The following is a 56,810-nucleotide window of genomic DNA, read 5'->3' on the forward strand; positions in this document are numbered from 1 at the left end:
GAGGAGTACGCCAAGTCCAAGGCGACGGTCGGCGCGGTGGTCGGCGGCGGCCTGCTCGGACTGGAAGCGGCCGGCGCGCTGAAGGGCCTCGGACTCACCTCCCACATCGTGGAGTTCGCTCCCCGGCTGATGCCCGTCCAGGTGGACGACGGCGGCGGCGCCGCGCTGCTGCGCACCATCGAGGAGATGGGCCTGACCGTCCACACGGGCGTGGGCACGCAGGAGATCCTGGTCGACGCCGAGGGCGCCGTCACCGGCATGAAGCTCTCCGACGGCTCCGAACTGGCCACCGACATGGTGGTGTTCTCCGCCGGTGTGCGCCCCCGCGACCAGCTGGCCCGCGACTGCGGACTGACGGTCGGCGAGCGCGGCGGCATCACGGTCGACGAGCAGTGCCGCACGGTCGCCGACCCGCACGTCTTCGCGATCGGCGAGTGCGCGCTGGCCTCCGACGGCCGGGTGTACGGCCTGGTGGCCCCGGGCTACGAGCAGGCCGAGACGGCGGCGGCCACGATCGCCTCGGACGAGGCGTCCTTCACCGGCGCCGACCTCTCCACCAAGCTGAAGCTGCTCGGCGTGGACGTGGCGTCCTTCGGCGACGCGCACGGCACCGCCGAGGACTGCCTGGACGTCGTCTACTCCGACTCCCGCGCGGGCCTGTACAAGAAGCTGGTCATCGGCCGCGACGGCACGCTCCTCGGCGGCATCCTGGTCGGCGACGCGGACGCCTACGGCACGCTGAAGGCCTTCACCGGTTCGGTCCCGCCGGTCTCGCCCGAGTCGCTGGTGCTGCCCGCCGGTGCCGGGGAGTCCGTCCAGCTCGGCCCGTCGGCGCTGCCGGACGACGCGATCGTCTGCTCCTGCCACAACGTCTCCAAGGGCACGATCCGCGGCGCGGTCACCGACCACCAGTGCACGACCGTGCCCGAGGTGAAGAAGTGCACCAAGGCCGGCACCGGCTGCGGCTCCTGCGTGAAGGTCCTCGGCCAGCTCGTCAACGCCGAGCTGGAGGCGAGCGGTGTCGAGGTCGACAAGGGCCTGTGCGGCTGCTTCGGCCAGACCCGCGAGGAGCTCTACGAGATCGTCCTCGCGCTGCGCATCACCACCTACCAGGACCTGCTGGACCGCCACGGCCGCGAGGAGGCCCGGGGCGGTGACGGCTGCGAGGTCTGCAAGCCGACCGTCGGCTCGATCATCGCCTCGCTCGCCCCGACGATCGGCGCGAGCGGCTACGTCCTGGACGGCGAGCAGGCGGCCCTGCAGGACACCAACGACCACTTCCTGGCCAACCTGCAGAAGAACGGCTCGTACTCGGTCGTGCCGCGGATCCCCGGCGGCGAGATCGCCCCGGAGAAGCTGATCGTGATCGGCGAGATCGCCCGCGACTTCGGCCTCTACACGAAGATCACCGGCGGTCAGCGGATCGACATGTTCGGCGCCCGCGTCGAGCAGCTGCCGCTGATCTGGGCCCGCTTGGTCGACGCCGGCTTCGAGTCCGGCCACGCCTACGGCAAGTCGCTGCGCACGGTGAAGTCCTGCGTCGGCCAGACCTGGTGCCGCTACGGCGTCCAGGACTCCGTGAAGATGGCGATCGACCTGGAGCTGCGCTACCGGGGGCTCCGGTCGCCCCACAAGCTCAAGTCGGCGGTATCGGGCTGCCAGCGCGAGTGCGCGGAGGCCCAGTCGAAGGACTTCGGCGTGATCGCCACCGCCAACGGCTGGAACCTGTACGTCGGCGGTAACGGCGGCGCGACCCCGCGTCACGCGGACCTGCTCGCGCAGGACCTGTCGGACGCCGAACTGGTCCGGCTGATCGACCGGTTCCTGATGTTCTACATCCGTACGGCCGACCGCCTGGAGCGCACGTCGACCTGGCTGGAGCGGATCCCCGGCGGCCTGGACCACGTGCGGGACGTCGTCGTCCACGACTCGCTCGGCATCTGCGACGAGCTGGAGCAGCTGATGCGGGCGCATGTCGCGCACTACCGCGACGAGTGGGCCGAGACCATCAACGACCCCGAGAAGCTCGCCCGGTTCGTGTCCTTCGTGAACGCGCCGGACACCCCGGACCCCGTCGTCGCCTTCGTGCCCGAGCGCGACCAGATGAAGCCCGACCTGCCGCTGCTGTCCATCGGCATGCGACCCGCCGCTGACGTACTGGAAGGAAGCGCCCAGCGATGACCCTGGCACCCGAGACCACCGACCTCACGATCGAGATCGCCCTGGACGACGACTGGTTCGCGGTCTGCGACCTGCGCGCGCTGCTTCCGGGCCGCGGGGTGGCCGCACTGCTGCCGGACGGCCGGCAGGCCGCGGTCTTCCGCGACCGCTCCGGTGACCTGTTCGCCATCGACAACCGCGACCCCTTCACCGGCGCGGCCGTCCTCTCCCGGGGCCTCACCGGCACCCACCAGGGCCGCCCCTTCGTCGCCTCGCCCCTGCTGAAGCAGCGCTTCGACCTGGCGTCCGGCCAGTGCCTGGACGACGAGACGGTCCGGGTGACGGCGTACAAGGTCCGGACCTCGTAGAACCTCTCCGCCCGCGTCGGCCGCACCCGCCGGCAGCACGGAGGCAACCTGGCCGGTACGTACGGTCCGCTCCCACCGGTGGATCTCCGGCGGCTGCGGCTGAACCGGCCCCCCGCACGAACGCGGTGGCGTGCACGCCCACTCGGGTGTGCACGCCACCGCGGCATGTCCGGCAGCGGGTGGGTCAGCCCACGAGGGGCGAGCGCGCCTGCTCCTCCGGCAGGGGCCGGGTGTCGAGGTAGAACCACTCGGCGTCGGCGGTGGGCCAGGGAGACGGCCCGGCCGCCTCCTCCTGCGCCGTGGGCCAGGGCGACGGCCCGGCCGCCTCCTCCTGCGCGGTGGGCCAGGGCGACGGCCCGGCCGCCTCCTCCTGCGCGGTGGGCCAGGGAGACGGCCCGGCCGCCTCTTTGTGCGCCGTGGGAACCGAACGCCTGGGCAGCGGCGCCGTGGCCGGAGGCTCGAAGACGGGCGTCCCGGAACCGGCCTGCTTCGCCTCCCCCGGCATCAGCAGCTCCACCCGCAGCCCCAGTCCCCGCTGCTGGGCGGTGAACTCCTCGACCTGGTTGCGGCAGGCGTGGTCCAAGTGGGTCACGCCGGTCAGGTCGAGACGGATCCGCGGCTTGCCGGACGCGGCGGCCGCCTCCAGCGCGTCGATCACCTTCGGCAGCCGCAGGAACGTGGCGTTACCCGCCATGACGACCTTCGCCGTGTCCTGCTCGACGTGCTGGCGGATCACGGTCTGCGACATGCGCAGCGCGGCCAGCACGATCCCCGCGGCGAGACCGAACAGCACACCCTCCAGCAGCGCCGTCGCCACGATGACCAGCATGGTCATCGTCATCACCGCGAACTCGCCCCGGTCCTGCCGCCACATCTTCGGAAACTCCGCGGGCCCGAACAGCTTCCAGCCGCTGTGCACGAGGACGCCGGCCAGCACGGAGATCGGGATCAGGGCGAGCACCTGCGGCAGCAGCAGCGCGAACGCGAGCAGCCACAGGCCGTGCAGGGTACGGGAGAGCCGGGTCTTGGCCCCGGCCTGGACGTTGGCCGAACTGCGCGCCACCACCGCGGTGACGGGGAGCGCGCCGAGGAGTCCCGCGACGGTGTTGCCGGCGCCCTGCGCGATCAGCTCGGTGTTGTAACGGGTGCGCGGACCGCTGTGCATCCGGTCCACGGCGGCGGCCGTGAACAGGCTCTCCGCGGACGCGATGACGGTGAAGGTGAGGACGGCGGTGATGATCGTCCCGTCGGCCAGTCCCGCGAACTGCTCGGCCCCCGGCACCGCCACCGAGTTGAGCAGGTTGCCCACCTGGAGCGTCTTCACGTCCACGCCGGGCAGCGCGGCCACGAGCATGCCGATGCCCACGGCGACCAGGGCGGCGGGGATCTTCCCGGCCGGTCCGGGCACCTTCTTCCAGACGAAGCTGAGCACGATCGTGACGACGCCGAGCAGGGTGGCGATCATCGCCTGCGGGTTCGTCAGGACGCCGGCCAGCAGGCCGGGGATGCCGGCCATGTTCTCGAGCGCGGTGCCGGGGGCCTTGGCATCGGCCATCGGGTAGGCCTGGCTGAACATCAGCGGTACGCCGATGCCGGCGAGCATGCCCTGGACGACGGCGACGGAGATGGCCTGGAACATGCGGCCGAGACGCACCAGTCCCAGGACGATCTGGAGGATGCCGGCGAACAGCACGATCACGCCGAGCATGGCCACGCCGACCTCGGCGACGGTCTCCGCGACCAGCGCGGCGAGCCCCGCGGCCGGGCCGCTGACCTGGAGCGTGCTGCCCCGGACCGCGCCGACGACCAGGCCGCCGATCACCCCGGAGATGATCCCGAGTTCGGCGGGAACGCCGGAGGCGACGGCGACACCGATGCACAGCGGCAGGGCGACGAGGAAGACGACGAGCGAGGCGGTGATGTCGGTGACGAGGTCACCCCTCGCCCCCTTGCCGCCACCGCCCTTGGCACCACTCACCAGACCCCGGATCAGCCCACCGAGCGCACCGGCGCCCGAGCTGCCCGGGTCGCCGGGGGTGTTCGAGCGCCCCAGGACGTCCGGACGGCCCGGCAGGCCTCCGCCCGGCCCGCGATCCGAGTGCCCCCCTGCCCCGCTCCCGGACCATCCGCCCGTCCAGGCCCCCGCATCCCCCGGCCGGCCTCCCGCGTCCCCGGGCCAAGCCCCCGGGTCCCCCACGGAACCGGCCCCCCACTCGGCGTCGCCCCCCGGCGGCGGCCCGCCCCCCTGTCGGCCGCCGTCGCCGCCCGGCGACCCCCCGTACCGCCCGCCGCCCGGGCCTCCCCATGTCCGCCCCCGTGCGTGCGCCCCGCTCACGCGGCGTGCACCCGGAAGTCGCCGTCGTCGCCGAGTTCGTACACGAAGCCGGTGTCGACCTCGTAGTACCAGCCGTGCAGCCGGAGCCGGCCCGAGTCGAGGCGTTGTCGTACCACGGGGTAACTGCGCAATGCCGCCAGCTGGTTGACGACGTTGCCCTGGGAGACCTCCGGCAGCGACGGGTCGTCCGGCGCGGTCTGGAGTACGGAGGTCAGCTCGGGGCGGGCGATGCGCAGCCAGGCGTCCACGCCTGGCAGTGCCGACAGGTCGTCGCCGGACTTCAGCGCACCCATCGCACCGCAGTGTGAGTGACCGCACACCACGATGTCCTGAACCCCGAGCACCTCCAGTGCGTACTCGATGGTGGCCGCCTCTCCACAGGCCCCGGGCCGTCCGTAGGGCGGCACGATATTTCCCGCGTTCCGGAGCTCGAATATCTCCCCGGGTCGCGCACCCGTGATCATCGCGGGTATGACCCGCGAGTCCGAGCAGGTAATGAACAACGCCTCCGGATATTGCCCTTCAGCCAGTTTCCGGAATTCGCCGCTGTCGAAATCGGCACGCGTCCTGAACGCACGGGCACGGTCCAGCAAAGCCTTCAACGCACTCTCCTGAGCTGGGGGTTCATCCGATGCACCCCACCGTAGACCGCCTACCTACAGAGGAAGGTTAAGCAAAGCACAGGGCCCGGCCAGCAATTGAACATTTTCTGCCCTCATTCCCAGATGCGGCGTCTTCTTGTAGCGTGTGAACCCCGCGGCAGGTAATGCGAATTGACGCTGCCCGGATTCATGCCGGTTTCACGGAGAGACAGGACGTATGGGCCTACGAGTGCTGCTCATCGAAGACGACGAGACGATCGCCGAGCCGCTCACCGAAGGGCTCGGCCACTTCGGACTGACGGTCGACCACGTCGCCACCGGGACGGACGGGCTGAGAGGCCCGTACAACGACGTCGTCCTGCTCGACCTGGGGCTGCCGGACATGGACGGCATCGACGTCTGCCGCGGCATCCGGCAGGTCTCGGACGTACCCATCGTCATCCTCAGCGCGCGCGGCGAGGAGGCCGACCGCGTGCTGGGTCTGGAGCTGGGCGCCGACGACTACCTGGCGAAACCTTTCAGCGTGCGCGAACTGGTCGCCCGGGTCCGTGCCGTGACCCGCCGCACGCACCGCACCCACCAGGCGTTCCCCGAGGCTCCGGGCACGCGGGGCACCCCCGAGCCGCCGCCGTACGAGCCGGCCGCGGCGCCCGCCCACGAACCGGCCCCGGCGCTGTCCTACGAACCGCCCGCGACGACCTCGTACCACCCCGCCCCCGACCCGCCGCACGACCCCGGCCCGCTGGTCGTGGACCGCCGCACCCGCCAGGTCTGGGTGGGTGACGCCCCCGTCCCGCTCACGCCCAAGGAGTTCGACCTGCTGGCGCTGCTCAGCGAGGACCCGGGCGCGGTCTACTCGCGGCAGCAGATCCTCGACCGCGTCTGGGACCCGCACTACGACGGCCCGACCAAGACCCTGGACGTCCATGTGGCCGCGCTGCGTCGCAAGTTGGGGCACCCGGCGTGGATCAGGACGCTGCGGGGCGTCGGCTTCCGGCTGTCGGTGCACACGGGGCCGACCGCGCAGGTGGCCTCTCCGTGACCCGCCGGCTGCTGCTCAGCTATCTCAGCCTCGCGGCGCTGGTCCTGCTCTGCCTGGAGATCCCGCTGGGCTTCGTCTACTCGCGCGGTGAGCGGGAGCGGGTCGTCAACGCGGCGAAGGACGAGGCCGAGTCGGTGTCCGCGTACGCCGCGCTGTCCCTCGCGGCGGGGCGGGCCGAGCAGGACCTGCCCACACGGGTCGCGCACTGCGCGGAGCGCATCGGCGGGAAAGTGGTGATCGTCGACGCCTCGGGCGCCCCGCTCGCCACCTCGCACCCGGTCGACGCCGGGGTTTCCGGCGACCTGGCCGCGCGGCCGGGCATCGCGGCCGCCCTGCGGGGCACGTCGACGGTGGATGTCCGTACCTCCACGATCGGCGGGGTGGAGTATCTGTCCGTGGCCGCGCCGGTCGGCCAGGAGGCACGGCCGGTGGGTGCGGTGTGGCTGACGGTGCCCACCCGGACGGTGCACGAACGGGTCCACCATGTGTGGCTGCTGCTGGCGCTGGGCGGAGGGGCCGTGCTGACGTCGGTCGCCGTGGTCGGCTTCGCCTTCGCCCGCTGGGCGGGCCGCCCCATCCGCGAACTGGAGCAGGCCACGCACGACTTGGCCGAGGGCGGCCGGTTCGCCCCGGTGACGATCACGAAGGGGCCGCCGGAAGTCCGCTCGCTGGCCGCCGCGTTCAACCACACCGCCGCCCGGCTCGCCCATCTGCTGGCGTCCCAGCGGGCGTTCGCCGGTGAGGCCTCGCACCAGCTGAAGACGCCCCTGGCGGCGTTGCGGCTGCGCCTGGAGAACCTGGAGCCGGACATCGCCGCCCGGGGCCGGGGCAGCCTCACCGCCGCCGTCACGGAGACGGACCGGCTGGCCCGGATGGTCGAGCACCTGCTGGCCATGGCCCGGCTGGAGGAGCACGCCGCCATTCCCGCCACCGTCGACCTGGGCACGGTCTGCGTGGAGCGGCACCGGACGTGGCAACCCCTGTTCGCACGGGAGGGCGTTTCCCTCGTGCTGTTCGCGGGGAGCGTGGGCCCGGTGCTCGCCGTGCCGGGGGCCGTCGAGCAGATCATGGACAACCTGCTGTCCAACGCCCTGCGGGCGTCCCCGGCGGGCAGCACCGTCACGATCGAGCTGCGGCTGCAGGCCCCGCCGCGGCGGGCGTTGCGCGACGGCAGGCCCCGCTGGGTCGACCTGCACGTGACCGACGAGGGCCCGGGCATGACGGAGGAGCAGCGAACTCGCGCCTTCGACCGTTTCTGGCGCGCCCCGGGCGCCCCCAAGGGCGGTACGGGACTGGGTCTCGCCCTGGTGCAGCGCCTGGCCCATGCCAGCGGCGGCGAGGCGGCCCTGCACGCGGCGGCGACCGGCGGCCTGGACGTGGTGATCCGGCTGCCCTCCGCACGGCCGTCGGGCGAGGCCGGTCCAGGACCGGGCGGCGACCGCCCGAGGAGGCCGAGACGAGAGGCACCGGCGCTGCCGGCGTAGGCAGAATCAGAAACAGAAGCAGAAGCAGCGAGCAGCACAAGCGGCCCGTGCAGCACGCAGCACAAGCGGCCCGTGCAGCACGCAGCACGCAGCACAAGCGGCCCGTGCAGCACGCAGCACGCAGCACAAGCGGCCCGTGCAGCACGCAGCGCAGGCGCCATGAAGAGCACGCAGCACAGACGCCACGAACAGCGCGCAGCACAGGCGGCGCCGGTGGCGCCCGCATGCCGCCCCACGGCCACGAGTTGTCCATGCCCCGTCAATCCGGCTCCCTTAGCGTCCTTCCCGCCTCCCCCCACGCACGACCCTGCCGTCGACCGGCGGCAGGGCGGTACGGCACCTCTGGAGTGAGAGTGGAACGTCGTAACCTCCTGCGTGCGGCCGTCCTCGGCGGCACATCGGCCGCTCTGGGCGGAACCCTGTGGCGCGGTGCCGCGTACGCGGCACCGGCCCAGCCCGGCACCGGCCCCTACGGGCCGCTGGGCTCCCCCGACGCCAACGGCGTCAGGCTCCCCGCCGGCTTCACGAGCCGGATCATCGCCCGGTCGGGCCAGCGGGTCGGGACCACGTCGTACACCTGGCACAACGCCCCGGACGGCGGCGCCTGTTACGCCGACGGCACGGGCTGGATCTACGTCTCCAACTCCGAGATCAATCCCTCGGGCGGCGCGAGCGCGGTGAGGTTCTCGTCGACGGGCGCGATCACCGGTGCGTACCGCATCCTCTCCGGCACCCGGCAGAACTGCGCGGGCGGCAAGACGCCGTGGAACACGTGGCTGTCCTGCGAGGAGGTGTCCCTCGGCTACGTCTACGAGACCGACCCGTGGGGCACGAACGCGGCGGTGCAGCGCGCGGCGATGGGCCGTTTCAAGCACGAGGCGGCGGCCGCCGACCCGGTGCGCAGGGCGATCTACCTGACCGAGGACGAGACGAACGGCCGCTTCTACCGCTTCGTGCCGACGACCTGGGGCAACCTGTCCTCCGGCACGCTCCAGGTGATGGTCGCGGGCAGCGCCACCAGCGGCTCCTTCACCTGGGCCGATGTCCCCGACCCGGACGGCTCCCCCACCGCCACCCGCTCCCAGGTCTCCGGTTCCAAGTCCTTCAACGGCGGCGAGGGCTGTCACTACGCGAACGACACCGTCTGGTTCACCACCAAGGGCGACAACCGCGTCTGGCAGCTCAACCTCCTCGACAACACCTACGAGCTGGCCTACGACGACTCCCTCGTCAACGGCACGGCCCCGCTCACCGGCGTCGACAACATCACCGGCACCTCCTCCGGCGACCTGTTCGTCGCCGAGGACGGAGGCAACATGGAGATCTGCGTGATCACCCCGGACGACGTCGTCGCCTCGTTCCTGCGCGTCGACGGCCAGTCCGCCTCGGAGATCACCGGCCCGGCCTTCTCCCCGGACGGCACCCGCCTCTACTTCTCCAGCCAGCGCGGCACCAGCGGCAGCTCCTCGGGCGGCATCACCTACGAGGTGACGGGCCCGTTCCGCTCCTGACGGGGGGCGCGTGCGGCACCTGAGCCGGTCCCGTCGGTGACCATCGGCGGGCCCGGCCGTTCCACCGGTTGGGCAGTTCGCAGCGGGCTGTCCAGCCGACGGAAGGAACACCACCGTGGACACGACCGTGCCCGTCCCGAACGCGCCGGGTGTGCTGCCCCGCGCCGAGTGGGTCAAGACCCTGCCGCAGACCATCGTCGCGTCCTGCGTCCTGCTGCTCGACGCCGAGGACCGGATCCTGCTGCTGCGCTACGCCGCGGGGCTGCCCGCCGCGGGGCTCTGGGGGCTGCCGGGCGGCATGCTCGACCACGGAGAGGACCCCGTCGGGGCCGCGCGCCGGGAGCTGCACGAGGAGACCGGCATCGCCCTGGAAGAAGACCTGCGGTTCCTCGGGTACGACCACCGGGCCGATGTGCTGGAGACGGGGCCGGTGATCGACTTCTACTTCCACGGTGGCCGGCTCCCGGCCGGGCAGCCCGTCCGGCGCAGCTCGGAGCACGACCAGCACGGCTTCTTCGCCCTCGCCGACCTGGAATCGACCCCGCTGGCGACCGGGCTGCCCACCCTCACCACGCTGCTGACCGCGGCCCGGACCGGCACCGTCGTCTGCCTGCGGGAAGGGCTCCACGGCTAGGCCGCGTCCGCGAAGCTCCGGCTGGGCGAAGGTCTTCCCGGGCAGGCCGGGACGCCGAAGGGGCGGCACCTCCGCACAGGTGCCGCCCCTTCGTCTCGTGCTCCGGAGCCGCCGCGATCGGTGAGGGTCGGGGACCGCCGACGGCTCCGGGTTCTTGCGCGGCCCCGCACGGGCCACGGGTCTAGGGCCTGTCGTTTGGATCATGCCGGCGTCGCGGGGCGTGGCACGCACATCTGCCGCGTTGTCGTCGGTTGTCAACTCCCCCACGCTCGGCTGCGCTCGCGCGGGAGGGACCCCCATCGCGTTGACGCCCTCCTCCGCCTTGCATCTGCACGCACCACGCCCCGCTCGGGTCGGCCGAGAGGCGCTGTCACTCCCGGCCGACCTGATCCAAACGACAGGCCCTAGGCGGCATCAGGACCCGGGCGTGTCCCGGTCAGCGTGCGTATCGTTGTACCGCGCGGCCGGCTCCACCCGCGGGTGCGGCCGGGGAGGAGCGCCACGGTGACCGCCCTCGCAGACAGGATGGAGATGGCCGACAGCAGCGACGGACTCACCCTCGACATGATGTTCGAGTGGGTGGAGACGATGCCGGTCCCCGAGGGCTACAGGGTCGAGATCGTCGGGGGGCACATCTTCATGGCGCCTCAGCAGGACGCCCACTGGGACATCACCGCGAACATCGTGGAGCAGCTGCGCGCGAAGTACCCGCGCAAGCGCGTGAAGTCCGACGTCCGTGTCGACTACCCGGGCCACCTCAACGGCTTCGCCTCCGACATCACCGTGATGTCGGAGGGAGCGGCGCAGAACGACAAGGGCCTGTGGCGCTACCAGGACGTCGACTTCGTCGCCGAGGTGATCTCCAGGAAGACCGGGGCGAACGACTACGGCCCCAAGAAGGACGCGTACGCCGCCGCCGGCGTGCCGGTGTACCTGATCGTGGATCCGTACACCGGCCGCTGGCATCTGCACACCAAGCCCAAGGACGGCGAGTACCGGGGCGAGCTGAGCCTGGACTTCGGGGACGAGATCGACCTGACCGGAACCGTGGTCGGGCTCGTCCTGGAGACCGGGGAGTTCCCCCGGGACTGACGCCGCACTACGCCGCCGGGGCCAGCTGCTCCTGCTCCCGGGGCACGAACCGCACCCGGGGATGCCCGCCGTGCCAGCCCACCGACAGCCGCAGGTTGCCGACCCGGGCCAGGATCAGGCCGATGACGGCCGCGGCGAGCGCCGCCACCGCACCGCCGGCCGCGAGGCCGACCCGCGCGCCGTACGTGTCCGTGATCCAGCCGACTATCGGGGCGCCGACGGGCGAGCCACCGAGGAAGACCATCATGTAGAGGGCCATGACACGGCCGCGCATGGCCGGGTCCGTGGACATCTGGATGCTGGTGTTCGTCGTGACGTTGACGGTCATGCCGAACAGGCCCAGCGGGACCATGAGCAGGGCGAACATCCACAGTGTGGGGGTCGTCGCCGCCACGATCTCCAGCGCGCCGAAGGCCAGGGCCGCCACGATCAGCAGCCGCAGCCGGGCCGTCCCCCGTCGCGCCGCGAGCAGTGCGCCCACGACCGAGCCGACCGCCATCAGCGTGTTGAACATGCTGTACGCGCCCGCACCCGCGTGGAACACGTCGTCCGCGAAGGCCGAGAGGTAGACGGGGAAGTTGAAGGCGAACGTCCCGACGAAGCCGACCAGGACGATCGGCCAGATCAGCTCCGGGCGGCCCGTGACGTAGCGCACACCCTCCCGCAGCTGCCCCTTGCCCCGCGGGGCCCGCTCCACGACGTGCAGCTCGCGGGCCCGCATCAGCAGCAGGCCGGTGAGCGGCGCGATGAAGGACAGGCCGTTGAAGAGGAAGGCGAAGCCGGTGCCGACGCCGGTGATGAGTATGCCCGCGACGGCGGGGCCGACCAGGCGGGCCGACTGGAAGTTCGCCGAGTTAAGGCTGACCGCGTTCTGCAGCTGCCCCGGGCCGACCAGCTCGGAGACGAAGGACTGCCGGGCCGGGTTGTCCACGACGGTGGCCAGACCGACCGCGAAGGCGGCGACGTACACGTGCCACACCTGGACGTGTCCGGTGAGGGTGAGGACGGCCAGGGCGATCGCCGTGAGCGCCATCGAGGACTGCGTCACGAGCAGGGTGGGCCGCTTGCGCAGCCGGTCGACGAGGACACCGCCGTAGAGGCCGAAGAGGAGCATCGGCAGGAACTGCAGGGCGGTCGTTATGCCGACGGCGGCGGAGGAGCCGGTGAGGCTGAGCACGAGCCAGTCCTGGGCGATGCGCTGCATCCAGGTGCCGATGTTGGAGACGACCTGGCCCATGAAGAACAGGCGGTAGTTCCTGACCTTCAGGGAGGAGAACATCGAGGACTTGCGCGGAAGCGGATCCGAGGCGGGCGGGGAGTCGTGGGGGTCAGGTGCGGGGGCGGAAGCTGCTCCGGGTCCCGAACTCAAATGGGTCGCCTCCTTGCAACGGCTTCTTACAGATGCGCGAGCTTCTCCAGTACGGGGGCGGCGGCGCGGAGTTTCGCCCACTCGTCCTCGTCGAGGTTCTCCACCAGCGTGGCCAGGAACGCGTTCCGCTTGGCGCGGCTCTCCTCGAGCATGGCCTCGGCCTGCTCGGTGCGTGTGACGACCTTCTGGCGCCGGTCCTCGGGGTGCGGCTCCAGCCGGACCAGCCCCTTGGCCTCCAGCAGTGCCACGATGCGGGTCATCGACGGCGGCTGGACGTGCTCCTTGCGGGCGAGCTCACCCGGTGTGGCCCTGCCGCACAGCGAGAGGGTGCCCAGCACCGACATCTCGGTGGGGCTGAGCGATTCGTCGACCCGCTGGTGCTTGAGCCGACGGGACAGCCGCATCACCGCGGATCGGAGGGAGTTCACGGCGGCTACGTCGTCGCCATGGTTGAGGTCCGGCATGTTCTTTAGCGTAACTCATTACTCTCGCTAAATACCAGCCGGAACGCGTACAGCCGTCCGTGACGCCCGCCACTGAAGCGTGACATCACTCATATGGGTGACAAGGCGACGGAACGGGCCCCGCCGGACCGAACGGTGCCGCGACCCTCATGCTCATGGGGACCAGTGTGCTCAGCCTGCGAATAGACCGCGACCTGCTCGAACGGCTCAGGCACCACGCCGCGAAAAGAGGAATGAGCGTCCAGGACTATGTCGTCCGGACGCTCATTCGAGATGACTTCGACCAGCGCTTCCAGGCCGCCGTCGAGGAGACGGAGAGGTTCTACGGCACCCCCGGCGCCCCTGGCTCCCCTGACTCCCCCGGCATCCCCGGCGCCCCCGGCGCCCCCGACTCCGGCGACGAGGATCAGGTCAGACCGAGCGCCGGCATCAGGTAGTAGAACGCGAACACGGCCGCCACCGCGTACATCGCCGACGGCACCTCCCGGCCCCGCCCGGCGGCGAGCCGCAGCACGGCGAAGGTGATGAAGCCCATGCCGATTCCGTTGGTGATCGAGTACGTGAACGGCATCATCAGCATCGTCACGAAAGCCGGGACGGCGATCGTGTAGTCCGCCCAGTCGATCTCCTTCACCGATCCGGCCAGGATCAGGAAGCCGACCGCGACCAGGGCGGGCGTGGCCGCCTGGGAGGGGACCATCGTGGCGACCGGCGTCAGGAAGAGGGCCGCGGCGAAGAGGCCGCCGGTGACGACATTGGCCAGACCGGTCCGGGCGCCCTCGCCGACACCGGCCGTGGACTCGACGAACGCGGTCGTCGCGGAGGAGGAGCTGGCGCCGCCGGCGGCGACCGCGAGGCCGTCGACGAACAGCACCCGGTTGATGCCGGGCATCTGTCCCTCGCCGTCGGTCAGCTTCGCCTCGTCGGAGACGCCCATGATCGTGCCCATCGCGTCGAAGAAGCACGACAGCAGCACGGTGAAGACGAACAGCACCCCGGTCAGCACGCCGACCTTGCCGAAGCCGCCGAACAGGCTGACCTGCCCGATCAGCCCGAAGTCGGGGCTCGCGACCGGGTTGCCGGGCCAGGTGGGCGTGGTCAGGCCCCAGCTCGGCACCTCGGCCACCGAGTTGATGACCACCGCGAGGACCGTCATGGCGACGATCGAGATCAGGATCGCGCCGGAGACCTTGCGTACGATCAGCGCGAGAGTCAGCAGGACGCCCAGGACGAAGACGAGGACCGGCCAGCCGTTGAGGTGACCGTCGCCGCCCAGCTGGAGCGGGACGGTGGTCTGGGCGGCGTCCGGGATCCGGGAGACGAAGCCCGCGTCGACGAGCCCGATCAGCATGATGAACAGGCCGATACCGATGGAGATGGCCTTGCGCAGCCCGTAGGGCACGGCGTTCATGACGCGCTCGCGCAGCCCCGTGGCGACCAGCAGCATGACCACGAACCCGGCGAGGACCACCATGCCCATCGCGTCCGGCCAGGACATGCGCGGGGCGAGCTGGAGGGCGACGACGGAGTTCACACCGAGACCGGCGGCCAGCGCGATCGGGACGTTGCCGATGACGCCCATGAGGAGGGTGGTCAGCGCGGCGGTGAGGGCCGTCGCGGTGACCAGCTGCCCGTTGTCGAGCTGGTGACCGTACATGTCCTTGGCGCTGCCGAGGATGATCGGGTTCAGCACGATGATGTAGGCCATCGCGAAGAAGGTGGCGAGACCGCCCCGGACCTCGCGCGGCAGGGTGCTGCCCCGCTCGGAGATCCGGAAGAAGCGGTCGAGTGCGCCGTACGTGCGCCCGGCTCCCGGCTGATCAGGGGCGGGGACCTTGGCGGGAGCCGAGGAGGACATGTGTTGGTGTTTCCTACGAAGAGAAGTGGTCAGACATAAACCGTTTCAGTATGAACATATAAAGCCACCATCGGCCATCTCCGCGCGTAGACCTGATCGCCTCGTAAGCTGTCCCCATGGCGAAGTGGACCCCCAGACACGAGGCGCCGGAGCCCCTGGAGGGCCCCGTGGTCGCCACCATCACCGGCGGCACCATCCTGTGGTTCGTCCTCTTCCTGGTCCAGCTCCCCTTCTACGGCTGGTTCGACGATCACGGTCACACCTGGTGGGTGTGGACCTGCCTGGCCGGTGGCGGGCTGGGACTGATCGGTGTCTGGTACGTCCGCAAGCGCGACGCGGCGATCAAGCGCGCGGCGGCCGAGAACCGCACGGCGGCATCCTCGGCCGACTAGCCCTCTTCCTGTCCACTCTCCGCCGAGACACGTCCCCGCCCCCTCCCTACGCTCGTATCAGGCGGCGAAACGCTCGAAAACCGTCGGCGCGCGACCGCCGCCCGACCGGTGAGGAGCGCAGCGATGACGACGCAGCACAGCGCGGTCGAGGCCGACCGTGCCCTGAAGTCCAAGCACCGGGCGATGTGGGCCCAGGGCGACTACCCGTCCCTGGCCGCCGAGGTCATCCCCGAGCTGGGAGCGATCCTGGTCGAGGCGTGCGGAGTGCGCCCCGGTCTGCGGGTGCTGGACGTGGGCGCCGGCTCCGGCAACGCCGCGATACCGGCGACCCTGGCCGGTGCGGACGTGGTGGCCTCCGACCTGACGCCGGAGCTGTTCGACGCCGGTCGGCGGGCGGCCGAGAAGCAGGGGGCGCAGCTCGTCTGGCAGGAGGCCGACGCCGAGGCGCTGCCGTTCGGCGACGCGGAGTTCGACACCGTGCTGTCCTGCGTCGGCGTCATGTTCGCCCCGCACCACCGGCAGGCCGCCGACGAACTCGTCCGGGTCTGCCGTCCCGGCGGCACCATTGGACTGCTCAGCTGGACGCCCCAGGGCTTCATCGGCCGGATGTTCGCCGTGATGAAGCCGTACGCGCCGCCGCCCCCGCCCGGAGCCGAGCCACCGCCTCTGTGGGGGGACGAGGACCACGTCCGCGCCCTGCTCGGCGACCGGGTCACGGACGTCCGCGCCGAGCGCCGCACGGTCCGCGTCGACCGCTTCGAGACGCCCGAGGCGTTCCGCGACTACTTCAAGGACCGCTACGGCCCCACCATCAGCGTCTACAAGAACCTCGCCGGTGAACCCGAACGCGCCGCCGCCCTCGACGGCGCCCTGGTGGACCTCGCCCGCGACGGGGACCTGAAAGCGGGCTCGGGCGCGACCGTCCTGGAGTGGGAGTACCTGCTCCTCACGGCCCGCCGGGCGGGCTGACGGCAGGGCGTGGCCCCGTGGTCGTACGGCATACAACTGCCGTACGACCACGGCACGGAGTCCGTCCTTCCCAGGTCGGATCTTCACCACATTCAGCGGGTGAAGCGGCAAATCCGCACGTACCGTCGAATGCATGACGCATCTCGACGCGGGTGCCCGGCCCGACTCCGCGCGGCCGGCGACGGTCACCTCCCGCGAGACCGGCCTGACCGCCGCTCAGGTCGCCGAACGGGTGGAGCGCGGGCAGGTCAACGACGTGCCGGTGCGCAGCAGCCGCTCCACCGTCGACATCGTCCGGGCCAACGTCTTCACCCGCTTCAACGCGATCATCGGCGTGCTGTGGCTGATCATGCTGGTGGTCGCCCCGATCCAGGACAGCCTGTTCGGGTTCGTGATCCTCGCCAACACCGGCATCGGGATCGTCCAGGAGTGGCGGGCGAAGAAGACGCTGGACTCGCTCGCGCTGATCGGCGAGGTCAGGCCGACCGTGCGCCGCGACGGGACGGCCGGGCAGGTCAGCACGTCCGAGATCGTGCTGGACGACCTGATCGAGATCGGGCCCGGGGACAAGGTCGTCGTCGACGGCGTCTGTGTCGAGGCGGACGGTCTTGAGATCGACGAGTCGCTGCTCACCGGCGAGGCCGACCCGGTCGTGAAAGAGCCCGGCGACCAGGTCATGTCGGGCAGCTTCGTGGTGGCGGGCGGCGGAGCCTTCCAGGCGACGAAGGTCGGCCGCGAGGCCTATGCCGCCCAGCTCGCCGAGGAGGCCTCCCGCTTCACCCTCGTCCAGTCCGAGCTGCGCTCGGGCATCTCCACGATCCTCAAGTACGTCACGTGGATGATGGTCCCGACCGCGATCGGCCTGGTCGTCAGCCAGCTGTTCGTGAAGGAGAACGCCTTCGACGACTCCGTCGCCCGCACGGTCGGCGGCATCGTCCCGATGGTCCCCGAAGGCCTCGTCCTGCTCACCTCGGTCGCCTTCGCGATCGGCGTGATCCGGCTCGGCCGCAAGCAGTGCCTGGTCCAGGAGCTGCCGGCGATCGAGGGGCTGGCCCGGGTCGACACGGTCTGCCTCGACAAGACCGGCACCCTCACCGAGGGCGGCATGGACGTCACCGAGCTGCGGCCGCTGCAGGGCGCCGACGAGACGTACGTGCGCAAGGTGCTCGGTGCGCTCGGCGAGTCGGACCCGCGGCCGAACGCCTCCCTGAAGGCGATCATCGACGCCTACCCGGCCGTGGAGGGCTGGCGCTGCACCGAGGCCCTGCCGTTCTCCTCCGCCCGCAAGTACAGCGGCGCCGCGTTCGACGAGGGCGACGGGCAGTCCGGCCGGTGGCTGCTGGGCGCGCCCGACGTGCTGCTGGCGGAGGACGACCCGGCCCTGGCCGAGACCGGGCGGCTGAACGAGCAGGGCCTCAGGGTGCTGCTGCTCGTCCGCGTCGCGCGGGACCTGGACGATCCCGAGGTGGCGAGGGGGGCGAAGCCCGTCGCCCTGGTCGTGCTGGAGCAGCGGCTGCGGCCGGACGCCGCCGACACCCTGCGCTACTTCGCCGACCAGAACGTCCGGGCCAAGGTCATCTCCGGCGACAACGCGGTGTCGGTCGGCGCGGTCGCCGCCAAGCTCGGGCTGTCGGGCAGCACCCTGGACGCGCGGCGGCTGCCCGCCGAGCGGGAGGGGATGGCCGACGCCCTCGACGGCGGGACGGTGTTCGGGCGGGTCACCCCGCAGCAGAAGCGGAACATGGTGGGCGCGTTGCAGTCCCGCGGGCACACGGTCGCGATGACGGGCGACGGGGTGAACGACGTACTCGCCCTGAAGGACGCCGACATCGGCGTGGCGATGGGCTCCGGCTCGGAGGCGACCCGGGCGGTCGCGCAGATCGTGCTGCTGAACAACAGCTTCGCCACACTGCCGTCGGTGGTCGCGGAGGGGCGCCGGGTCATCGGCAACATCACGCGGGTGGCGACGCTGTTCCTCGTCAAGACGGTCTACTCGGTGCTGCTGGCCGTGCTGGTGGTGTGCTCGCAGGTGGAGTACCCGTTCCTGCCGCGCCACCTGACCCTGCTGTCGACGCTGACCATCGGCATCCCGGCGTTCTTCCTCGCGCTCGCGCCCAACAGGGAGCGGGCGAAGCCGAACTTCGTGCGGCGGGTCATGCGGTACGCGATCCCGGGCGGGGTCGTGGCGGCGCTGGCGACCTTCGCGACGTATCTGATCGCCCGGGAGCACTACACGGGGGCGGGGGCGCTGGACGCGGAGACCAGCGCGGCGACGCTCACGCTGTTCCTCATCTCGATGTGGGTGCTGGCGATCATCGCCCGCCCGTACACCTGGTGGCGGGTCGCCCTGGTCGCCTCGATGGCCGGGGCGTTCCTGGTGGTGCTGGTCGTGCCGTGGCTGCAGCACTTCTTCGCGCTGAAGCTGGTGGGGATGACGATGCCGTGGATCGCCGTCGGCATCGCCGTGGTCGCGGCGGCCACCCTGGAGGTCTTGTGGAGGTGGGTGGACCGCCGCTTTCCCGCTTAGCGCTCGGCTCGGGCCAGGGGGATTCCCGCCGAGTTCCGTCCGCGAGCCGTACGTGGCCGGTCGCGCAGTTCCCCGCGCCCCTGGGGGCGCGCCCTACTTCACGTCGACGTAGTCGCCCGTGGCGTTGACGGCCGGGGTGGTCGTCGTGCCGGCGAAGCTGAAGCGCCAGTAGCCGTCGTAGGCGGCGGTGGCGGTGGCCTTCACGTTGCCGTAATTGTCGGAGGTCACGGTCTTGACCGTGGTGTACGTGCTGGTGCCCGCCTTGCGGAACTGGAGCTTGACCGGCTGGTTGGTGTAGCCGTGGTAGGCGTTGTCCTCCCAGTTGGCGCGGGACAGCTTGCCGGTGGACGTGATGGTCTTGCCCTTGTAGACGGGCTCGGGGCCGGCGTTGACCGTCAGCTTGGAGTAGCGCTGCACCTTGGTGGTGCCCAGGCCGCCCTGCATCTTCTCCTGGTCGTCGCTGGTGACCGCGAGGGCACCGGCGCCCCAGGTGCCGGCGTCGGAGTTGAACAGGTCGCCGTCGGCCGGGCGGATGCTGATGACGCCCTTGCAGTTGAGGACCGTCGTGGAGGCGGCGGTGCAGGTGGCCGGGTCGTCGCTGATGAGGAGGTTGTCCGCGGTGTCGACCGAGGAGCCGTGGTAGATCAGCGGACCGGTGGCGAAGTTGTCGGAGCCGGTGTCGAGGTCGGCGGCGTGGGTCACGGAGTAGGTGACCGGCACGCTCACCACGTTGGTGGTGCCGACGACTATGTTCTTGCCGCTGTTGACCTTCACGTCGGAGAAGGTGACGTCGAGGGTCGACGCGGTGGTGCTTGTGCCCGCGTCTGCCGCGGCGGAGCTGAAGGCCTGCTTGCCGGAGGGGGCGTCGGCGGCCTGCGCGGCCGGAACGACGAGGGCGGAAAGGGCCAGGGCGCCGGAGACGGCGGCCACGGTGGCTCGCATGTGCATGTGTTCCCCAGGAGGAGAAGTGAGCTAGGAGTCTGACTGACTCGGATGATCAGATTCACGAGCCCCTGGGGGGGTTGTAGGCGCGGACCGGGTTTTGCCGTGTCATCCGCAACGTTTGACGCGCTCGTGGCATATGCACGGCGTGGAGACGGCGCCGCCGGCCCCGGCATGGCTCCGGGACCGGCGGTGTCGCGCTGCGGCGGTGTTACTGCACGTCGACGAAGTCACCCGCGGCGTTGACCGCCGGGGTGGTCGTGGTGCCCGCGAAGGAGTAGCGGAAGTAGCCGTCCGTCGAGGCCGTGACGGTGGTCTTCAGCTCACCCGTGCTGTTGGACTTGATGGTCTTGAGGGTGGTGTAGGTGTCGCTGCCCTTCTTGCGGAACTGCAGCTTCACCGACTGGTTGGTGTAACCGTGGTACTTGTTGTCGTCCCAGTTGGCCCGGGACAGCTTGCCGGTGACCGTGATGGTCTTGCCCTTCTTCACCGGCTCGGGCGAGGCGTTGACCGTCAGCTTGGAGTAGCGCTGGAGCTTGAAGGAGTTGGTCGGGTCCTTCACCGCGACACCCACGTTGTCCAGGTTCGGGTTCTCCGGGTCCTCACCGTTGAACGCGACCGCGAACGCGGCCGCCTTCCAGGAGCCGGCGTCCTCGTTCAGCAGCGCGAACGGGTCGATCTCGACGGTGGCCTTGCAGCTGGCGACGGTCGCGGAGGAGTCCGTGCAGGTCGCGTCGTTGCTGTCGAAGAAGAAGGCCGTCTCCTCGAACGAGGCACCGCGGTACAGCTCGACGCCCGCGAAGAAGTCCGCGGCGTGGATGTCCACTTCCTGGCCGTGGGTCAGCGTGAAGGACACGGGGACCTTGACCACGTTGGTGGTGCCCACGGCGATGTTCTTGCCGTTGTTGACCTTGACCGAGGAGAAGGTCGCGTTCAGGGCGATCGCCTCGCCGTCCACGGCGCCGGTGAAGGCCGACCGGCCGGAGTCGGCGTGGAGGACCTCGCTCGCGGCGGCGATGTCCGCGGGAACCTTCGGCTCCGCGGCCTGCGCGGCCGGGACGGCGAGGGCGGAAAGGGCCAGGGCGCCGGTGACGGCGGCCACGGTGGCTCGGATACGCATGCGTTCTCCAGGTGGAGAGGGGCCCCGGTGCTCGTCGTCGGCTCTCGGGGCCCAAGTGATCGTGGAGTCTGTTGACTCACGTGATCAGATAGCTCAGCGATACGCATGGTTGTACGACAGGTGAAAAAAATGTGCGGGAGTTTTCACCGACTGCCATACGTCGCCCCAGCCGCACCTCACCACCGGCTCGGTCGCACCACCGGCTCGGTCGCACCACCGGCTCGGCCTCACCACCGGCTCGGTCGCACCACCGGCTCAGTCGAACCACCGGTCCCGCGCCAGTTCGTCCGTGCGGGACGGGTCCTCCAGCAGTGCCGCCACCTCGAACCGCCGCGGCCACTGTCCCGCCGCCCAGGCGAGCCCCGCGGCGACGCCTTCCAGGGTCGCGGCGTGCAGGACGCCGTCGTCGGTGAGCCGCCAGTCGATCTCCACGCCGTCGACGACGAGTTCCTCGTGCTCGACGTAGGAGGACGGGGTCTGCCGGCCGAGCAGCACCCGCACCGGCTCCGGTACGTCGTGCTCGGTGCCCTCGGAGGTGACCTCCCCGGTGACCGACTCGCTCAGCCGCCGCACCTGGAACAGTTCGGCCAGCTCGGCGGCGCGTGACGGGCGTACGGGAAGCAGCGGCACACCCTCGGTGAACGGCAGCAGGTCGGGCGAGTCGCACACCACGGCGTCGGCCGCGTCCACGACCTCCACCCGGCCGTCGACGACCGCCCGCAGATCGTCCGGCAGGGTCACCTGCTCGGGGTCCAGACCGGCCAGCGCCCCGTACAGGGCGTGCAGTTGCGCGCCCGTCACCTCCCGCTCGGGGTCGGCGAGCCGGTCGAGCAGCTCGGCGGCACCGCCGGGCTCGTCCAGCAGCGCGGCGACGGACGTCCGCACCCCCAGCGCCCGCAGCACCTGCTCGTCCTCGAAGCCGGTGGCGTCGGCCTCGTCGTACAGCCCGCGCAGCAGCGGATCACCACCGGCGGCCCGCAGTCCGGCCGGGCGGCGGCCGTCGAGCACCGGGTTCCCGCGCAGCCACCAGGCGGTGTACGGCCGGACGACCTCGTGCGTCCCGTCCGGCAGCAGGATCCGCACGGGCTGCACGATGGCGTCCCTGAGCGGCGGCCGGGACAGCAGTGCCAGCGCCTGCGCCCACTTGTCCTCGTCCACGAGGTCAAGGTCCCGTACGGCGACGATCTCGGTGGCGACCGGCGGCACCGGGCTGTCCGGGAAGCGGTCGAGGACGTCCTCGCACCACACGTCCACGGCGTCCAGCAGGCCCGGGTCGTCGGGCTCGGCGAAGTCGCCTTCGCGGGGGTCCAGTTCGTCCGGGTCGAGGACGACGTCGGTGGCGCGGACGATCGCGAAGTCCACCAGGACACCGCAGGCGGCGAGCGGCTGCTCACCCCACTTCCCGGCCAGTTCGGCGTCCACGAAGGCGAGTTCACCCTCGCGCATGACCTGGGCGAACGGGCCGCCGGGGAAGACGAGTTCGCACGCCGGGGCCGGTTCGCCGTCCTCGTCGGGCAGGGCGAGCGCGCCCAGCCAGGGCTCGTCACCGGGCTCCAGGGCGGCGTCCCGCACCAGGGCGAGCACGGTGTCGGCCAGTTCGTCGGCGTCGAGAGTGTCCTCCTCCCAGTTCACCCCGCCGTCGTCGTCCAGGGACGCGGCGACGGCGGCCCGGACCTGCGGGGTGGTGAGGACGGCCCGCGGGGTCGCGGGCAGGGCGCCGAGCTTCTCCAGGAGGGGGTGGGCGGCGTCCGGGTGGGCGACCTTGAGGCCGAGCCGGGCCAGCACCTCGGGGTCGACCCGGGCGGTTTCCACGCCGGGCAGCAGGACCTGCCGGGGCCCGATGGTCGTACGGCCGTCGGCCAGCGGGACCGGGAGCCCCGACAGGCGGTCCGGGTCGATGCCGGCCAGGCTGTCGTAGAGCCGCCGCCACCAGCCGGGTTCCTTCTCCAGACCGGCCAGCCGGTCGATCGCGTCGGTCAGCGGGACGCGGGCGACGCCCAGGGTCCGCAGCTCGGCGCGGCGCTCCAGACCGGCGGGCAGCAGAGTGGGGAGCACCTCGGCGAGCACCCGCACGGTGTCCGCGCCCGCGCTCTCGACGACCTCGGCGTCCCGCGGCCGCAGGGTTTCCGGCAGCTCGTCGTCCTCGCGGGGCGGGAGCGCGGGCGGCAGGAAAGAGGTCCGCGGCAGCCGTTGCAGGATCGCCTGGCGCAGGGCGCCGTCCAGTTCGCCCTTGCCGAGCGGGCCCGGCACGAGGTCGATGATCCCGGACGTCACCGGCCGCCAGCCGCCGAGGAGTTCGGCGTAGGCGTCGGCCGCGCGCTCGACGAGGAAGTCGGTCAGCGGGCCGGGGGCGGCGTGCCGGCGGGTGGAGTCCAGCGGGAACGAGGCGATGAGCAGGGCCGGGACGCCGAGCGGCTCGTCGCTCGGGGTGGGGGCGTGCACGACGGCGTCGGTGCGGGGCCGGGCCGGGCTGCCGTCGCTGTCCACGGGCACGGCCCAGGTGACGGACCAGTGGGGCCGCAGCCGCTCCTCGACCGGCCGGTCGGCGAGGAGACCGGGGGTGAGGGGGCCGTGGGCGGCGGCGGTGCGCCAGTGGGTGACGCCGTGGGCGGAGTCGTCGACGACGGTGAAGGCACCGTCGGCGCGGCGGGTGAGGGTGCGCGGGCTCTCCCCGTTGATCTCGACGACCAGCTCTTCGAGTCCGGGGAGGGTGAGCAGCAGGGCGTCGTCGACGGCCCGCAGGAGTCGCTCGGCGAGATCGGCGGCCGGGTTGTCCCGCAGCGGCAGGATGACGGCGGTGTCGTAGGGGGCGGGGGCGGTTCCCTCGGCGGCGTACGGCAGCCGCAGCAGGGGTACGTGCCCGTCCCGGCGCCGGACCTCGTCCCCGAGGCCGGGGCTGTGCCGGGCGGTCTCGGCGGCCAGTGCTCTGGCCTCGGCCAGCGACCACCGCACACCGCCGTGCCGGCCGACGACGGCGGGCTCGTCGGTGACGGACAGCACGGCGGCGAACCCGACTCCGAACCGCCCCACGGAGGAGGTGTCCCCGGTGTTCCGCTTGGCCGACGCCCGCAGTGTGGACAGCGACTCGACCCCGGCCGCGTCCAGCGGGGCGCCGGTGTTGGCGGCGACGAGCACGTCGTCGCGCAGGGTGAGCCGCAGCCGCCCCGGTACTCCGGCCCGGGCGGCGGCGTCGGCCGCGTTCTGGGCGAGTTCCACGACGAGCCGGTCCCGGTAGCCGCCGAGAACCAGGTCCTCCTCGGCGTTGGCGTCCTCACGGAACCGGGCGGGGCTGGTGGCCCAGGCGTCGAGGACACCGCGCCGCAGACGGGCGGTACCGAACGGATCGGCCCCCTCGGCGGCGGGCCGCACGAACTTGCTGCTCACGTTCCGTTCCTTCTCCTCGTGGACGTCCTCGTGGACGTGAGGAGAAGGTACCGCTTGGGGAGCGGACGGCGTGCGCCCGCCCGGCGCGGGCGGCCGGGCGTGCGGTGGTGTGAAGGACGTGTGCGCGGCCGGCCGCTAAGAGTGCCCCAGTTCCTCCGTGTCCGCGTCCGCCGCCGGAGGCACCGAGCCCGAGTCGGGGGCCGGGCGCAGCGGGAACGGGTCGACCCGGGTCTCGTCGATGACCGGGGCGGGCGGCTGGGGCGGGCGGGGCATGACCGCGGCCTCGGAGTGGCCGCCGCAGCCGTAGGCGAGGGAGACCAGGCGGCCGTCGGCCGGGGAGAACTCGTTGGCGCAGGCGCCGAAGGCCTGGCCGAGGGAGCCGCCGATGGGGACGAGGAAGCCGCAGCTGACGCAGGCGGCGGGGGCCGACTGGGCCATGGGGGTCTTGGGGCCGAACGCCTCCTCCCAGCGGTCGGCCGCGCTGTGCAGGCCGTAGCGGGACAGGACGCGGGCCCGGCGCATGCCCAGTTCCTCGGCGACCGCCGGGATCGACCCACGCGAGGGGGCCACCGTGAAGCCGGAGGCGGATCCTGTGGTGACGTCCGCGTCCTCCGCCTCGACCAGGTCGGCCATCTCGTGGGAGACCGGGACGTTCGGCGCCGGCTCGTCCTCGCCCGAGTAGCCCGGCTCCAGGCGCAGGTCCTCGGCGTCGGTGGGCAGCAGGTCGCCCGGCCCCATGTCGCCGGGACGCAGCCGCTCGCTCCACGGCACCCACTCGGGCGCCAGCACCGCGTCCGGTCCGGGCAGCAGCGCCGCCTCGTCCACCGTGACGATCTTCGCCCGGGAGGCCCGGGCCACCGTCACAGCCCAGCGCCAGCCCCGGTACCCGAGCTCCCGGCACTCGAAGAAGTGCGTGACAACGCGGTCCCCCTCGGAGACCACTCCCACGTGCTCGCCGACGATTCCTGGCGCGGCGGCCTCCTCGGCTGCGGCGCGTGCGAGGTCGACGGCCTCTGCGCACAGACGGTCAGGGGTGCGGCTTCGCGTTGTCGCTGCGCTCACAGGTATCGCTTCTCTCCATACGCCGTCTCACGAGTGCGCCACTCCCGGCGCGGGGGGCGGACGGAGCGGACCGGGGGACCGCGTCGACGTCCTTCATCCATTTTGCGGGATGGCTGAGATACGCACGCTACCCTTCCGCCCCACGCCGCGTACACCGACGGTCCTGTTGTGCCGCCCACCGGACCCCGGGCCGCCGCCCCGGACAGTCACCCCACAGGCCCTATACAAGCGGTAATGGCACTACCCACGGCCTTATCGGGGCACTATGACGTCGTGGCAGCCGCGAAGACACCCCCGAGCGCCACCGGGACCGGTGGGTCGAAAGGGGCCAAGGGAAGTATCCGACCGGGCGGACCGGGCCGTGTGGGCGGCTTCTTCCGCTCGGTCGGCCGTGCCCTGCACTTCCCGGTGACCGGCACGGCCCGCGGCATCCGCAAGGCCACCCACGCGCACGGCGCCGGCGAGTCCGGCCTCGGCAAGCTGATCGAACTGCACGGGGTGAACGGCGCCGGTGACGTCATGATCACGGTCGCCCTGGCCTCCACCGTCTTCTTCTCGGTGCCCACCGACGAGGCACGCGGGCGGGTCGCGCTCTACCTCGCCATCACGATGGCGCCCTTCACCCTCCTCGCACCCGTCATCGGCCCCCTCCTCGACCGTCTCCCGCACGGCCGCCGCGCCGCGATGGCGGGCGCGATGCTGGCCCGGGCGCTGCTCGCGATCGTGCTGTCCGGCGCGGTCGTCAGCGGCGGCCTGGAGCTGTACCCGGCCGCGCTCGGCGTCCTCGTCTCGTCGAAGGCGTACGGCGTGGTCAGAAGTGCCGTCGTGCCCCGGCTGCTGCCGCCGCGGTTCTCCCTGGTGAAGGCCAACTCGCGGGTCACCCTCGGCGGCCTCCTCGCCACCGGGATCGCCGCGCCCATCGGCGCCGGACTCCAGCAGATCGGGCCGCGCTACCCCCTGTACGGCGCCTTCGTGCTGTTCGTGGCGGGGACGATCCTGTCGTTCACGCTGCCGCCGAAGGTCGACTCCGCCAAGGGCGAGGACCGCGCCCTGCTGGCGGCGGACGAGCAGCACCTGCACGGGCCGCACCGGCAGCCGGTCAAGCGGCCCGGGCTGCGCACGGTCGGCCCGGCCGTCACGCACGCGCTGGCCGCCAACGCCGCCATCCGCTGCCTGACCGGGTTCCTGATCTTCTTCCTGGCGTTCCTGCTGCGCGAGCACCCGGTCTCCGGCCAGAGCGCCGCCGTGTCCCTGGGGATAGTGGGCGTCTCGGCGGGCGTGGGCAACGCGCTCGGTACGGCCGTCGGGGCGTGGCTGCGCTCCCGGGCCCCGGAGATCATCATCGTGACGGTCGTGGCGGGCGTGGCGGGCGCGGCGATCACGGCGGCGGTGTTCTTCGGCGCGGTCCTGGTGGCCGGTCTGGCCGCGATCGCCGGGTTCGCGCAGGCCCTGGCCAAGCTCTCCCTGGACGCGCTGATCCAGCGGGACGTGCCCGAACTCGTCCGTACGTCGGCCTTCGCCCGCTCCGAGACGCTGTTGCAGATGTCCTGGGTGCTGGGCGGCGCGATCGGCATCGCGATGCCGCTCAACGGCACGGCCGGGCTGGCGGTGGGTGCCGCGATCGTCGGTATCGGGTGGCTGACGACCGTGCGGGGGCTGATCGACTCGGCCCGGCGCGGAAGCCCGGGGCGGGCGCGGGTGGCGTAGGGCCCTTCTGATGGAACTGTGCGGGAGCCGTACCCCGCGTGGGCGGTGCGACCGGCGGGCCCGATAGCCTTCGCCCATGAACACGCTGCAATCCGTTGTGCGACGCCGCCGCGCCGTCGCCGTCGCCGGCGTCGTATCCGCCGGACTGCTCGTCCTGTCGGCCTGTGACAAGCCGACGCCGATGGCCACGGTCACCGTGGGCAGCGACTCGGTGAACTCCGAGGCCACCTGCGGTGGCGAGGGCGACGCCCTGAAGCAGTCCGATCTCGCCGGGTGCCTGAAGGGCAAGGGCATCAAGAGCATCTCCGTCGACCCCGACGAGACGGTGCGCTTCGGTGTCGACCCCGAGATCGCCGACAAGGGCTGGACGATCCTGATGAACGGTCAGCCGCTGACCGACTCCAGCACGAAGACCTACCGCACGATCCCGGGCAGCGTGTTCTTCAACGCCCAGTACGGCGCGCAGGGCAACTCGACGCTCGTCTCCATCAAGGAGGGCGACAAGGACGCGTCCGGGCTCTGGAACTTCAAGCTCAAGAAGGACGCCTGATCGCTGCGGCTGGGCTCGGCCGGGTGCTGGTCGCCACCGCCGTTCCCGTGGAGCGGGACGCGGTAACCAGGGCTTGCCCCGGTGACACCGGCATCGAGGTGATCGCCGTCGGTGTCGGGCCCGCTCTCGCGGCTGCCTCCACCGCCTCCGCGCTCACCGCCGCCGCCCTGCGGGGCGAGCCCTACGGTCTCGTCGTGTCCGCCGGGATCGGGGGCGGGTTCCAGCCCGGGGCGCCGCTGGGGTCGCTGGTCGTCGCCGACGGGATCGTCGCGGCCGATCTGGGGGCGGAGACCGAGGACGGGTTCGTGCCGGTCACCGAACTCGGTTTCGGCACCGTCAGGCATCAGCCGCCCGTGGATCTCGTACGGCGGGTCGCCGACGCCGCCGGGGCCCGGACCGGGGCCGTGCTCACGGTGTCGACCGTCACCGGGACGGCCGCCCGGGCCGCCGCGCTGCGGGAGCGGCACCCCACCGCCCTCGCCGAGGCCATGGAGGGCTTCGGGGTCGCCGAGGCCGCCGCCGCGCAGGGGGTGCCCGTGCTGGAGATCCGGGCGATCTCCAATCCCGTCGGGCCGCGGGACCGCGCCGCCTGGCGCATCCCGGAGGCTCTGTCAGCCTTGACCGAGGGGTTCGGGAAGCTCACGCCCGTACTGGAGAGTTGGAACCGGCATGACAGTTGAGCAGCTGCAGATCGCCTACTCGCCCTGCCCGAACGACACCTTCGTCTTCGACGCCCTGGCCCATGACCGCGTGCCGGGTGCCCCCGCCCTCGACGTGACCTTCGCCGACATCGACGTCACCAACGGCATGGCCGAGCGCGGCGAGTTCGACGTGCTGAAGGTGTCGTACGCGGTGCTGCCCTACGTCCTCGACGACTACGCCCTGCTGCCCTGCGGGGGCGCGCTGGGGCGGGGCTGCGGGCCGCTGGTGCTGACGCGGGAGGCGGGTGTCGACCTGGCCGGGCGGACCGTCGCCGTGCCCAGCGAGAAGTCGACCGCCTATCTGCTGTTCCGGCTGTGGGCCGCGGACACGCTGGACGGCGGGGTCGGCGAGATCGTCGTCATGCCGTTCCACGAGATCATGCCGGCCGTGCGGGACGGCAAGGTCGACGCGGGCCTCGTCATCCATGAGGCCCGCTTCACGTACCGCACCTACGGGCTGCACAAGCTCGCCGACATGGGCGAGCACTGGGAGCACACCACCGGGCTGCCGATCCCGCTGGGCGCGATCATCGCCAAGCGGTCGCTGGGCGAGCAGAAGCTGCGGCTGCTCGCCGACTCCATCCGGACGTCCGTGCGCGCCGCCTGGGACGACCCCGAGGTGTCCCGGCCGTACGTCATGGAGCACGCCCAGGAGATGGACCCGTCCGTCGCCGACCAGCACATCGGGCTGTACGTCAACGAGTTCACCGCGGAACTCGGCGAGGACGGCTACGCGGCCGTGCGCGGGCTGCTCACCCGCGCGGCGGCCGAAGGGCTCGTACCGCCCCTCGGCCCGGACGCGCTGCGTTTTCCCTGAAGGTCGGACGTCTTTCCCGGGGCTCAGACGTCCAGCTGGTCGGCGACCGCGCGCAGCAGGCCGGCGATCTTCTTGCCCGCGGTCTTCTCGGGGTACCGGCCCCGCTCCAGCATGGGCGTGATGTTCTCCAGCAGCGTCGTCAGGTCCTGGACGATGGAGGCCAGCTCGTCCGGCTTCTTGCGGGTCGCGGCGGCGACGGACGGGGTCGGGTCCAGGATCGCCAGGGACAGTGCCTGGTCGCCGCGCTGTCCGGCGACGACACCGAACTCCACGCGCTGACCCGGCTTGAGCGTCTCGACTCCGGCGGGGAGGACCGAGGAATGGACGAAGACGTCGCCGCCGTCGTCACGGGAGAGAAAGCCGAAGCCCTTCTCGCTGTTGAACCACTTGACCTTGCCGGTAGGCACGTCTGTCCTCGTCCTCGTACTCGTCGGAAAACTGCTTCTGGAAACGGCTCTTGATAGCACTCGGGCGGGCCGTACGGACCCGCCGGTACCCAGGCTAATGCTCTTGCAGCGGGTGACAAGACGTCACCCGGTTGTTCCTTCGCGCTGGGAACTACCCTGGTCGGGTGCGTGACAAAACCCAAACGAATTCCGCCGCTCCCGGTGACCGCCTGGTCCGGGCCGGAGCCGTCGTGTTCTTCATCGGCGCCCTCGCCACACTGGTCACGGTCGCCCCGCTGTTGCTCGGGACGACTCCCTTTCCGACGTACATGTTCGGATTGAGCATGCTCATGGCCGTCGGATTCCTGATGGCCGGCGCGGGAGTGCTGCGTTCCGTGGCGGCGGGACGCCGTCAGGCGCGTGCGGGACGGTAGCCCGAAAGCCACCGCGGGAATTCGGTCAGATCGGTGAGGACGACGTCCGCGCCCGCCGCGCGCAGTTCCTCCGGCGGGCAGGGGCCGGTGGCCACCGCGACAGAGAGGGCCCCGGCGGCACGGGCGCCGCGGACGTCCCCGACGTGGTCGCCGACGTAGACGCCCGCGTCGTGCTCGCGCAGGGCCTCCGCCTTCTGCTCGGCCCACAGGTCGCCGATGACGGCGTCGGGCTCGATGCCGAGGTGGGCGAGGTGCAGTTTGGCGTTGGGCTCGTACTTGGCGGTCACGACTATCGCGCGTCCGCCGGCCTCCCGTACGGCCGCGATGGCCTCCCGGGCACCGGTCAGGGCCGGGGTGGTGCCGATGGCGATCGTCGGGTACATCTCCCGGTACAGGTCAGCCATGGCCGCGATCTCCTCGGCCGGGAACCAGTGGATCAGCTCCTCGGCCAGCGGCGGCCCGAGCCGCGTGACCGCCAGGTCGGCGTCGATGTACGTGCCCGTGCGCTCGGACAGCGCCTGGTAGCAGGCGCGGATGCCGGGCCGGGAGTCGATGAGGGTCATGTCGAGGTCGAAGCCGACGGTGAGTGCCATATGGGCCATTGTGCCCAGGCGGTGTGAACGGCAGACGTCCGGCTGGGAGCGCCGGACGTGCCCACCGGGTGTCCGCTAGCGCGAGCGCTGGGAGCGCCACACCAGGAACAGCGCCGATGCCACCGCCGCGCCCCTGACCACCCACGGCCAGGTCTCCGACACCGCCGCGTTCATGTGGCCCTCGGCGATCGGGGTGCCCCAGCGGCCGTTCATGCGGCCCCACAGCCAGACCAGGCCCCCCGCCAGGGAGAGGCCGGGCAGGATCACGACCGCCCACTTGGTCTCGGCCTGGGTGAGGCGGCGGGAGGCGTAGGCGATGAGCCAGCCGAGCAGCAGGACGAACCAGTTGCCGAGCACGGCACCGGCGACGAGGAGCCCGGCGGCGATCAGGAGGAGCGGGTTGCTCCAGTTCCCGGCCGGGATGCGCACGAGACGGCGGCGGCCCCCCTTCTCGGGCTCCACCACCTGCTCGACGGCCGGTGCCGCCTCCACGGCGTCCGGCTTCTCCGGCTGTCCCTGCCGCTGCGCCGGAGGCTTCAGCAGGTCGGGCAGCTCCACACCGCCCACGAAGCCCGGCACCTCGTCGCCCACGCCGAAGGGTCCGCTCTCCACCCGCCACCAGTCCGGCTGAAGCGCGCTGTCCCCGAGCTCGTGCCCGGCGGCCAGATGCGGCGGGGCCGCCCCGTCGGAGGGCGCGGGGTGCGGGTCCTGGGCGGGCCGCGCCGGGCGGGGGCGCGGTACGACGCGCCGCATGACGCCCTTCGCCCGCTCGCCCCGCTCCTCCGCCTCGGTTTCGCGCTGCACCGGGACGGAGGCGGGAGCGGCGCTGTACGGCTCACCGGTCGTGCCGCCCGCCGCCGCGGTCACGACGTCGTCGGGGCTGCCCAGGCGGGACAGGATGCGGCGGACGGCGGCGGGCGAGTCGACGGTGGCCTTGGAGCGGCGTTTGTCGATCTCGTTGCGCAGGTCCGCGACCAGTCGCATGCGGGTGGCCGACGACAACTGCCGCTGCTGGGCCACGTCGCCGACGCGGCTCAGATACTCGTAAACGACCTGGTCGCTCTCAATCCCCACGAAGTCCCCTCCGGGGCGGGTGCGTTGCGTGACGCCGTCGCACGACGGTACCGCGAGTGCCCTGGGGGCGGCCAAAAGCCCGTCCCGCGTACGGGGGGCGAGGCCGCGCACGGTCGGCCCGGCCGCCGCGGGCGACCCGCTACCGTGGACCGGATGAGCACCGAGGACAGGCCCCCGGCCCCCCGCTCCCTCGCGGAAGCGCTCCGCGCGCGGGGCGACGCTTCGCTGGGCGCGCTCCTGCGCAGCCGCCCGGATCTCATCACGCCCGTCCCCACCGACCTCACCCAGCTCGCGACCCGCGCCGGCACCCGTGCCTCAGTGGTGCGGGCCCTGGAGCGGCTGGACCGGTTCTCGCTGCAGACCGCGGAGGCGCTGGCCGTGGCCGCGGACCCCGCGACGTACGGCGAACTGCTCGGGCTCATGGCCGGGGACGACGCCGACCCGGCCGTGGTCGCCGCCCTGCCGCACGCCGTCGGCCTGCTGCGCGAGCAGGCCCTGGTGTGGGGCGACGACGACCGGCTGCGGCTGGTCCGCACGGCGCGTGAGCTGCTGGCACCCTCGCCGCAGCACCCCTCGCCGACCGGGCTCGGCCCGACCGTCCAGGAGGCCACCGCCGGGATGTCCCCGGGCCGGATCCAGGCGATCGTCGCGGCGGCCGGACTGGCCTCGACCCACGACTCGGTCTCCGCGGTGACCGCTCTGACCGGGCTGTTCACGGACCGGGCCCGGATGGCCGCGCTGCTCGCCGACGCCCCGGCCGACTCCCTGGACGTACTGGAACGCCTGGTGTGGGGGCCGCCGTACGGGCAGGTCACCGCCGATCCCGCGCCCCGGCTGCGCTGGCTGCTGGATCGCGGGCTGCTGCTGCCGACGGCGCCCGGGACGGTCGTCCTGCCGCGTGAGGTCGCCCTGCACCTGCGGCGGGGTCTGGCGCACCGGGCGGCCGAGCCGGTACCGCCGGTGGTCGAGGCGGCCGCCGCACATCGTCCACAGGTTGTGGACAGCACCGCGGCCGGGCAGGCGTACACCGCGCTCGCGACCGTCGAGGAGCTGCTGAAGGACTGGGACGAGGGCGGGCCGGCTGTGCTGCGGGCCGGTGGGCTGAGCGTGCGGGACCTGAAACGGACGGCGGTCGCCCTCGACGTGCCCGAGCCGACGGCCGCGTTCTGGGTGGAACTGGCGTACGCGGCCGGTCTGATCGCCTCGGACGGCGAGGCCGACGAACGGTACGCGGCGACCCCGGCGTACGACGAGTGGCTGGAGCAGCCCCCGGCCGAGCGCTGGTCGCGGCTGGTCACGGCCTGGCTCACGGCGACCCGCACGGCCGGTCTGGTGGGCGGGCGGGACGCCAAGGACCGTACGTTGTCGGCGCTCGGGCCCGGTCTGGACCGCTCGGCGGCGCCCGAGGTACGGCACAGGGTGCTGGCGCTGCTCGCCGGGCTGCCGGAAGGCGCCGTGCCCGCCACCGGGTCGGTGCTGGCCCGGCTGCGCTGGGAGCGGCCCCTGCGGGGCGACCGGCGCGAGGACGACCTGCGCGGCCGGCTCGCCGAGTGGGCGCTGTCCGAGGCGGAGCTGCTGGGCGTCACGGGCCGCGGCGCGCTGTCGACCCAGGGCCGGGCACTGCTGGGCGCGTCCGCTGCTCCCGCGCCGGGTCCGGAAGCGGAACCCTCCGGGCCGGGGGACAAGCTGCCCGTCCACCACCATCACCGCGCCACCCCGCTCGCTCCGCTCTCTCCCGCCGAACAGGCCGTCGCCTCCGCCGCCGCGGCCCGGCTGCTCGCGCCGTTGCTGCCCGAACCGCTGGACCACGTCCTGCTCCAGGCCGACCTGACGGCGGTGGCGCCCGGGCCCTTGCAGCGGCCGCTCGCGGACATGCTGGGCGTGCTGGCGGACGTCGAGTCAAAGGGCGGGGCGACCGTCTACCGGTTCACGCCCGGCTCGGTGCGGCGGGCGCTGGACGCCGGTCAGGCCGCCTCCGACCTGCACGCCTTCCTCGCCGCGCACTCCCGCACGCCGGTGCCGCAGCCGCTCGCCTACCTGATCGACGATGTGGCCCGGCGGCACGGCCATCTGCGGGTCGGCGCGGCCTCGGCGTACGTGCGCTGCGACGACGACGCGGTGCTCAGCGAGATCCTCGCCGACAAGCGGGCCGCCGGGCTCGGGCTGCGCCGGCTCGCCCCGACCGTGCTGGCCGCCCAGGCCGACCCGGCGGGGCTCCTGGAAGGCCTGCGGGCGATGGGGTTCGCGCCGGCCGCCGAGTCCGCGGAGGGCGATGTGCTGATCACCCGCGCCCTGGCCCACCGCACCCCGCCCCGCACCCCGCCCGAGCCGGTCCCGGACGGCCCGCCCGTCCCGGACGACATCCTCCTGGCGGCCGCGCTGCGCGCCATCCGGGCCGGCGACCTGGCCTCCACCACCCCGCGCAAGCCGGGCGCGGCTCCGGCGGCCAACGGCGAACCGCCCCGCACCGGCGCCGCAGAGACCCTCGCCACCATGCAGGCCGCCGTCCTCACCGGCGAGGCCCTGTGGATCGGCTACGTCAACGCCGAGGGCGCCGCCAGTCAGCGGGTCATCGCCCCGATCCGCGTCGAGGGCGGCTTCGTGACGGCCTATGACCACACCGCGGACGAGGTCCGTACGTATCCGCTGCACCGGATCACCGGGGTCGCCGAGCTCGCCGACGACGCGGGCTGACGGCCCCCGCGCGGGGGCCGTGTCACCCGTTCGGGTGCGGACGGGCGTTCATGCACGCCACGCCGGGGATTTCCCACGCTCGGGCGACCTTCCCGGGCGCGCCGCATCACGCCGTGCGGGCGGGGGCAGCCACCGGGTGTCCTGTGAGCCGCTCCGAAAGGAAATCCCCCCATGCGCGCTGTCCGTCGAGTCGCCGCCGTCCTCGTCACCGCCGCCCTGATGACGTTCGGCGGGCTCGCCACCCCGGCCTCCGCGGTGAGCATCGACGTCGCCGGCCTCGTCCTGGAGACACCGCAGATCTGATCCGCTCCCGCACTCGCTTCGGGCCGGTCCGGGCGTCCCCGGGCCGGCTCGCGGCGATGCGGTGCCGCCGTCCCCCGATGTCAGTCTCCGAAAGGCCGTGCCGTCCCCATGCGTGAGAACCTGCCCGCCGCCGCTCTCTGTGCCGTCGCGCTCGTGGGGGTGCTCGCGCCCTCCGCCACAGCGGCCCCCGCGCCGCCGCTGCCCCTGCCGGTCGCCGCCGTGGAGCCGCTGGTCACCGAGGGGGTCTCCATCGAAGGCCCGCTCGTCCAGAACGTCAGTCTGCCCACGCTGCGGTAACGCGGCGCGTCCGGTAACTGTCGCCGTCCAGCCGCACGATGTCGGCGTGATGGGCCAGGCGGTCCGTCATCGCCGGGGCCGACGGCCCGAAGACCTCGTCCCAGCGGCCCAGCGGGCGGTCGCTGGTCACGATCAGCGAGGCCCGCTCGTAGCGGTGGGCGACGAGCCGGAAGAACAGGCCCGCGGTCGCCGCGTCGAAGGGCGTGTAGCCGACCTCGTCGACGATCAGGAGGGGGTGATCGTCGAGAGCGGTCAGCTCCGCGTCGAGCCGGCCGGCGGCTCGGGCTTCCATGAGCCGGGCCGCCCACTCGGCGGCCGTCGCGAACAGCACCCGGTGCCCGGCCTGGCAGGCGCGGACGCCCAGGGCGACGGCCAGGTGGGTCTTGCCGGTGCCGGGCGGCCCGACGAAGACCACGTTCCGCCGGGCGTCGACGAAGGCCGCCTTGCCGAGCCGGGCCACGGTCTCCCGGTCGAAGGCCCGGGGGTGCTGCTGGTCGAAGTCCTCCAGCAGCTTGCGGGCGGGGAAGCCTGCGGCTCGGATCCGGGCCTCGGAGTCGGCGTCCGGGTCGGGTTGTCGAGGGACCGCGGGAGTGGCCACCGAGGCCTCGGGTTCCGGCCGGGCCCGGTGCCGGTCTCTGCGGTCGCTCTCTTCCTGGCCCACGGCCTGCGCGTGCCCTGCCTGAGCCTGCCCCGCCTGCGCATGCCCTGCCGGTGCGCGGTCGGCGTGGCCGCGGTCCGTGTGGGCGACCATCGGGCCCGACATGTAGGCGAGGATCGCGGCCGAGGCGATGAACGCCATGTGGATCACCGTCCCCCACAGCAGGGCGTGCCGGGAGGTGTGGTGGACGTCCACGAACATCTGCAGCAGATGCACCGAGGAGATGCCCACGATCGCCGTGGCGAGCTTGACCTTCAGCACGTTGGAGTTCACGTGCGAGAGCCATTCCGGCTGGTCACGGTGGCCCTGCAGGCCGATGCGCGAGACGAACGTCTCGTAGCCGCCGACGATGACCATGATCAGCAGGTTGGCGATCATGACGACGTCGACCAGCTTGAGCACCGCGAGCATCACGTACGTCTCGGTCGCGTGCCCGCTCACGCACATCAGGATTAAGGTCCAGAGCTCCTTGAAGAACTTGTAGACGTAGACGCCCTGGGCGGCCACCAGCCCGAAGTACAGCGGGGCCTGGAGCCAGCGGGTGGCGAACAGGGCGTATCCGAGCGTGGTGGTCGTCGGGTTGCGCACCTGCGCCATTCTTCGGGGCCGCGAGGGAAAAACTGAATTCACACCACACGTTGGGATGAATAGGCATTCAGTACGACCGGACGCGCAGATCACACCACCTGACGCGGTCGATCAGGCACACTGGACGTTTGGCCGGGGCGTCGCGCTGTCGAGCCGTCCGAGCCCTCCGGCCACAGAAAGGGTGCCTCGCGTGAATGGTCCGCTGATCGTCCAGTCCGACAAGACCCTGCTCCTGGAAGTCGACCACGAGCAGGCCGACGGCTGCCGCCGGGCCATCGCCCCGTTCGCGGAACTGGAGCGGGCGCCGGAGCACATCCACACCTACCGCGTGACCCCGCTCGGCCTGTGGAACGCCCGCGCGGCGGGCCACGACGCCGAGCAGGTCGTGGACGCGCTCGTGCAGTACAGCCGCTACCCGGTGCCGCACGCGCTGCTCGTCGACATCGCCGAGACGATGGACCGCTACGGCCGTCTCACCCTGTCCAAGCACCCGGCGCACGGACTGGTCCTGACCACCACCGACCGCCCGGTGCTGGAGGAGATCCTCCGGTCGAAGCGGATCACGCCCCTGGTCGGCGCCCGCATCGACCCGGACACCGTCGTCGTGCACCCCTCCGAGCGCGGGCAGATCAAGCAGACGCTGCTGAAGCTGGGCTGGCCGGCCGAGGACCTCGCCGGGTACGTCGACGGCGAGGCGCACGAGATCGAGCTGGCCGAGGACGGCTGGGCGCTCCGGCCGTACCAGAAGCAGGCCGTGGAGAACTTCTGGCACGGCGGTTCGGGCGTCGTCGTCCTGCCCTGCGGCGCCGGGAAGACGCTGGTCGGGGCCGGGTCGATGGCGCAGGCGAAGTCGACCACCCTCATCCTCGTCACCAACACCGTCTCCGCGCGGCAGTGGAAGCACGAGCTGGTGAAGCGGACCTCGCTGACCGAGGACGAGATCGGCGAGTACAGCGGCACCCGCAAGGAGATCCGGCCGGTCACCATCGCCACGTACCAGGTGCTGACGACCCGGCGGAAGGGCGTCTACCCGCACCTGGAGCTGTTCGACTCGCGGGACTGGGGGCTGATCGTCTACGACGAGGTGCACCTGCTGCCCGCGCCGGTCTTCAAGTTCACCGCCGACCTCCAGGCGCGGCGGCGGCTCGGCCTGACCGCCACCCTGGTCCGCGAGGACGGCCGGGAGTCGGACGTGTTCTCCCTGATCGGCCCCAAGCGGTTCGACGCGCCGTGGAAGGAGATCGAGGCGCAGGGCTACATCGCGCCCGCCGACTGCGTCGAGGTCCGGGTCAATCTGACCGACTCCGAGCGGCTCGCGTACGCCACGGCCGAGACGGAGGAGAAGTACCGCTTCTGCGCGACGACCGCGACGAAGCGGAAGGTGACCGAGGCGATCGTGCGGAAGTTCGCCGGGCAGCAGATCCTCGTCATCGGGCAGTACATCGACCAGCTCGACGAGCTCGGGGAGCATCTGGGCGCGCCCGTGATCAAGGGCGAGACGTCGAACGCGCAGCGGGAGAAGCTCTTCGACGCCTTCCGTGAGGGCGAGATCAGCGTGCTCGTGGTGTCCAAGGTCGCGAACTTCTCGATCGACCTGCCGGAGGCGACGGTCGCGATCCAGGTCTCGGGCACCTTCGGCTCCCGGCAGGAGGAGGCCCAGCGCCTCGGCCGGGTGCTGCGCCCCAAGTCCGACGGCCACCAGGCGCACTTCTACTCGGTGGTCGCCCGGGACACCATCGACCAGGACTTCGCCGCGCACCGCCAGCGCTTCCTGGCGGAGCAGGGGTACGCGTACCGGATCGTGGACGCGGACGAGCTGCTCGCGGACAGCTGAGCAGCAGGGGCGGCCCGGCTCATCGCCCAGGACCGGCAGGGCGGGTCACTTCCAGGGACCGGCAGGGCGGGTCACTCTTACGGACCGGCGGCGGGTCGGGTCACCTCACGGGGCGGGCGGGACGGGTCACTTGTGGCGGCGGACCACGCCGACCTCCTCGCCGTACTGGCCGAGGACGATCACGTCGAAGGCGGCGCCCGCGAAGACCTTGACGGCGCGCAGGGCGTCGCCGAGGCGGTGACGGTGGCTGCCTGTCACGGCGGTGGCGCCGGGCGGGCGGCCCGGCGCCGGGGCGGGGTGGATGGTTGCTGCGCTCATGTCTCCATGGTGCGATTCGGCCCATAAGGCCCGCGTCGGTCTCGGGAACGAACCTCCCGGCCGCCGCGTACACCGCTGGACCGACCCGCTCCCCCGAGAGGAGCAGGGGCACGTCCCCTGGACGAATGGATCCGGACCGCCCCGGCATACGCGAGGGCGCTTCGCGGACGCCGGGGTGTCCACCGAGGACCGTCGGGCAGGTAGTCGGCCGTGTCCCGGCCGGCGTGGGGCCGGCGGGCCGGGAATTCTCCCGGGTCCGCCGGCCCCACGCCGTGGTGCGGCTCAGCCGAAGATGTGGATGTTCTCGTCGACCCAGTTGCGCAGGGTCAGCGGAGCCTTGCCGGTGATCTTCTCGACGGAGTCGAAGATCTTCCAGTCCCAGGCGGCCGACTGGCGCTTGAGCTCGAGCAGGGCCTCGAGGCGGGGGCCGCCCCAGCCCAGGCGGTCGAACTCGGCCTGGGCCTCGTCCTTGGTGCGCTCGACGACCCTGACCTCCTCGCCGAGGGCTTCGCCGATGATCTCCCCCTGGCGCTGCGGACTGAGGGCCTCGCCGCCGGTGAGGGTGTAGGCCTGGCCCTCGTGGCCGGAGGTGGTGAGGACCTTGGCGGCAACGGAGGCGACGTCGCGGGGGTGGATCATGGCGGATACCGGGTCGCCCTCGGTGACGTACATGGTCCGGTCCTTACGGATGGTGTCGGCGTAGCTGTAGAGGTAGACCATGAAGGTGCCCGGGCGCAGGATGGTCCATGACAGGCCGGAGTCCTGGATGACCTGCTCGCCGGCCCGGTGGCCGGAGGTCAGCGGGTCGGTCGCGCCGAACCGGACGCCGCTGGTGGAGAGCTTGACCAGGTGCGCCACGCCGGCGTCACGGGCGGCGGCGACGAGGGTGCGCTCCTGGACCGGGCCCTCGGGCCCGTAGCCGGGCGGGCAGACGAAGAGGCGGTCGACGCCGGCGAGGGCGGCGGGGAGCGTCTCGGGCTTGTCGAAGTCACCGGCGACGACCTCGACGCCCTCGGGGAAGCGGGCCCTCTCCGGCGTGCGGGTCATGGCCCGCACGGGCACGCCGTCGGCGGCGAGCTGGGCGACGAGTTCGCTGCCGACATTGCCGGTGGCGCCGGTTACCAGAATCATTGTGTTTGTCTCCTTGGGAATGTGCTGCACGGCGGAAATCCGCGCGAAGGGGGCCACTCGATCGTGTGGGAAGGTCAGGAATCGCCGCGGGGGGCGGCGGCGGAGTCGGCGGTGTCGTCGCCGGACTGCCCGGACTCGGCGCCGCCGTGGCCGTGGCCGCCGGCGAGCTTGACGTCCTTGAGGAAAAGCGCGGCCACCAGGCCGATCAGGGCGATCGGGATCACCGCGTAGAACGTGGCACGCAGCGCGTTCGCGTAGACGTCGACGACTTCGGCGCGCACGGAGCTGGAGAGGCGGCCGAGGACCTCGGGCGAGAGCGAGCCGTCCTTGTCGAGCCGGGCACCCGCTTCGCCGCCGAGTCGCTCGTTGAGGCCGGAACCGAGCCGGGAGGTCATCAGGGCGGCGAAGAACGAAACACCGAGGCTGGTGCCGAGCTGCCGCATGAGGTTGGTGGTGCCCTGCACGGCGCCGATGTCCTGCATGCTCGCGGAGTTGCGGGCGGCGAGGTTCAGGGCCTGCATGTTGAGGCCCGCGCCGATACCGAAGAGCAGGATGTACCCGATCGTGAGGGGGACGCCGGTGTCGGGGCCGGCGGTGGCGAACAGCGCACCGGCGAGGATGAACACCGCCATGCTGAGCACGGGGAACCATCGGTAGGAGCCGCTGCGCCCCATGACCTTGGTGCTGAGCCAGGAGGTCACGACGACGCCGAGCATGAGGGTGGTGATGGCGTAGCCGGCCTGCTCCACGTCGAGGCCGAGGACGGTCTGCAGCCACAGGACCAGGTAGTTGAGCACGCCCAGTCCGATGAAGCCCGCGACGAAGCTGAGGATGACGACGATGGTGAAGGTCTTGTCGGCGAAGAGCCTGAGCGGGATGACCGGGTCGACGGCGCGGCGCTGGGCGAGGATGAAGAGCGCCACGGCGAGGAGGGATCCGGCGGCCAGGGCGAGGGTGACGGGCGAGGACCAGGCGTACTTGACGCCGGCCCAGCTGGTGAGGAGGTTCAGGGCGACGATCACGGCGACGAGCAGGACGACGCCGACGTAGTCGATGTGCGCCTTCTTCGGAACCTGGGCGGGCAGGTGCAACAGTGAGGAGACGATGGCGAGGACGATGAGGCCGAGGGGCAGGTTCACGAAGAACACCCAGCGCCAGTCGGCGAGGTCGGTCAGGATGCCGCCCATGGTGGGGCCGAGGAGTGAGGCGGCGCCGAAGGTGATGGAGAACCAGCCGTAGTAGCGGGCGCCTTCACGCGGGGAGAACATCTCGCCGATGAGGGCGAGGACGCCGATGAACAGGCCCCCGCTGCCGATGCCCTGGATGACGCGGAAGACGATGAGTTGACCCATCGTCTGGGCCAGGCCGCACACGAACGATCCGGCGAGGAAGACGATGATGGAGGTGATGAAGACGCGCTTGCGCCCGAACAGGTCCCCGAGCTTTCCGAAGACGGGCAGGGCGGCGCAGCCGCCGATGAGGTAGCCGGTGGTGACCCAGGCGAACTGGTCGAGTCCGCCCAGGTCACTGACCATGGCGGGCAGCGCCGTGGCGACGACTTGGGTGTCGAGCAGGGCGAGGAAGGCCGCCGCCATGAGGGCGAGGACGATCACGTTGGTCTTGGGGGACGAAACCGGCATGGCAGAGACAGCGCTGCCAGGATCGGACGAGGTGGAAGCCACGAAGGGTCCTAGTAATCGAGGAGCGGTGCCGATACCGGGCACCACTCGATGCGGGAGTACGCAGAACGAACTCAATGAAGAACGCCGCTTGTCTTCAGCGACGGAGAATGGGTGGTCGGATCCTGTCCGACTCCGGCCCTCACTGGGCCCTCTCAACCTTCGATCAGCAGACTGCTGATCCCGGTCCTTCGGTGTTCGTCTTGGCTCTCGCTACTCCCTCTGAATGCGATTACGGACGTCCAAGACCATAGCAGAGTCTGCGGGAGCCGGCCAACTGGCCCCAGTGGTCAGGGAATCAGCACGACCTTGCCGGTGTGCTGCCGAGCCTCCATCAACTCGTGCGCTTTGGCCGCTTCCTGCAGGGGGACCCGGCTGTACACGGCGGGCACGACCTGGCCGGACTCCACGTACTCCAGCAGTTCCTTGCGGCCTGCGGCGATGGCCTCGGGACGGTCCTGGAAGAGGGCGTACAGGTTGAAGCCGTGCAGCGACTTCATGTCGGTGAAGTCCCAGGGAGAGATGGCCGGCGGGCGCTCGCCGGATGCGCCCCCGTAGCAGACGATGCGGCCGAAGCGGGCCGTCAGCTGGATGCTGTGCGCCAGGACCTCGTTGCCGACCGTCTCGAGCACCAGGTCGGCGCCCCTGTCGCCGGTGGCCGAGCGGACCTCGTCCGCCCAGCCCTCGTGCCCGTAGCAGATCGCGACGTCCGCGCCGACGGAACCGATGAAGTCGAGCTTGGCCGGGGAGCCGACGGTGCCGATGATGCGGCCGGCGCCCTTGGCACGGGCGAGCTGGACGAGGAGATGGCCGACGCCGCCGGACGCCGCGTTGATCAGGACGGTCTCGCCGGGCTTCAGCTGGCCGACGGTGGTGAGCACGTGGTAGGCGGTCTCGCCGGGGCTGGGCAGCGCGGTGGCCTGGGCGGCGTCGATGCCGGCCGGGATCGGGAAGGCCGTGGCCGCGTACGCCGTCGCGTACTCGGCGTAGGCGCCGTAGCGGACCGGGGCGACGACGCGGTCCCCCACCGTCACGCCGGTCACGCCCGCGCCGACCGCCTCGACGACGCCGGCGACATCGCCGGCCGGCGCGGCGGGCAGGGTGGCGGGACCGCCGATGGGCAGTCCCTGGCGCTTTTGGACGTCGGCGTAGTTGACTCCGATCGCCTCCGCGCGGATCAGGACCTCGCCGGGGCCGGCCTCCGGCACGGGGGCGTCCTCGACGCGCAGGACGCTCGGGTCGCCGTGCTCGTGGTAGCGGACGACACGCATGGTTCCTCCAAGAGAGTCAGAGTGTGGGCGGTCACCTGGTGACCGGGACAGTGCGGAAGCCACTGAGCAGCCGCTCGGACATCCATTCGAGTTCGTCCTCGGGCCACGCGAGCTGAAGCGGCGGGAACCGGTCGAACCATCTGGTCAGGGCGATCTGCATCTCCATGCGCACGAGCGGGGCGCCCAGGCAGTGGTGGACGCCGTGGCCGAGGGTGAGGTGGCGCGAGTCCTGGCGGCGGATGTCGAGCCGGTCGGCCTCGGGCGAAGCGCTCCTCGTCCCGGTTGGCGGCGCGGATCGCGGCGAGATCTCCGCTGCCCGCAGGGACGTCCCCGAAAGTCATGTCCTCAGGCAAGATCCGGCAGACAGCGCCGTCACCGAGGTTTTGGTAACGCATGAGCTCCGGGTGCTCCAAGAGTGGGGCGCGCACCCGGGCCGCCGCGTCCGCGGGGCGCGGACGCGGCGGCCGGCCCGGCGGGTGTCAGGCTCCGCCGGTGACCCGGACGGTCTGGCCATTGACGTTGCCGTTGGCGCGCGAACCGAGGAACACGATCGTGTTCGCCACGTCCTCGGGCACCGACAGGTGGCCCGAGGGGAGGGTCTTGGCCTTGGCCTCGAGTGCTGCGGCCGGGGCGATGCGGCGCACGTTCTCGGTCAGCGTCTGGCCCGGGGCGACCACGTTGACCAAGATGTTCTCTGGGGCGAGCTCCCAGGTCAGGCTCCGGGCGATGCCCAGCAGACCGGCCTTGGCCGCGCCGTAGGCGGCGCCCCCGACCATGCCGTAGTCGGCCAGGCCCGAGGAGACCATGACGATGCGGCCCCACTCGCGGCCGCGCATGAACGGCAGTACCGCGGCCACGGTGTAGAAGGTCGCGTCGACGCCGGTGCGCAGGACTTCCTGCCACAGCTTCGGGTCGGCGTCCTCGAAGGCGGGCATGACCCGGCCCGGGCGCGGGATGCCCTCGGACCACACGACGGCGTTGCTGACCAGGACGTCGATGCCGCCCCAGGTGTCGGCGACGGTCTTGGCCGCGTCCCGGATGACGGCCTCGTCGGTGAGGTCGTAACGGACCGTCAGGGTGGCGGCGGCGCCGGCCTCGCGGGCGAGGCGGGCGGTCTCCTCGGCGCCTTCCTTGTTGCTGTTGTACGTGATCGCGACGCGCGCGCCGTCCTTGCCGTAGGCGACGGCAGTCGCCCGGCCGATACCCGAGGAGCCCCCGGTCACCAGCACAACCTTGTCACGAAGGTCGGTCTCCATCACACACTCCCATTCAACCGGCTCGTCGGTTCGTTCGCTGCGGTCCGGGTCTCAGGCCTTCCTCGCCACGCCGGCCAGGGCGTGGGCCTCGGCGCCGAAGCCCTCGGGGTCGCCCTCCGAGCCGATGCGCCACAGCGGCACGGGGACCACGCCGGGCTCGATCAGTTCAAGGCCCTCGAATAGGGCCGTGACCTCGGCGGTGTCGCGCCAGTAGACCTCGCTGACGTTGCGCACGTAGGTCTCCTGGGCGGAGGCCGGCACCTCCTCGGGTGCCGGCTTCTTGTCCATGCCGGCATGTGAGATGACGACGTAGCTGCCCGGGGCGAGCTTGTCGGTGAACTCGCGGAGCATGGCCTTCGGGTCGTCGGCGTCGCTGACGAAGTGGAGCACCGCAGCGAAGATCAGGGCGACGGGGCGCGAGAAGTCGATCAGCTCGATCTCCTGCGACATGAAGATGTCGCCGGGCTTGCGCAGGTCGCCGAGCAGCGACGCGGCCTGCGGGTTGCCCGCGAGGATGGCCTTGCCGTGGGCCACGGCGACCGGGTCGATGTCCACATACAGCACGCGGCTGTCGGGGTTGATCTCGAGGGCGACCTCGTGGACGTTGCCCTCGGTCGGGATGCCGGAGCCGATGTCGAGGAACTGGTCGATGCCCAGGTCGGTCAGTTCCTTGACCGCGCGGCGCAAAAAGGCCCGGTTGGAGCGCAGAGTGCGCGGCAGCAGCGGGTTCTTGTCCGCGATGGACTTGGCGACCGCGACGTCGACCGGGAAGTTGTGCGTGCCGCCGACCCAGTAGTCGTAGACCCGGGCGATGCTCGGCTTTTCGATGTCGACCTCGGGCGGTGCCCAGGACGGACGGTTCATGGAAGTCTCCTCAGTTGCGGCTGTCTTACGGCATGGCGACCGGCGTGCGCGGTCAGCGCAGGCGGACCGGCAGCGAGGCGAGACCGCGCAGGTTGAAGCTCGGCCGCCAGGACAACTCGCCCTCGGGCTTCGCAAGGCTCAGCCCGGGGAAGCGGCGGAACAGTTCACCGAGCACGATGCGGCCTTCGAGCCGGGCCAGGGGCGCGCCGATGCAGTGGTGGATGCCGTGGCCGAACGCCACGTGACCGGAGTTCTTGCGCGTGATATCGACGCGGTCGGGGTCGGGATAGCGCTTCGGGTCACGGCCGGCAGCGCTCAGCGAGATCGTGATGAACTCGCCCTTGGGGATCAGTACGTCGCCCAGCTGAATCGGCTCCAGGGTGAAGCGCCAAGTGGCATTGGCCAGCGGCGCGTCGATGCGCAGGAACTCGTCGATCGCGCTGTCCCACAGGCTGGGGTCGGCATCCAGCAGGGCACGCTGGTCGGGATTGGTGAGCAGCGCCAGAGTGCCGGTGTTGAGCAGGTTGACCGTGGTCTCGTGGCCGGCGACGAGGAGGAGGAAAGCCATGGAGATCAGCTCGATCTCGTCGAGCTTGTCACCCTCGTCGGTCGCCTCGATGAGCGCGGTCAGCATGTCGTCGGCCGGGTTCTCACGCTTCTGTGCGATGAGGGCGCGCAGGTAGGCGACCATGTCCTGGCTGGCGTCCAGGGCTTCCTCGGTGCCCTGGCCGGAGGTGAGCAGGTTGGACCAGCGACGGAACCGGTCGCGGTCCTGCGACGGCACGCCGAGCAGCCAGCAGATCACGGTGAAGGGGACCGGGAAGCTGAGGGCGTCCATCAGGTCCGCCTCGTCCTGGCCCTCCATGGCGTCCAGGAGTTCGGTGACCAGTTCGGTGATCCGCGGGCGCAGCGCCTCGACCTGACGCATGGTGAACGCCTTGGCGACCAGTTTGCGCAGGCGCGTGTGGTGCGGCGGGTCGCTGTCCAGCATGGTGGTGCTCAGCTCGGTCGCGAACTGCTTGCGGGTTCCCCGCTGCGCCTGGAAGTGCGCCTGCTTCTCGGGATCCACGAAGTTCTGCGGGACCAGGCCGTAGCCGACACGCATGTCCTTGCTCACCCGTGGGTCGGTCAGCAGCGCCTTGGCGTCCTCGTAGCGGGTCACCAGCCACGTCTTGAGGCCGTTGGGAGTGGCCACCAGGTGCGCGGGAGACTGCTCACGCAACGAGGCGAGCGTGGGGTGCGGATCGCGTATGAAATCGGAGTCGAACAGCTCGAGCACGTTACTCGTCGTCGCTGCGCTGTCCACGTGGGGCTCCCTCATATGGCTGCAGATTCATGTGTTCAGTCGGCGAGCTCTGGCTTTTCCCTTTGAGGTCATTCAGCCACAAGAAAATGGGAGTTCCCACCCCGGTCCAGGCCGCCTCGAGCCCATTTCGAGCAGAAATCCATTCCCGGTTTCGTTCCCGAAATTCCGGACCGTCGGCAGTCCGGCAGGGGGCTTGTCGTGGCGAGATCTCAGTAACTTGCGAGGACTTTGCAGATCTCGAACGGACGGTTCCGCTCGGTGTCGCGGAATTCACGCGAGGGGGCCGTGTGGTCCTTGTGCTCCGCGCCGCGCTCCCACCCCTGATCGACGACGAGCCGCATCCGGCAGCCGCCCGGCCGGGCCTGCCGTCGTGGCCGACAACGGCTCGTCGCCGCGGCAGCTGATCGAGTCGGTCAACGACCCCCTCAAGGGCCGGCTCGACCTCGAACAGCACGGGACCCAAAACCGTTCGCGGGCAACGGCTCCCCTCCTCTAAGATCTCCGCTCTTGCCCGCCTCCCTCACGGAGTGCCGCCGACCGGACGGAAACCGGCCGGCATCTCACCGCCCACTCTTCAGCAGGTCCCCCGGAGGCACCCCCTTGTCCACGCCCGTCGACGACCCGCTCGCGCGTGAGCGCTCCCACCTCTCCTCGTCCCGATCCGCCCTGCGTGCCATGCGCGAGGACGTCGAGGCCCTCGACATCAGCGACGTCACCGCGAACTGGGTCAACGCGGAGGTGCTGGCCCGCCAGATCGAGCAGCGCGTCAAGGCCCTGGCCGACCTCAGCGACACCCCGCTGTTCTTCGGCCGGCTCGACTACCTGCACGCCCCCGGCGCCGAAGGGGCGGAGGGCGCGGAGGGGGAGCGCTTCTACATCGGTCGCCGCCATGTGCACGACCACGACGGCGACCCCATGGTCATCGACTGGCGCGCGCCGGTCTCGCAGCCGTTCTACCGGGCTTCCAAGAAGGACCCGATGGACATCGCGCTGCGCCGCCGCTTCGGCTACACCCGCGGCGACATCACGGCGTACGAGGACGAGCATCTGTCGGACCCGGCCGAGGCGGCCCGCACGAGCAAGCTGCTCCAGCAGGAGATCGAGCGGCCGCGTGTCGGACCGATGCGGGACATCGTCGCGACGATCCAGCCGGAGCAGGACGAGATCGTCCGGTCCGGTCTCTCCGGCACGGTGTGCGTGCAGGGAGGCCCGGGCACCGGGAAGACCGCCGTCGGCCTGCATCGTGTCGCCTACCTCCTCTACGCCCACCGCGAGCGGCTCGCCCGGACCGGCACGCTGGTCATCGGACCGAACCGGTCCTTCCTGCACTACATCGAGCAAGTCTTGCCCGCACTGGGTGAGTTGGCCGTCCAACAGGCCACCGTCGACGACCTCGTCGGCCACGTCGAGATCAAGGGCACGGACGACGCGACGGCCGCGGTCGTCAAGGGCGACGCCCGGCTGGCGCGGGTGCTGCGCCGGGCCCTCTACGCGCACGTCACGCTGCCCACCGAGCCGGTCGTGGTCGTGCGCGGCTCCCGCCGCTGGCGGGTCCCGGCGTACGAACTGGAGGACATCGTCCGCGAGTTGCTCGACCGCGACATCCGCTACGGTGCAGCGCGCGAGGCCCTGCCGCAGCGCATCGCGCACGCCGTGCTGGTGCAGATGGAACGGTCGGGTGAGGCGCCGGACGACCGGGTGCAGGACGCGGTGGCCCGCAACAGCGCGGTCAAGGCGGCGGTGAAGGCGGTCTGGCCGGCGGTCGACCCGGCGAAGCTGGTGCTGCGGCTGCTGTCGGACGCGGAGTTCCTCGCCGTGCACGCCGAGGGGATCCTCGACGAGGACGAGCAGAAGGCGATCCTCTGGCCGAAGCCGGCGCGGAGCGTGAAGTCGGCCAGGTGGTCACCCGCGGACGCCGTCCTGATCGACGAGGCCACCGACCTGATCCAGCGCACGCACTCCCTGGGACATGTCGTCCTCGACGAGGCGCAGGACCTCTCCCCCATGCAGTACCGGGCAGTGGGCCGCCGCTGCACCACCGGCAGCGCCACCATCCTGGGCGACCTGGCGCAGGGCACGACGCCCTGGGCGACCAGGAGCTGGCAGGAGGCGCTGACCCATCTCGGCAAGCCGGACGCCCTGGTGGAGGAGCTGACGGCCGGTTTCCGCGTCCCGACGGACGTCATCACCTACGCCTCCCGGCTGCTCCCGCACATCGCCCCCGGCCTGACCCCGGTGGCCTCGATCCGCGAGAACCCGGGCCACTTCGAGGTCCGGCCGGTCTCCGGCGAGAAGGACGTGGTCGGTGCCTGCCGCGAGTTGCTACGCCACGAGGGCTCGACGGGCCTCATCGCGGCGGACGCCCGCGTGCCCGAACTGTCCAGGGCCCTGACGGAGGCGGGGATCCCCTACCTCGGCCCGGGTGAGGAAACCACCCAGGACACCCGCCTGACCCTGGTCCCCGCTTCGCTCGCGAAGGGCCTGGAGTACGACTACGTGGTCCTGGACGAGCCCCGGGCGGTGGTGGACGGCGAGCCGGACGAACGCACGGGCCTGCGCCGTCTGTACGTGGCGCTCACGCGAGCGGTGTCGGGCCTGACGGTGACCCACACGGCCCCGCTGCCGCCGCAACTGCTCGCCTGAGTTACGGGCATGCGTGCCGCCGAGGACGGCACGGGCGGGCGCGGCGGCACCTCGTCACGCCGAGCTGTGCACCCACCCGCCCCCGGCCCCCACGGACGGCACCTACCGAGCGCCGTCCACCGCAGTCCGCCACCCTGCGACCGCCTCCGCGGACACCGGCTCGTCCCACCCCTGAGGCCGAGCAGCCCCGCCGATGTGGAACCCGTCGACCCCGGCCTCCAACAGCACCGGCACATGCTCCAGCCGCAACCCACCCCCCACCAGCAACCGCTGCTCGTACCCTGGCTCCCCGGCCCGCCCGGCCTCCGCGAGCAGCACAGGCAACCCGTCATCGACCCCGCCCGCAGCCCCGGCCGTCAGATACGTGTCCAGCCCCGGCATCCCGTCCATCTGCTTGCGCAGGGCGTCCCGGTCCGCGGCCCGGTCGATGGCCCGGTGGAACGTCCAGGGGCACCCGTCCAGCATGCCCACGACGCGCTCCACCGCCGCCAGATCGACCACACCGTCCGCATCGAGGAAGCCCAGTACGAACTCCGATGCCCCGGCCTCACGCAGCTCACCGGCCACCCGCACCAGCCGTTCGACATCCCCCGCCGCGAACCCGTCCGCCGGCCGGATCATCACCCGCAGGGAGATGTCGACCGTACGCCGGATGGCGGCGACGGTGGCGGCCGACGGGGTCAGCCCGTCGGCCGCCATGTCGGTGACCAGCTCGAGGCGGTCCGCGCCTCCCGCCTGGGCGGCGACCGCGTCCTCGACGCCGAGGGCGATCACCTCCAGGACTGCACGCTTGCTCATGGGGCCCCTTCGTCGGCATGCGTCGGCGTTCGATGACAGGTCTAGTCCAATCAAGACTACGCTGCCCACTCCCGCCGAACCCCAAGCCCCGGGCCGGAACCCCGAAGCCCGAGCCACGCCCCCGGGCCGGAACCCCGAAGCCCGAGCCACGCCCCCGAGCCGGAACCCCGAAGCCCGAGCCACGCCCCCGAGCCGGAACCCCGAAGCCCGAGCCACGCCCCCGAGCCGGAACCCCGAAGCCCGAGCGCACGCCCCCGAGCCGGAACCCCGAAGCCCGAGCGCACGCCCCCGAGCCGGAACCCCGAAGCCCGAGCGCACGCCCCCGAGCCGGAACCCCGGAGCCCGAGCGCATGCCTCAGCCGAAGATGTTCAGCTCCTTCGCCTCCACCCCGGCCAGCTCGTACGCCGGCGCCCCGTCGACCGGCCGCCCGGTGTACAGCCGTACGAGCGTCGGTCCGTCCCCGATGAACCGGCCCGGGGGCCGTTCCCCGCCGCTCTCGCCGAGCCGCAGCGGCTCGTCCAGGTCGTCGAGGTCGGCGTGGACCGGCACGTGCCCCCGCTCGCGGGTGATCCGGGCGAGCAGTGCGAGCGCGTCCGGCAGCCCGGCCCCGCCGTACGCCCCTGGCTCACCCAGGGCCTCGCGCACGTCCCCGGCGTGCACCCACTCCCCCAGGGCGAGACCGTCCAGCTTCCCGCCGGCCGCGGCGATCACGGACCCGGCCTCGCCCATCCCCCGCTCCAGCTCGTCGACGACCTGCGCGTCGCTCCAGCCGGCCCGCTCCGCGATGTCCCGGTCGTTGGACTCGGGCGAGAACACGCCCTCCTCGAACCTGCCCTCCGCCACCCGGGTCAGCGCGGCCGAGCAGTGCGCCAGCACGTCCCGCACCGTCCAGCCCGGACACGCGGCGACCGGCCGCGCGAAATCCTCCCCGGCCCGGCCCCGCAACAGCGGGATCAGCGCGTCACGCTCGATCGTGAGCAGCCGCCCGGGCTGCTCGGGGTCCCGTACGTCATGTACATCAGCAGGTGTCGTCATCCCCCCACGCTAGGTGCCCGGGCCCGCTCGGCGGGAGAATGCCGCCATGGCCGATCTCGACTTGCTGCGCACCCGTTTCGCCCGCGCCCTGGAAGCGGCCCGGGGCCCGGCCGGTGGCCCGGACCCGGCGCCGTACGCCGGCAATCTGCTCACCCGCTGGCAGGAGCCCCAGCGCCGCTACCACACGGTCGAACACCTCACGGCGGTCCTCGACCGCGTCGACGAACTCCAGCGGTACGCGCACGACCCGGACGTGGTCCGGCTGGCCGCGTGGTTCCACGACGCGGTCTACCTGCCCGACCGCTCCGAGAACGAGGAGCGCTCGGCCCGCCTCGCCGAACGCGCCCTCGCGGAAGCCGGCGTTCCCGACGCGAAGACCGCCGAGGTGGCCCGCCTGGTCCGGCTCACCGTCAGCCACGACCCCGCAGACGACGACCCCGACGGCCAGGTCCTGTGCGACGCCGACCTCGCGATCCTCGCCTCGCCATCGTCGGTGTACGCCGCCTACACCACGGCCGTCCGCGAGGAGTACCACTTCGTCCCCAGTGACGCCTTCCGCGCGGGCCGCGCCGCGATCCTGCGCCAACTGCTCGACCTTCCGCGCCTGTTCAGGACGCCCCACGGCGCCGCCGAGTGGGAGGCCACGGCCCGCTACAACCTCACCGCCGAGCTGGAAATGCTGTCGCCCCCGCCCCACGACGCCTCGTAGCCTGCCCCCCATGTGGACAACGGGTGCGGAGCAGGTGGAGCAGGCCGTCGCCGAGTGCGTGGGCCTGTTGGGGACGGTCATCGACCGGGACTGGGAAGGCGTGCGGGCCGGGCGGCTGGAGTGGGACTGCCGGGGGACGGCCGTGCACATCGCGAGCGATCTCATCGCCTACGCGGGACAGCTGGCCGGACGGGAGCCCGAGGGGTACACGCCCTTCGAGATCTCGTTGGACGAGGGGACCGACAACGCGGGTGCGGTGCAGGTGATCCGCACGACCGGCGCCCTGCTCGCCGCGGCGGTCCGCACCGCCCCGCGTGATGTGCGGGCCTTCCACCCGTACCCGTTCCGCAGCGCGAACCGCGAGGGGTTCGCCGCGATGGGCGTGGCCGAGGTGCTGCTGCACACGCACGACATCGCCGAGGGGCTGGGCGTGTCGTACGAACCGGCGCCCGAGCTGTGCGACTTCGTGCTCACCCGGATCTTCCCGCACGTCCAGCCCGGGCCCACCCCGTGGGCGACCCTGCTGTGGGCCACCGGCCGCGGGGAACTGGCCGGCCGCGCCCCGGTCACGCAGTGGCGCTGGAACAACAACCTGGTGATCGGCACCGATCGGCTCACCCTCGAGGGCGTCACCCCGGCCGCCGCGGCCGACCTGTCCACGGTCGGCGACGGCGGCTTCGAGTGGATCGAGGGCGGCCCGATGGAGGGCAGCCGGGTCGGCACCGGGCTGGTGCACAAGCAGTACGAGGACGGCGTCCACCGGCCGGAGTGGGGCACGTACGTGCTGGTCCGGCGCGAGGACGGCCGCGCGATCGGCGCCATGGGGTTCCACAGCGTCCCGGACGAGGCGGGCCGGGTCGAGATCGGCTACGACCTGGTCGAGGGTGCCCGCGGCCACGGCTACGCCACCGAGGCGCTGCGTGCGCTGTCGCAGTGGGCGCTGGGCCGGCCGGAGGTGCGGACCGTGGTCGCGAACGTCGAGCGGGACAACCTGCCGTCGCAGAACGTGCTCGCGCGCGCCGGGTTCATCCGGGTCGCCGAGGATCCCGAGCAGCTGGCCTACGAGCTGCGCGAACCCCTCGAGGGATAACGCCCCTTGGGCCGCCGCAGCCCGGCCGCGTGCAGCAGCCGCACGACCTCGCGGCTGCTGACCTCCACGGCCCCGGCCCGCACCGCGTCGGCGTACCGCTGCTCGGGGATGTCGTAGTGGTCCCGTTCGAAGGCCCGGGGCGGGACGCCGAGGCGGGCGGCGAAGGTGTGCAGTTCGTCGTAGGACACGTCGCTGACGAGGTGGGACCACAGGCGGCCGTGGCCGGGCCAGGTCGGCGGGTCGATGTAGATCGTCACCAGGGCCTCACGGAAATCGTCACCAGGGCCTCACGGGGATCGCCACCGGCCTCACGAGGACGCCGGCCCGCCGAGGGCCTCGCCCAGTGACCCCACCGCGGCGACCTTCACGCCCGCCTCGCTGCACACCCAGTGCGGGTCGGGCCCCAACTCCGGTTCCACATCGAGGGCGTGCGGGTCGCCGGTGCCGCACACCGGGCACAGCGGCCAGCGGCCGTACCGCTCCAGCAGGGCGTCCTGGACGTCCTGCGCGACCAGGCCGGCCACGTACCGGGCGCCCTCGGGCCACTGCTCGACCCACCACCGGCGCTGCTTGACGGACTCCTCGACCAGCGACACGACATCCGCGTCGGCGACGCGACCCGCGACGAGGTCGGCCAGCACGAGGGCGCGCGCGGCGTGCAGCGCCTGCTCCAGGGGGCTGATGGGTTCCATGCACCCATTGTGCGCACTCTTGACCCCGGCGCCGCCCCGAAAATATCTTTCAATCGTGACCCGTGACGTGAAGGAAATTTTCGCCCGCGAGCGTGGCGGCTCCGCCGGGGTGAGCGGCGCCCCGCCCGCCCCGGCGGCCCTCGCGGCCAAGGTCCGCACGCTGGGGCCGTCGATGACGCGGTCCATGCAGCGCGTCGCCGAGGCCGTCGCGAACGACCCGGCCGGCTGTGCTGCCCTCACGGTCACGGGCCTGGCCGAACTCACCGGCACCAGCGAGGCCACCGTCGTACGCACCGCCCGCCTGCTGGGCTATCCGGGTTACCGGGACCTGCGCCTGGCCCTCGCCGGCCTCGCAGCCCAGCAGCAGTCGGGCCGCGCCCCGGCCATCACGACGGACATCGCGGTGGACGACCCGATCGCGGACGTGGTCGCCAAGCTCGCCTACGACGAGCAGCAGACCCTCGCCGACACGGCCGCCGGTCTCGACACGGTCCAACTGGCCGCGGCCGTCACCGCGCTGACCACGGCCCGCCGCACCGACGTCTACGGCGTCGGGGCGTCCGGTCTGGTCGCGCAGGACCTCACGCAGAAGCTGTTGCGCATAGGCCTGATGGCGCACGCGCACAGCGATCCGCACCTGGCCGTCACCAACGCCGTGCAACTGCGCGCGGGCGACGTCGCGATCGCCATCACGCACTCCGGGTCGACGGGGGACGTCATAGAGCCGCTGCGGGTGGCCTTCGAGCGCGGGGCGACGACGGTGGCGATCACCGGCCGCCCCGACGGCCCGGTCACGCAGTACGCCGACCACGTCCTCACCACGTCCACCGCACGGGAGAGCGAGCTGCGCCCGGCGGCCATGTCGTCCCGGACCGGTCAGCTCCTCGTGGTGGACTGCCTGTTCGTGGGGGTGGCGCAGCGGACGTACGAGAAGGCGGCGCCGGCGCTGTCGGCGTCGTACGAGGCGCTGGCCCACCGGCATCGTTCCTGAGGCAGCCGCCCCGCCCAGCACCGGAAAGACACGGAAAGAGCCGTCCATGACCTCCACCTCCCACCCCCGTGATCTCAGGACCGAGTTGGAGTCCCTGACCACCGAGGCCTTCCGGCCGGAACTCGCGGACATCGACCGGCTGTCCACCCTCGACATCGCCCGGCTGATGAACGGCGAGGACGCCACCGTGGCCGGGGCGGTCGCGGCGCGGCTGCCGCAGATCGCCGCCGCGATCGACGCCGTCGCGCAGCGGATGGCCCGGGGCGGCCGGCTGGTCTACGCGGGCGCGGGCACGGCTGGCCGGCTGGGCATCCTGGACGCCTCCGAGTGCCCGCCCACGTTCAACACCGACCCCGCCAGGGTCGTCGGTCTGATCGCGGGCGGCCCGGACGCCGTGGTCACCTCGGTCGAGGGCGCGGAGGACTCCCGGGAACTGGCCCGGGCGGACCTGGACGCCCTCACCCTGACCCCCGACGACACGGTCGTCGGCATCTCCGCCTCGGGCCGCACCCCGTACGCCATCGGCGCCGTCGAGCACGCCCGGGCCCGCGACTCCCTCACCATCGGCCTCGCCTGCAACCCCGGCAGCCCGCTCGCGGCGGCGGCGGACCACGGCATCGAGATCGTGGTGGGCCCCGAACTGCTCACCGGCTCCACCCGCCTGAAGTCCGGCACGGCGCAGAAGCTCGTCCTCAACATGCTCTCGACGATCACGATGATCCGGCTGGGCAAGACCTACGGGAACCTGATGGTCGACGTCCGCGCCTCCAACGACAAGCTCCGCGCCCGTTCCCACCGCATCGTCGCCCTCGCCACCGGCGCCGCGGACGACGAGATCGACCGCGCCCTGGCCGCCACCGACGGCGAGGTGAAGAACGCCATCCTGAGCATCCTGGCCGGTGTGGACGGCCCGACGGCGGCCCGCCTGCTGGAGGAGTCCGGGGGGCACCTGAGGGCGGCGCTGGCGGCGACCGACTGACGAGACCGGCCCCGGCGAGGCGGCCGGCCCCGGCCCCGGCCCCGGGCGATCTACCGCCAGGTCGCGCTGTCGGGGTCGATGCCGTGGGCCCGGGCCTCGGCGTCGACGATCCGGCGAAACCACGAGGCGAGGCCGGGCCGGATGCCGTCGTAGTGGGCGGCGAAGCCCGGATCGGCCTCATATCTGCGCCCCAGGCACACCTGCATCTGCCGGGTGAGGGGGAAGTACGAGGCGAACACCTCGCGGTGCCGCTCCACGAGCCGGTTCGCCTCCGGGCTGCCCGTGCGACACCGGCGTCCATCGCCTCCCCGAGGGCACGGTCGAGACCGGCCACCGCGTCGGCTACGGCCTGCCATTCCTCCGGACCACGCGAGGCAGAGCGTTCGGCGTACTGCTGCCACTGCGTGGTGTCTCCGTAGCGCTGACGGGCCTGGGCGGTCCAGTCCGGGTTCCACCCGGGGCCGAGCTGCTGGAGGCGCTCGATCCGTTCGGCGACCTGAGCCTGCTGCGCCCGCAACGCGCCGGGCGCGTCCGCGGTCGAGTCATCCAGGACGATTGTCGCCGCGACCGAGACCGGGCCGGGCGATGCCGACTGCCGCGAGGTTCCGTGCCTCCTCACTGTCCGGGTCGAACGGCTTGGCCGCGGTGAACACGATCCGTGCGTTCTCGGGCGTGATCACCTCCACGTCGCGGGTGGTCCAGGGAGTGTCCCGTGGACCGTCGACCGAGTCCGGCCGCAGCGCACGGCAGGACTCGGCGACGGCGTCGATCTCGCCGAGCACGCACGCGAAGCTGACGCTCATCGCCGGTGCCTGCTCCGGAGCGCTCGGCGCCGAGACGAGGAGGACGTCCTGGAACGCCCACCGGCGCAGGTGCACCAGCGTGCCGGGGATGCTGAACAGTTCGAAGAATCCGAGCCCACGAACCCAGAAGTCCGCCGAAGCCGCCAGATCGCTCGTGGGGATCGTCACGAACGCGGGCATGCCGTAGATGCCGCGGAACGGCTCCGGCGCGACGGCGTCAGGCCCGGGGGCGGGCACAGGGCTCATCTCGAACGCGTTGTAGTGGTCGCTCATGCACCCACCCTCCGGCCTCCCGCGACGTGAGGGTCAAGCCGGTGCCCGCCTCAGCCCCGGCGGCGCTGCCCGCCGCAGAGGGCCTCCAAGCGGCCCGCGCCTCAGCCGACCGGAGCCGGACCGGCCCCGGTCAGCCCGAAAGACCGGCGACCAGCGGCTGCCTCCCCTCGCAGCGCTCGTCCTGCTCCGCGGCGGCCTTCTCGGCCAGGGCGTTGACGGCGGCGTTGAACCGCTCCGTCGAGGTGGGACGGTCCGGGCCCAGGACGTACTCCTTGAGGACCCGGCGCTCGGGTGCCATCGGGTCGTGCCGCGGCTCGCGCACCGAGTCGAGGATCTCCGGCAGCCGTGCGCAGTCCCGGTCGAGGAGATAGGCGCCCCCTGCGGTGGTGTACGCCGCCCGGAAGTCCTCGTCGGGCAGGTCGTTCGCATTGGTCAGCACGTACGGCTTGAGGCTCGCCACGAAGTCCGCGACCACGGACGACACATCGCTGATCAGGATGTCGGCCTGGTCGAAGCACTCGTAGAGCGTGGGCAGTTGCCGCCTGATCACCTGGTGCGCGACGGGGCCCCGGCTCTCCCAGAAGATCCGGTGCCATGCGGCACGCAGCTCGTGCCACTCCGCTTCCCCCTCCAGCCGGGCGACCCGAGCCTCGCGCGTCTGCTGCGCGTCGTCGCCGGCGAGCCGCCCCGACAGTTCGCCGAGCCGGGCCTGGATCTCGGCGAGCCGCGGCCGGGCGTCGGCCGTCGCGGCCTCGGTTTCCCGGGCGTCGCGCCGCTCGTTGTCGGCGCGCAGCAGCTCACGGATGGCCCGGTCCGCCTCGGCCGCCGTGCGCGAGCGCTTCCCGGTGAGGGGATGCGGCTTGTAGAGGATCCGTACGTTCTCGGCGAGCAGCTTCTCGATCAGCGGCACACCCATCGGGATCAGCGACGTGTGGCAGTCGTCGTCGCTCCAGCCCTCCCAGGTCGGCGCGTACAGCACGGTCGGAAGCGGTCCCGGCACATGGTCGGCGTGCAGTCGGA

Annotated in this window: 51 protein-coding genes and 2 pseudogenes (2 of these 53 only partly in view); 25 read left to right on the forward strand and 28 right to left on the reverse strand. The window is 72.0% G+C overall.

Annotated features, from left to right (window positions below):
- Together nirB and nirD are read left to right on the forward strand one after the other, a co-directional pair.
- Nucleotides 1-2,181, forward strand: partial view of a nitrite reductase large subunit NirB gene (gene nirB, locus ACFY5B_RS13100; RefSeq protein WP_389968363.1) — the 3' portion only. The gene continues 429 nt to the left of window position 1, outside the view; only the last 2,181 of its 2,610 coding nucleotides appear in the window; its start codon lies off the left edge, out of view; its stop codon occupies nt 2,179-2,181.
- The gene (gene nirD, locus ACFY5B_RS13105) at nt 2,178-2,528 is read left to right on the forward strand and encodes a nitrite reductase small subunit NirD (RefSeq protein WP_389968365.1); all 351 of its coding nucleotides are present in this window, start codon (nt 2,178-2,180) and stop codon (nt 2,526-2,528) included. The genes nirB and nirD overlap by 4 nt, the downstream gene beginning before the upstream one ends.
- Nucleotides 2,529-2,712: 184 nt before the next feature.
- Here nirD and ACFY5B_RS13110 read toward each other — a convergent pair whose 3' ends face one another.
- Together ACFY5B_RS13110 and ACFY5B_RS13115 are read right to left on the reverse strand one after the other, a co-directional pair.
- On the reverse strand, nt 2,713-4,506 hold the full coding sequence (locus ACFY5B_RS13110) for a SulP family inorganic anion transporter (RefSeq protein WP_389968367.1): 1,794 nt from the start codon (nt 4,504-4,506) through the stop codon (nt 2,713-2,715).
- Nucleotides 4,507-4,859: 353 nt separating this feature from the next.
- Nucleotides 4,860-5,465 carry a carbonic anhydrase gene (locus ACFY5B_RS13115; RefSeq protein WP_389968369.1) on the reverse strand — a complete coding sequence of 202 codons (606 nt, stop codon included), beginning with the start codon at nt 5,463-5,465 and terminating at the stop codon, nt 4,860-4,862.
- Between the two features lie 217 nt (nt 5,466-5,682).
- On the opposite strand from ACFY5B_RS13115, the gene ACFY5B_RS13120 reads away from it, so the two are divergent.
- The 5 genes from ACFY5B_RS13120 (at nt 5,683) to ACFY5B_RS13140 (ending at nt 11,228) form a co-directional block, all read left to right on the forward strand.
- Nucleotides 5,683-6,507, forward strand: coding sequence for a response regulator transcription factor (locus ACFY5B_RS13120; protein ID WP_389968370.1), 825 nt, complete (start codon nt 5,683-5,685; stop codon nt 6,505-6,507).
- Nucleotides 6,504-7,991: an ATP-binding protein gene (locus ACFY5B_RS13125; protein WP_389968372.1), complete on the forward strand. Its 1,488-nt coding sequence runs from the start codon at nt 6,504-6,506 to the stop codon at nt 7,989-7,991. The genes ACFY5B_RS13120 and ACFY5B_RS13125 overlap by 4 nt, the downstream gene beginning before the upstream one ends.
- 353 nt (nt 7,992-8,344) lie before the next feature.
- Nucleotides 8,345-9,502 carry an alkaline phosphatase PhoX gene (locus tag ACFY5B_RS13130; RefSeq protein WP_389968374.1) on the forward strand — a complete coding sequence of 386 codons (1,158 nt, stop codon included), beginning with the start codon at nt 8,345-8,347 and terminating at the stop codon, nt 9,500-9,502.
- A 115-nt stretch (nt 9,503-9,617) separates the two neighbouring features.
- A complete protein-coding gene (locus ACFY5B_RS13135; protein WP_389968376.1) occupies nt 9,618-10,136 on the forward strand; it encodes an NUDIX hydrolase in 519 nt (172 codons plus the stop codon).
- A 504-nt stretch (nt 10,137-10,640) separates the two neighbouring features.
- Nucleotides 10,641-11,228, forward strand: a complete 588-nt coding sequence (locus ACFY5B_RS13140; RefSeq protein ID WP_389968378.1) for a Uma2 family endonuclease — start codon at nt 10,641-10,643, stop codon at nt 11,226-11,228.
- Between the two features lie 7 nt (nt 11,229-11,235).
- On the opposite strand, the gene ACFY5B_RS13145 is transcribed toward ACFY5B_RS13140, so the two are convergent.
- On the reverse strand, nt 11,236-12,597 hold the full coding sequence (locus ACFY5B_RS13145; protein ID WP_389968379.1) for an MFS transporter: 1,362 nt from the start codon (nt 12,595-12,597) through the stop codon (nt 11,236-11,238).
- Between the two features lie 26 nt (nt 12,598-12,623).
- Nucleotides 12,624-13,061, reverse strand: coding sequence for a MarR family winged helix-turn-helix transcriptional regulator (locus tag ACFY5B_RS13150; protein ID WP_053672640.1), 438 nt, complete (start codon nt 13,059-13,061; stop codon nt 12,624-12,626).
- A 149-nt stretch (nt 13,062-13,210) separates the two neighbouring features.
- Between ACFY5B_RS13150 and ACFY5B_RS13155 the strand changes: the two are divergent.
- A pseudogene (locus ACFY5B_RS13155) lies at nt 13,211-13,390 on the forward strand (ribbon-helix-helix protein, CopG family); the annotation flags it as partial.
- A gap of 77 nt (nt 13,391-13,467) precedes the next feature.
- On the opposite strand, the gene ACFY5B_RS13160 reads toward ACFY5B_RS13155, so the two are convergent.
- Nucleotides 13,468-14,919, reverse strand: coding sequence for an NCS2 family permease (locus tag ACFY5B_RS13160; RefSeq protein WP_389968382.1), 1,452 nt, complete (start codon nt 14,917-14,919; stop codon nt 13,468-13,470).
- Nucleotides 14,920-15,035: 116 nt separating this feature from the next.
- Here ACFY5B_RS13160 and ACFY5B_RS13165 point away from each other — a divergent pair, with 116 nt between their 5' ends.
- From ACFY5B_RS13165 to ACFY5B_RS13175, 3 genes are all read left to right on the forward strand, one after another.
- Nucleotides 15,036-15,311: a DUF2530 domain-containing protein gene (locus ACFY5B_RS13165; RefSeq protein ID WP_389968384.1), complete on the forward strand. Its 276-nt coding sequence runs from the start codon at nt 15,036-15,038 to the stop codon at nt 15,309-15,311.
- Between the two features lie 123 nt (nt 15,312-15,434).
- Nucleotides 15,435-16,280 (forward strand): class I SAM-dependent methyltransferase, encoded by an 846-nt coding sequence (locus ACFY5B_RS13170; RefSeq protein WP_389968386.1) that lies wholly within the window; start codon nt 15,435-15,437, stop codon nt 16,278-16,280.
- A gap of 133 nt (nt 16,281-16,413) precedes the next feature.
- Nucleotides 16,414-18,807: an HAD-IC family P-type ATPase gene (locus ACFY5B_RS13175; protein ID WP_389968388.1), complete on the forward strand. Its 2,394-nt coding sequence runs from the start codon at nt 16,414-16,416 to the stop codon at nt 18,805-18,807.
- Between the two features lie 93 nt (nt 18,808-18,900).
- On the opposite strand, the gene ACFY5B_RS13180 is transcribed toward ACFY5B_RS13175, so the two are convergent.
- The 4 genes from ACFY5B_RS13180 to ACFY5B_RS13195 all read right to left on the reverse strand — a co-directional run bounded on the left by ACFY5B_RS13180 (nt 18,901) and on the right by ACFY5B_RS13195 (nt 25,315).
- Nucleotides 18,901-19,755, reverse strand: coding sequence for a hypothetical protein (locus ACFY5B_RS13180; protein WP_389968390.1), 855 nt, complete (start codon nt 19,753-19,755; stop codon nt 18,901-18,903).
- A gap of 205 nt (nt 19,756-19,960) precedes the next feature.
- Nucleotides 19,961-20,869: a hypothetical protein gene (locus tag ACFY5B_RS13185; RefSeq protein WP_389968392.1), complete on the reverse strand. Its 909-nt coding sequence runs from the start codon at nt 20,867-20,869 to the stop codon at nt 19,961-19,963.
- 255 nt (nt 20,870-21,124) lie between these two features.
- A complete protein-coding gene (locus ACFY5B_RS13190; protein WP_389968394.1) occupies nt 21,125-24,253 on the reverse strand; it encodes a sacsin N-terminal ATP-binding-like domain-containing protein in 3,129 nt (1,042 codons plus the stop codon).
- 135 nt (nt 24,254-24,388) lie between these two features.
- Complete coding sequence (locus ACFY5B_RS13195) at nt 24,389-25,315, reverse strand: DUF3027 domain-containing protein (protein ID WP_389968396.1); 927 nt, start codon at nt 25,313-25,315, stop codon at nt 24,389-24,391.
- A 273-nt stretch (nt 25,316-25,588) separates the two neighbouring features.
- On the opposite strand from ACFY5B_RS13195, the gene ACFY5B_RS13200 reads away from it, so the two are divergent.
- From ACFY5B_RS13200 to ACFY5B_RS13215, 4 genes are all read left to right on the forward strand, one after another.
- Nucleotides 25,589-27,022 carry an MFS transporter gene (locus tag ACFY5B_RS13200; protein ID WP_389968398.1) on the forward strand — a complete coding sequence of 478 codons (1,434 nt, stop codon included), beginning with the start codon at nt 25,589-25,591 and terminating at the stop codon, nt 27,020-27,022.
- Between the two features lie 76 nt (nt 27,023-27,098).
- A complete protein-coding gene (locus tag ACFY5B_RS13205) occupies nt 27,099-27,572 on the forward strand; it encodes a DUF2771 domain-containing protein (RefSeq protein WP_389968400.1) in 474 nt (157 codons plus the stop codon).
- Between the two features lie 23 nt (nt 27,573-27,595).
- The gene (locus tag ACFY5B_RS13210) at nt 27,596-28,252 is read left to right on the forward strand and encodes a futalosine hydrolase (protein WP_389968401.1); all 657 of its coding nucleotides are present in this window, start codon (nt 27,596-27,598) and stop codon (nt 28,250-28,252) included.
- The gene (locus tag ACFY5B_RS13215; protein WP_389968403.1) at nt 28,242-29,090 is read left to right on the forward strand and encodes a 1,4-dihydroxy-6-naphthoate synthase; all 849 of its coding nucleotides are present in this window, start codon (nt 28,242-28,244) and stop codon (nt 29,088-29,090) included. Before ACFY5B_RS13210 ends, ACFY5B_RS13215 begins: the two co-directional genes overlap by 11 nt.
- A 23-nt stretch (nt 29,091-29,113) precedes the next feature.
- On the opposite strand, the gene ACFY5B_RS13220 is transcribed toward ACFY5B_RS13215, so the two are convergent.
- Entirely contained in the window at nt 29,114-29,497 is a 384-nt protein-coding gene (locus tag ACFY5B_RS13220; protein ID WP_003991106.1) for a cold-shock protein, read from the reverse strand.
- Between the two features lie 164 nt (nt 29,498-29,661).
- Between ACFY5B_RS13220 and ACFY5B_RS13225 the strand changes: the two genes are divergently transcribed.
- Entirely contained in the window at nt 29,662-29,910 is a 249-nt protein-coding gene (locus ACFY5B_RS13225) for a hypothetical protein (RefSeq protein WP_053672617.1), read from the forward strand.
- Here ACFY5B_RS13225 and ACFY5B_RS13230 read toward each other — a convergent pair.
- Entirely contained in the window at nt 29,889-30,512 is a 624-nt protein-coding gene (locus tag ACFY5B_RS13230; protein ID WP_389968405.1) for an HAD family hydrolase, read from the reverse strand. The two genes, ACFY5B_RS13225 and ACFY5B_RS13230, sit on opposite strands and share 22 nt — an antisense overlap.
- 66 nt (nt 30,513-30,578) lie before the next feature.
- On the reverse strand, nt 30,579-31,577 hold the full coding sequence (locus ACFY5B_RS13235) for a hypothetical protein (RefSeq protein WP_389968407.1): 999 nt from the start codon (nt 31,575-31,577) through the stop codon (nt 30,579-30,581).
- Nucleotides 31,578-31,730: 153 nt separating this feature from the next.
- Between ACFY5B_RS13235 and ACFY5B_RS13240 the strand changes: the two genes are divergently transcribed.
- From ACFY5B_RS13240 to ACFY5B_RS13250, 3 genes are all read left to right on the forward strand, one after another.
- Nucleotides 31,731-34,271: a helicase-associated domain-containing protein gene (locus ACFY5B_RS13240; RefSeq protein ID WP_389968409.1), complete on the forward strand. Its 2,541-nt coding sequence runs from the start codon at nt 31,731-31,733 to the stop codon at nt 34,269-34,271.
- Nucleotides 34,272-34,442: 171 nt separating this feature from the next.
- Nucleotides 34,443-34,574: a hypothetical protein gene (locus ACFY5B_RS13245; protein WP_257027809.1), complete on the forward strand. Its 132-nt coding sequence runs from the start codon at nt 34,443-34,445 to the stop codon at nt 34,572-34,574.
- Nucleotides 34,575-34,682: 108 nt separating this feature from the next.
- Nucleotides 34,683-34,871, forward strand: coding sequence for a hypothetical protein (locus ACFY5B_RS13250; RefSeq protein ID WP_389968412.1), 189 nt, complete (start codon nt 34,683-34,685; stop codon nt 34,869-34,871).
- On the opposite strand, the gene istB is transcribed toward ACFY5B_RS13250, so the two are convergent.
- Nucleotides 34,849-36,126 carry an IS21-like element helper ATPase IstB gene (gene istB, locus ACFY5B_RS13255; protein WP_389968414.1) on the reverse strand — a complete coding sequence of 426 codons (1,278 nt, stop codon included), beginning with the start codon at nt 36,124-36,126 and terminating at the stop codon, nt 34,849-34,851. The two genes, ACFY5B_RS13250 and istB, sit on opposite strands and share 23 nt — an antisense overlap.
- Nucleotides 36,127-36,307: 181 nt before the next feature.
- Between istB and ACFY5B_RS13260 the strand changes: the two genes are divergently transcribed.
- Nucleotides 36,308-37,951, forward strand: coding sequence for a DNA repair helicase XPB (locus ACFY5B_RS13260; protein ID WP_389968416.1), 1,644 nt, complete (start codon nt 36,308-36,310; stop codon nt 37,949-37,951).
- A gap of 126 nt (nt 37,952-38,077) precedes the next feature.
- Here ACFY5B_RS13260 and ACFY5B_RS13265 read toward each other — a convergent pair whose 3' ends face one another.
- The 8 genes from ACFY5B_RS13265 to ACFY5B_RS13300 form a co-directional block, all read right to left on the reverse strand.
- A complete protein-coding gene (locus ACFY5B_RS13265; protein ID WP_104786066.1) occupies nt 38,078-38,269 on the reverse strand; it encodes a hypothetical protein in 192 nt (63 codons plus the stop codon).
- A 282-nt stretch (nt 38,270-38,551) separates the two neighbouring features.
- Nucleotides 38,552-39,400: an SDR family oxidoreductase gene (locus ACFY5B_RS13270; RefSeq protein WP_389968418.1), complete on the reverse strand. Its 849-nt coding sequence runs from the start codon at nt 39,398-39,400 to the stop codon at nt 38,552-38,554.
- Nucleotides 39,401-39,474: 74 nt separating this feature from the next.
- Complete coding sequence (locus ACFY5B_RS13275) at nt 39,475-41,040, reverse strand: MDR family MFS transporter (protein WP_389968420.1); 1,566 nt, start codon at nt 41,038-41,040, stop codon at nt 39,475-39,477.
- A 329-nt stretch (nt 41,041-41,369) separates the two neighbouring features.
- Nucleotides 41,370-42,350, reverse strand: coding sequence for a zinc-binding alcohol dehydrogenase family protein (locus tag ACFY5B_RS13280; RefSeq protein WP_389968422.1), 981 nt, complete (start codon nt 42,348-42,350; stop codon nt 41,370-41,372).
- Between the two features lie 31 nt (nt 42,351-42,381).
- Complete coding sequence (locus ACFY5B_RS13285) at nt 42,382-42,516, reverse strand: hypothetical protein (RefSeq protein WP_389968424.1); 135 nt, start codon at nt 42,514-42,516, stop codon at nt 42,382-42,384.
- A gap of 313 nt (nt 42,517-42,829) precedes the next feature.
- A complete protein-coding gene (locus ACFY5B_RS13290; protein ID WP_389968426.1) occupies nt 42,830-43,606 on the reverse strand; it encodes an SDR family NAD(P)-dependent oxidoreductase in 777 nt (258 codons plus the stop codon).
- Between the two features lie 51 nt (nt 43,607-43,657).
- Nucleotides 43,658-44,470: an SAM-dependent methyltransferase gene (locus tag ACFY5B_RS13295; RefSeq protein ID WP_389968428.1), complete on the reverse strand. Its 813-nt coding sequence runs from the start codon at nt 44,468-44,470 to the stop codon at nt 43,658-43,660.
- A gap of 52 nt (nt 44,471-44,522) precedes the next feature.
- Nucleotides 44,523-45,776, reverse strand: a complete 1,254-nt coding sequence (locus tag ACFY5B_RS13300) for a cytochrome P450 (protein ID WP_389968429.1) — start codon at nt 45,774-45,776, stop codon at nt 44,523-44,525.
- A gap of 600 nt (nt 45,777-46,376) precedes the next feature.
- Between ACFY5B_RS13300 and ACFY5B_RS13305 the strand changes: the two genes are divergently transcribed.
- Nucleotides 46,377-48,419, forward strand: a complete 2,043-nt coding sequence (locus tag ACFY5B_RS13305; protein WP_389968430.1) for a HelD family protein — start codon at nt 46,377-46,379, stop codon at nt 48,417-48,419.
- Nucleotides 48,420-48,521: 102 nt separating this feature from the next.
- Here the strand turns inward: ACFY5B_RS13305 and ACFY5B_RS13310 are convergent, their stop codons facing one another.
- Together ACFY5B_RS13310 and ACFY5B_RS13315 are read right to left on the reverse strand one after the other, a co-directional pair.
- Entirely contained in the window at nt 48,522-49,217 is a 696-nt protein-coding gene (locus tag ACFY5B_RS13310; RefSeq protein ID WP_389968432.1) for a copper homeostasis protein CutC, read from the reverse strand.
- Nucleotides 49,218-49,572: 355 nt separating this feature from the next.
- A complete protein-coding gene (locus tag ACFY5B_RS13315; protein WP_389968434.1) occupies nt 49,573-50,253 on the reverse strand; it encodes a maleylpyruvate isomerase family mycothiol-dependent enzyme in 681 nt (226 codons plus the stop codon).
- A gap of 46 nt (nt 50,254-50,299) precedes the next feature.
- Between ACFY5B_RS13315 and ACFY5B_RS13320 the strand changes: the two genes are divergently transcribed.
- Entirely contained in the window at nt 50,300-50,962 is a 663-nt protein-coding gene (locus ACFY5B_RS13320; RefSeq protein ID WP_389968436.1) for a hypothetical protein, read from the forward strand.
- Nucleotides 50,963-50,972: 10 nt separating this feature from the next.
- Nucleotides 50,973-52,052, forward strand: coding sequence for a GNAT family N-acetyltransferase (locus ACFY5B_RS13325; protein ID WP_389968438.1), 1,080 nt, complete (start codon nt 50,973-50,975; stop codon nt 52,050-52,052).
- Here ACFY5B_RS13325 and ACFY5B_RS13330 read toward each other — a convergent pair.
- On the reverse strand, nt 52,022-52,309 hold the full coding sequence (locus tag ACFY5B_RS13330; RefSeq protein ID WP_376646845.1) for a DUF4031 domain-containing protein: 288 nt from the start codon (nt 52,307-52,309) through the stop codon (nt 52,022-52,024). The genes ACFY5B_RS13325 and ACFY5B_RS13330 overlap by 31 nt on opposite strands.
- A gap of 51 nt (nt 52,310-52,360) precedes the next feature.
- On the reverse strand, nt 52,361-52,744 hold the full coding sequence (locus ACFY5B_RS13335; RefSeq protein WP_389968440.1) for a hypothetical protein: 384 nt from the start codon (nt 52,742-52,744) through the stop codon (nt 52,361-52,363).
- A 55-nt stretch (nt 52,745-52,799) separates the two neighbouring features.
- Between ACFY5B_RS13335 and ACFY5B_RS13340 the strand changes: the two genes are divergently transcribed.
- Complete coding sequence (locus tag ACFY5B_RS13340; protein WP_389968442.1) at nt 52,800-53,735, forward strand: MurR/RpiR family transcriptional regulator; 936 nt, start codon at nt 52,800-52,802, stop codon at nt 53,733-53,735.
- A gap of 46 nt (nt 53,736-53,781) precedes the next feature.
- Nucleotides 53,782-54,714, forward strand: coding sequence for an N-acetylmuramic acid 6-phosphate etherase (gene murQ / locus ACFY5B_RS13345; protein ID WP_389968444.1), 933 nt, complete (start codon nt 53,782-53,784; stop codon nt 54,712-54,714).
- Between the two features lie 50 nt (nt 54,715-54,764).
- On the opposite strand, the pseudogene ACFY5B_RS13350 reads toward murQ, so the two are convergent.
- The 3 genes and pseudogenes from ACFY5B_RS13350 to ACFY5B_RS13360 all read right to left on the reverse strand — a co-directional run.
- A pseudogene (locus ACFY5B_RS13350) lies at nt 54,765-55,267 on the reverse strand (TipAS antibiotic-recognition domain-containing protein); the annotation flags it as partial.
- Nucleotides 55,257-55,790: a VOC family protein gene (locus ACFY5B_RS13355; RefSeq protein ID WP_389968446.1), complete on the reverse strand. Its 534-nt coding sequence runs from the start codon at nt 55,788-55,790 to the stop codon at nt 55,257-55,259. The pseudogene ACFY5B_RS13350 and the gene ACFY5B_RS13355, both read right to left, overlap by 11 nt.
- Before the next feature lie 130 nt (nt 55,791-55,920).
- Nucleotides 55,921-56,810, reverse strand: partial view of a hypothetical protein gene (locus tag ACFY5B_RS13360; RefSeq protein ID WP_389968448.1) — the 3' end only. It continues 1,141 nt past the right edge of the window; only the last 890 of its 2,031 coding nucleotides appear in the window; its start codon lies beyond the right edge, outside the window — the gene reads right to left on this strand; the stop codon is at nt 55,921-55,923.

Source organism: Streptomyces sp. NPDC013187 (assembly GCF_042899705.1).
GTDB lineage: Bacteria > Actinomycetota > Actinomycetes > Streptomycetales > Streptomycetaceae > Streptomyces > Streptomyces hawaiiensis_A.

Bases quoted from the DNA above. Each gene is read 5' to 3' on its own strand.
- nirD (WP_389968365.1), top strand. From the start codon at position 2,178: ATGACCCTGGCACCCGAGACCACCGACCTCACGATCGAGATCGCCCTG.
- ACFY5B_RS13120 (WP_389968370.1), top strand. From the start codon at position 5,683: ATGGGCCTACGAGTGCTGCTCATCGAAGACGACGAGACGATCGCCGAG.
- ACFY5B_RS13150 (WP_053672640.1), bottom strand. From the start codon at position 13,061: ATGCCGGACCTCAACCATGGCGACGACGTAGCCGCCGTGAACTCCCTC.
- ACFY5B_RS13160 (WP_389968382.1), bottom strand. From the start codon at position 14,919: ATGTCCTCCTCGGCTCCCGCCAAGGTCCCCGCCCCTGATCAGCCGGGA.
- ACFY5B_RS13165 (WP_389968384.1), top strand. From the start codon at position 15,036: ATGGCGAAGTGGACCCCCAGACACGAGGCGCCGGAGCCCCTGGAGGGC.
- ACFY5B_RS13170 (WP_389968386.1), top strand. From the start codon at position 15,435: ATGACGACGCAGCACAGCGCGGTCGAGGCCGACCGTGCCCTGAAGTCC.
- ACFY5B_RS13175 (WP_389968388.1), top strand. From the start codon at position 16,414: ATGACGCATCTCGACGCGGGTGCCCGGCCCGACTCCGCGCGGCCGGCG.
- ACFY5B_RS13180 (WP_389968390.1), bottom strand. From the start codon at position 19,755: ATGCACATGCGAGCCACCGTGGCCGCCGTCTCCGGCGCCCTGGCCCTT.
- ACFY5B_RS13185 (WP_389968392.1), bottom strand. From the start codon at position 20,869: ATGCGTATCCGAGCCACCGTGGCCGCCGTCACCGGCGCCCTGGCCCTT.
- ACFY5B_RS13205 (WP_389968400.1), top strand. From the start codon at position 27,099: ATGAACACGCTGCAATCCGTTGTGCGACGCCGCCGCGCCGTCGCCGTC.
- ACFY5B_RS13215 (WP_389968403.1), top strand. From the start codon at position 28,242: ATGACAGTTGAGCAGCTGCAGATCGCCTACTCGCCCTGCCCGAACGAC.
- ACFY5B_RS13230 (WP_389968405.1), bottom strand. From the start codon at position 30,512: ATGGCCCATATGGCACTCACCGTCGGCTTCGACCTCGACATGACCCTC.
- ACFY5B_RS13240 (WP_389968409.1), top strand. From the start codon at position 31,731: ATGAGCACCGAGGACAGGCCCCCGGCCCCCCGCTCCCTCGCGGAAGCG.
- ACFY5B_RS13245 (WP_257027809.1), top strand. From the start codon at position 34,443: ATGCGCGCTGTCCGTCGAGTCGCCGCCGTCCTCGTCACCGCCGCCCTG.
- ACFY5B_RS13250 (WP_389968412.1), top strand. From the start codon at position 34,683: ATGCGTGAGAACCTGCCCGCCGCCGCTCTCTGTGCCGTCGCGCTCGTG.
- istB (WP_389968414.1), bottom strand. From the start codon at position 36,126: ATGGCGCAGGTGCGCAACCCGACGACCACCACGCTCGGATACGCCCTG.
- ACFY5B_RS13265 (WP_104786066.1), bottom strand. From the start codon at position 38,269: ATGAGCGCAGCAACCATCCACCCCGCCCCGGCGCCGGGCCGCCCGCCC.
- ACFY5B_RS13270 (WP_389968418.1), bottom strand. From the start codon at position 39,400: ATGATTCTGGTAACCGGCGCCACCGGCAATGTCGGCAGCGAACTCGTC.
- ACFY5B_RS13275 (WP_389968420.1), bottom strand. From the start codon at position 41,040: ATGCCGGTTTCGTCCCCCAAGACCAACGTGATCGTCCTCGCCCTCATG.
- ACFY5B_RS13280 (WP_389968422.1), bottom strand. From the start codon at position 42,350: ATGCGTGTCGTCCGCTACCACGAGCACGGCGACCCGAGCGTCCTGCGC.
- ACFY5B_RS13285 (WP_389968424.1), bottom strand. From the start codon at position 42,516: ATGGAGATGCAGATCGCCCTGACCAGATGGTTCGACCGGTTCCCGCCG.
- ACFY5B_RS13290 (WP_389968426.1), bottom strand. From the start codon at position 43,606: ATGGAGACCGACCTTCGTGACAAGGTTGTGCTGGTGACCGGGGGCTCC.
- ACFY5B_RS13295 (WP_389968428.1), bottom strand. From the start codon at position 44,470: ATGAACCGTCCGTCCTGGGCACCGCCCGAGGTCGACATCGAAAAGCCG.
- ACFY5B_RS13310 (WP_389968432.1), bottom strand. From the start codon at position 49,217: ATGAGCAAGCGTGCAGTCCTGGAGGTGATCGCCCTCGGCGTCGAGGAC.
- ACFY5B_RS13315 (WP_389968434.1), bottom strand. From the start codon at position 50,253: ATGACGACACCTGCTGATGTACATGACGTACGGGACCCCGAGCAGCCC.
- ACFY5B_RS13320 (WP_389968436.1), top strand. From the start codon at position 50,300: ATGGCCGATCTCGACTTGCTGCGCACCCGTTTCGCCCGCGCCCTGGAA.
- ACFY5B_RS13325 (WP_389968438.1), top strand. From the start codon at position 50,973: ATGTGGACAACGGGTGCGGAGCAGGTGGAGCAGGCCGTCGCCGAGTGC.
- ACFY5B_RS13335 (WP_389968440.1), bottom strand. From the start codon at position 52,744: ATGGAACCCATCAGCCCCCTGGAGCAGGCGCTGCACGCCGCGCGCGCC.
- murQ (WP_389968444.1), top strand. From the start codon at position 53,782: ATGACCTCCACCTCCCACCCCCGTGATCTCAGGACCGAGTTGGAGTCC.
- ACFY5B_RS13355 (WP_389968446.1), bottom strand. From the start codon at position 55,790: ATGAGCGACCACTACAACGCGTTCGAGATGAGCCCTGTGCCCGCCCCC.